The following is a 55,769-nucleotide window of genomic DNA, read 5'->3' as shown; positions in this document are numbered from 1 at the left end:
GCCCGCTGGCCGGCCGGTTCCGGTTGCTGCTGATGGACCGCCGCGGCTACGGCGGCAGCCCGGACGCCGGGGACAGGTTCCCCGGCGACTACCTGGCCGACGCCGACGACATCGCCGAACTCCTCGGCACGGGCGCGCACCTGGTCGGCCACTCCTACGGCGCCGTCGGAGCCATGATCGCGGCGGCGCGGCGGCCCGAGGCGGTGCGCTCGCTCACCTTGGTCGAGCCGGGCAGCTACCAGGCGGCCGCCGACCACCCCGCCGTGGCCGAGGCGCTGCGCGCCAACCGCGCCGCCTACGCCGACCTTCCCGACCTGACGCCCGAGGAGTGGCTGCGCGCCGCCGCCGGCTCGACCGGCATGCCCGAGCCCGGCACGGGCGAGCGGCGGTTGCGCGCGGCCGCCACGGCACTGCGCGAACGCGTCTGCTGGGAGGCGGGCCTCCCGCTGCCGGCGCTACGGGCGGCGTCCTTTCCCAAGCTGGTCGTCTCGGGCACCTGGGAGGGCGCGCCCGGGCCGTACCGGGAGCGCGGCGGCGTCCCCCTCATGGCCTGCGCACGGGTCACGGCCGAGCGGATCGGCGCCCGGCACGAGCAGGTGCCGGGCAGCGCCCACTACCCGCACGTCGAGGTGCCGGAGCGGCTGAACGCGCTGCTCACCGCCCTCTGGTCCGGCGCCTGACTGCCCCGGAAGGCGTCACGGGAGAGGCCCGTCAAGCCAGGAAGAACGTGGCCAGCGTGCGGGCGACCAGTGCGGGGTCGTTCTCCATGGGGATGTGGCCGGCCTCGGGGACCCGCACCAGCGTGGTGTTCGGCACCTCGTCGGCGAACCGCTGCGCGTAGCCGACCTGCTGGAAGGTATCGTCCTCGCCCCACACCAGCAGCTTCGGCGCGTCGCAGGCGAGCAGGGCAGGCATCAGGTCAAGGGTGTAGCGGCTGTCGGCGGCGCCGGCCAGCGCCATCCAGGACCGCCCCACGCGTGGTTCGCGCCACGGGTCGAGGTAGTCGTCCAGCTCTCCTTCGGTGACAGGCCGGGCCAAGGCGGTGGTGACGGCCACGCGCCGGGCGGCGAGCAGGTCCTCCACGGTGGTGGCGGCGACCACGGCGGGGTCGCGGTAGCGCGCCACGCCGGGCACCGGCCAGGAGTCGTAGCTCACCGAGTTGACCAGCGCCAGCCGGGGAACCGCCGGCTCGCCGCCGGTCAGCAGCTGCTGGGCGACCGCGCCGCCGATGTCGTGCCCGGCCACGCCCGCGGGCGCGTCCATGCCGAGCGCCGCCGCGAACCGCGTCACCCAGGCGGCCAGCGCGGGCACGGTGGCCGTCTCCAGCGTCAGCTCCCCTTCCGAGCGGCCCAGGCCGGGGAGGTCGACGGCGACCGGCCGCAACCCGGCCGCGGCCAGGTCGTCGAGCACCGGTAGCCAGACGCGGCTCCAATACGTGCCGTGGAGCAACAGGACCTGCGGGCCGTGCTCGCCCGCCGTCAGATAGCTGGCCGTACGGCCGTCGACGTCGATCGTCATGCGTGTGGACATGGCCATAACCATCAGGGAATGGATCGCCGCCGGTCAAATACCACTTAGGGTATGGCCCCATGACGTTGACGCAGCTCCGAGCGCTGATCGCGGTGGCCGAGCAAGGCGGGTTCACCGCGGCGGCGGACCTGCTCGGCATGTCCCAGCCCGCGGTCAGCCGCGCTGTCGCCGCTCTCGAACGCGAGCTCGGCGCACCCCTGTTCGTCCGTCACACCGACGGCATCGCCCTCACCGAGGCCGGGCGGCGCGCCCATCTTCGCGCCCGTGAGGCTCTTCGCCACTTCGACCTGATCCGCGCGGAGGTGGCGGCCGCCGCAGGTGAGGTCACCGGGCCGCTCCGGCTGGCCAGCCTGCCCAGCGCCACCGGCACCCTCATCGCCCACCGGTTGCGGACCTTCACCGATCGCCACCCCCAGGTCCAGGTACGCCTGTTCGAGGGGGCCGACGACGACGTCCGCGGCTGGCTGCAGGCGGGCGCGGCCGAGGTCGGCGTGGTCACGCTCCCCGCTCCCGGCCTGCACACGATCCCGCTCAGCACGCACGAGATGGTCGCCGTGGTGCCGGCCGGCCATCGCCTGGCGGGGCAGGAGACCGTCCACATCACCGACCTGGCCGGGCAGCCGTTCATCCTCACCACGGCGGGCTGCCGTCCGCTCATCACCGACGCGGCACGCCGGGCCGGCGTCCAGCTCGACGTCGCCTATGAGGCCGGCGGCCAATCGGCCATCCTCGAAATGGTGGCCGCGGGCCTGGGGGTCAGCATCGTGCCCACGCTCGGCCTGCCGGCCCAGTTCGGACCGGTCACGACCAGGCCGCTCGAACCGCGCCTCACCCGGACGCTCGCCCTGGCCGTCCTGTCGCCGAGCGACTGCGGACCCGCCGTACGGGCCTTCCTCGACCTGGCCGAACAATGATCTTTGGCAGGGTCGGGGCCTGACGGGCCATGGCCGGGGTCCTCGTCATCGTGATGCGACGATGGGGGTCAGGAAGTCGCCGACCAGCCGGACGCACAGCTCGGGCCTCTCGTGCAGCAGCAGGTGCGAAGTCTGCGGGACGACGGCCAGCTGCGCCGCGGGCAGCGTCCGGTACATCTGCAGGGTGTGCTCCAGGGTGACGATGTCGTCGTCGGCGGTCATGACCAGCACGGGGCAGGTAACGGTGGCCAGGTCGTCCGGGGTCAGCGGCCGGTCCTCGGTGACCGACCGGGCCGCCTTGGCGATCACGACGGGGAAGTGGCCGGCCCCGTCCGGCGACACCTCGGCGTAGGCGGAGACCAGTGGCGGCGGAGGCGGCGCGTCGGTGCTCGGCCGCAGGATCATCCCGTCCGGGTGGAAGCAGCCGCTGATCAGGACGACCCGTTCGACGAGGTGCGGGTGGCGCACGGCGGTCCACAGCGCCACCATCGCCCCGGCGCTCAGGGAGCAGCGGAAGGACAGACGCCATCGGCGGGAACGCCGGTCCAGGTCGTCGAGCGGTTGGGCGCCCGGGCCGCACCGGGTTCAGCGGCAGACCGTGCCGGGCGCGGGAAGCGTCCCGGAGATCAGGTACCGGTCGATGCTCCCGGTCGCGCAGGCGTTACGCAGGTATGAGGTGTGCCCGTCGCCGTCATAGGTCAGCACCTGCGCCCCCTTGATGCCCCTGGCCAGGCTCTTGGCCCAGGCGAGCGGCGTCGCGGGATCATGCGTGTTCCCGACCAGCAGAACGGGCGGCGCCTGGGTGATGTGCACCGGCCGCTGCGGATCGGACGGCGGGACGGGCCATCCCAGGCATCCGGTCGTCATGTCCCAGAACTCCGACGTCCCGCGCATGTGCGGGGCTCTCCGCGTGACGTCCCGGGCCCGTGTCCTGAGCTGCGGGAATCCGTTGATGTCAGGGTCGATGTCCTGGCAGAGGACCGCCCGGTAGGCCGAGGTCGTCGCAGGGTTGTCCAGCGCCTCGGCCCGCATCTGCCCGAAGAGCACCGCATCGCCCTGCTCCGCCTGGACGATGCCCCGGGCCAGGCCGCCGTTGAAGTCGGGGGCCATCGTGAGCATCGCGTACGCGACGTAGCGCAGTTCGTCCGCCGTCAGCGGACGGCCGCCGGTGACCGGGATCGGCCGCTCCTCCGCCTTTCGCACCAGCGCGTCCCACACCTGCGGTACGGACCGGCCGTGCAGCTCACATTCCTGGGTCCGCTCGCACCACCCGGCGAACCTGTCGAACCCGTCCTCCACCGCCGCCGCGGCATCGCGCACCATCCGGCGCGAGCTCATCCCGTGATCGACGATCCCGTCCAGCGCCATCGCCCGTACCCGGCCGGGGAACCGCCGCGCGTACTCGGTGCCGAGCAGGCTCCCGTAGGAGCGTCCCAGGTAGCTGATCTGCTCCTCGCCCAGCGCGGCCCGCACCGCGTCGAAGTCCCGTGCCACGCTCCCGGTGTCCATGTGCCGGATCAACGGCCCGCAACTCTCGCCCACGGCCCGGTTGTGCGCGACGAGCCGGTCATACTCCCGCCGCGTCTCGGGGAACTGCGTGACAGCCGGATCGTGCACGGCCTTCCCGCATGGGATCTGCTCGCTGCCGCCGACCCCGCGCGGATCGATCCCGACGATGTCGAACCGCTCGCGCAGCTCGTCGGAGAAGAAGTACGGCGCCCAGTCCCGCACCAGGTCGGCCGCACCCGTCCCTGGTCCGCCCGGGTTGTAGAACAGCGTCCCGATCCGTTGCCCGGTGGCCTTGCGTCGCGTCATGTTCAGCGAGACCCGCGGCCCGTCCGGCGTCGCCCAGTCCACCGGCACGGCGAGGGCGCCGCACTCGGCTCCGGGTTCCTTCCCGCAGGCTCGCCAGTCGATCGCGTCTGTACTGGTCACGTTCGCTGATGGGGTCGCAGCGGCCGGGGCCGCCGGGACCGCTGTCGCGATCAGCGCCAAGCCCGTGACGAGGGGGGTCCATTTCATGATCTGGATCGTCTCCCGCTCGCCAGCCTCCGTCATCGGCCTTTCGGCCTGCCGCATCGGCCGAACGGACGACAGTTCGTCCGAGGAGGCCGGGACCCGGCTCCCAGGCCTGATTTGCCAGTCGCTCAACTTATCTTTATATATAGATCACATGAGTCGAAGACCCATGCAGGAGCCGACGTTCCTGATCCTCACGGCGCTCGCAGCCGGGCCCCAGCACGGCTACGGCATCATCACGGACGTCGTGCAGATCTCAGGTGAACGGGTACGGCTGCAAGCCGGCACGCTGTACGCCGCGCTCGACCGTCTCCAGGGGGAAGGGCTGGTCGAGACCGACCGCGAGGAGGTCGTCGACGGCCGCGCGCGGCGTTACTACCGTCTCACCTCCGCGGGCGAGGCCCGGCTGGCAGCCGAAGCGGAGCACCTGCGTCGCAACGCCGACACCGCCTCCTCTCGCCTGCGCGCCAGACTCCGCTCGGCGTACAACATCAAGGTCGCGACGCCTGGCCGCGAGTTCCTCGGGAGTGCATCGTGAATCTGGAGGACCGTTACCGGCGGTTACTGGCGTGGTACCCGAAGGAGCACCGCGCGCTGCACGAGGAGGAAATGGTCGCGGTCCTCCTCACGACAGCCGCACCCGGCCGAGACCGACCGACCGTCCGCGAGACCTTCGACCTGCTGCGAGGAGCCTTCGCCATCCGGTTGTGGCGTGCCGTGGGGCCCGTCTCCCGCGGGCACTGGCGTGCCGCCTTCAACGTTGCGGCGCTTCTGGCGCCGATCTGGCTGCTCGTCCTCGAAGTCTGTCAAGCCGGCGCTCTCATGGAGATGTCGCTTCGGTCCGGAGTGGCGGGTCCGATGCTGACCTTGAGGCCACTGATGATCGCCCTGCCGTACGGGTTGATCGTTTTCCTGGCATGGCGGAACTCGCGAAGGGTCGCGGCCGCCGTGGCATGGGGCTGGGCCGTACTGTACGCCGGGCTCGTCGCCAGTCCGCCCGATCTCGGCCTTTCTCCCGTCTACGTGGCGTGGGACGGCGTGCTCCTGGTGGGGTTGGGATTCGGCAGCGTGGTGCGGTTCGTCCTGCCCGCCTGCCTGGTCGCTGTGATGCTGACGTTCGCTCCCTCATCCGGTCCTGCTCCGTTGGGAGCCCGGCGGCTGGCCGGATGGGCCGCCGTCTCGCTCGTCGGCGCGGCGGCGAGCAGTCGGCTTCCCCCCTCGCCGGAGGGGGACTACCTCCTCCTTCTCGTGCTCGCGGTGGCGGCGGTCATGGCGGTTCGCTCGCCTGTCGGGCGGCGGGCGGTGTTCATCGTGTTGCCGCTCATGACCGTCACCCTCAACTGGCTGCGTTGGGTGGGGGATCCGGCGAACCTTCCAGCGGTGGCTGCGACCACGGTGGCCCTGCTGGCCGCCACGGCGTGGCTGGCCAGAACCGGCGCTCCCGCCTCCGGACCAGCGAAGCGCCTGACAAGCGGTACGTGAGGTCGCCGGACGGGCCTGCACGCCGAGCCTCATACGGTGGCGGCCACGCTGCGGCGTCGATGCCGCCGACGATCAGGTCTGTCAGCGCCCGGCTACGCGGCCGAGCGGATGGCGGAGGTCGGCGCCACCGTCATCGGCGCGCACGGCGACCGCCCCGCCTGCGATCTCGCCCTCCATCGCCCACGTCATCCGCTGAAGGCCCGTCTCAGCCCGTCGTCCAGTGACGGAGTTTCTCGGGGTTGCGCACGACCCAGATGCGCTTGATCCTGTCGCCTGCGACCTCGAACGCGAACACCGTCACGATGACGCCGTCCTGCTCGGCCACCACCCCGGGCCGCCCGTTGACGGTGCGTTCCAGGTACGTCATGTTGCCGGGCCGGCGGTGGGCGATCTCGATCCAGGCGTGCGCGATCTGTTCGCCGCCTTCGATGGGGTCCAGGAAGGTGATGGCGAGGCCGCCGCCGTCGCCGATCGCCACGGCGTCGGGGTCGAGCAGGCCGATCAGGGCGTTGATGTCCTTGGCCTCCCACGCCCGCTTGAAGTCCCGGACGATGCCGGCCTGCCGGGTCGCCGGGGCCGTGGCGGGCTGGGCGGCGCGGATGCGGCGGCGGGCGGAGGAGGCCAGCTGGCGGCATGCCGCGGGGGTGCGGCCGACGATCTCGGCGACTTCGGCGAAGGAGTAGCGGAAGACGTCGTGCAGGACGAACGAGACGCGTTCGGCCGGGGTCATCGATTCGAGGACGACCAGGAAGGCCAGGTTGACCGATTCGTCCAGGGTGACCCGGTCGGCCGGATCGGAGACCGTACCGCCGTCCGCGGGTTCGGGCAGCGGCTCGGGGAGCCATTCGCCCACATAGGTCTCCCGCCGGACCCGTGCCGAGCCGAGCAGGTTCAGGCAGATGCGGCTGGCGACCGTCGTCAGCCAGGCGCCGGGCGACTCGATGGCCTCCTGCTGCCGCCGGGACATGGCGTACCAGCGGGTGTAGGTCTCCTGCACGGCGTCCTCGGCCTCGGCCAGCGAGCCCAGCAGCCGGTAGGCGAGGTTGATCAGGTGACGCCGCTCACTGATGACCACGTCCAGGCCCGGATCGAGCCACCCTCCTCCTGAACCAACGGCATCCGGCCTGTTCTGGCTGGTCATCGTGACGGCTCCCTCGGTCGTGTCTGCCTTCTTCCTGCTCGACAAGACAGCGTGCCGGAATGTGAGGCCGATGCCGTCACCTGACGTTTCCGGGGGCTGTGTTGTCGAACTGCACGCGGACGTCCTGGCCGCCACGGGAGGGCGCACCAAGCCCCGCCGCCGCCTACAGGTCAGCACGTCCGGCCCTCGTTCGACCACGCCGCGTCGTCGCGGCCCCACCTCAGGGGAGCCACTTTGAGTCTGTTCCGGCTTGACGCCAGCATCCGTCCCGGCACCTCGGCCAGCGCCGAACTCGCCGACATCGTGGAAGCCGAATGGACCGCCGCCCACCCGGACGAGCCGGTGGTGCGCCGGCACCTGGGCACCGATCCACTGCCGGCCGACGCCTGGGCCCAGGCCCACCTCGGCGCGTTGACGCCCGAGCCCGACCGCTCGCCCGCGCAGCGCGAGGCGCTGGCGTTCGCCGTCTCGCTCGTCGCGGAACTGGCGGCGGCCGAGACGGTCCTCCTCGCCGTGCCGCTGTACAACTTCGGCGTCTCCCAGCACTTCAAAGCCTGGGTCGATCTGGTCATCGCCGGGGCGCCCCTGGGCAGCCCGGTGCTCAAGGGCAAGCCGACCGTCCTGGCCACCGTGCGCGGCGGCGGTTACGCCCCCGGCACGCCGCGCGAGGGCTGGGACCACTCCACCCCGTACCTCAGGCGCGTCCTCGCCGACCTGTGGCAGGCCGATCTGACCATCGTCGAGCGCGAGCTCACCCTCGCCGCCACCAGCCCAGGCATGGAACACCTGCGCGACCTCGCCGCCGGCCTCCACGCCCAGGCCCTGACCGCGGCCCGCGACGCCGGCCGGGCGACCGCGGCCAGGCGACTCCCGCGAACCGTTTCCCGCTGACCCGAACAGGAGCGACATGTCAATGGATCAGATGGCACGCAACAAGGCGGCGTTCGCCCGTCTGCACGACGCCCAGAGCAGCGGCGACGTCGAGGCCTTCGGCAAGGCGGTCGACGAGGTCGTGCACCCGGACGTGCTGATCCGCACTCCGTTGCCGATCGCCGCAACGGGGGCGGAAGCCCTCAAGCAGGTGGGCGCGATGCTCCTGCACGCGTTCCCCGACCTGCACATCGAGGTCGAGGACGTGATCGCTGAGGGCGACAAGGTCGTCCTCCGCAACACGGTCACCGGGACTCACCGGGGCGAGTACATGGGCGTCCCGCCCACCGGCAGATCCATCACCTACAGAGAGATCATGATCGTCCGTTTCGCGGACGGCCGCATCGTCGAGACGTGGGGGATCGTCGACGTCCTGGCACAACTGAAACAGCTCGGCCTGATCCCGTCGTGACCCGGCCATCATGTTGAACGTACGTACAAGTTGTACTAACGTTCAACATGATGGAGGGCGAGGGGGACCTTATGACGCAGCGACAGTTCACGCGGGCGGGGGCGCGCCAGTGGGCGGGCCTGGGCCTGCTGGCCATGCCGACGGTGCTGCTGGGGCTGGACGTGACCGTCCTGTACCTGGTGGCGCCGAGCATGGCGGCCGACCTGTCACCGTCAGCCACCCAACTGCTGTGGATCATGGACGCCTACGGGTTCCTCGTCGCCGGGTTCCTCGTCACCATGGGCACGCTGGGCGACCGGATCGGACGGCGCCGGTTGCTGCGGGCCGGGATGATCGCCTTCGCGGCGGTCTCGGTGCTCGCCGCGTTCGCCCCCACGGCCGAGCTGCTGATCCTCGCGCGAGCCCTGCTGGGGGTGGCCGGGGCGACGCTCATGCCCTCCACGCTGTCGCTGATCTCGAACATGTTCCCCGACGCGCGTCAGCGCGCGGTCGCGATCGGGGTCTGGGCCACGATGTTCGCGCTCGGCATGGCCGCCGGGCCGATCGTGGGCGGCGCCCTGGTGGACTCCTTCTGGTGGGGAGCGCCGTTCCTGGCGGCGGTGCCCGTCGCGTTCGTCGTCCTGGCCGGGGCGCGCGCCCTGCTTCCCGAGTACGCGGCCCCGTCCGGCGGCCGGCTCGACCTGGTCAGCGTGGGCCTGTCCCTGGCCGCGATCCTGCCGGTCATCTACGCCGTCAAGCACATCGCCTCCGAGGGGCCCGGCGGCCCGGCCCTCGCCTGCGCCGGAGCGGGCGTTCTGGCCGCGATCGTGTTCGTACGCCGCCAACGCCGCCTGCCCGACCCGCTGCTGGACGTGACGCTGTTCGGCAACCGGGCCTTCGTCGTGGCCCTGGGCGTGCTGCTCATCGGCCTGGCCGGGGTCGGGGGGGCGATGTACCTGGTCACGCAGTACCTCCAGCTCGTCGAAGGGCTCACCCCCTTCGACGCGGGGCTCTGGATGGGACCGCCGGCGCTGGCCATGTTCGCCGCCGCCATCGGTGCTCCGCTGGTCGCCCGGCGCTTCCGTCCCGGCTCGGTCATGGGCGCCGCCCTGGGGGCGTCCCTCGCCGGCTACGCGCTGCTCGCCACCGCGGGGCTCGACGACGCGGTCCCCGTGGCGGCCGGCTTCACGTTCGTCTACCTTGGGCTGGGCGCCCTCGCCGCCCTGGGCACCGACATGGTGGTGGGCGCGGTGCCGACCGCGCGGTCCGGGTCGGCGGCGTCGATCTCCGAGACGGTCCAGGAACTCGGCATCGCCATCGGCGTCGCCGTGCTCGGCAGCCTCACCACCGCCGTCTACCGCACCCAGGTGACGGTGCCCGAAGGTCTGACGCCGGAGACCTCCGCCCCCCTCACCGACAGCCTGAACGCGACCGTGGCGATCACCGGCAGCCTTCCGCCCGGGACCGTCGAGGCGGCCCGGCACGCCTTCACCACCGGGCTCAACGTCGCCTCCCTGGTCGCGGGGGTCGCCATCGCCGCCGCCACGGCGCTGTGCCTGGCGATGCTGCGCCACGCGCCCCCGCTCGGGGCGGAGCGGCCTCGCGACACCGACGTTTGAACGATGGTCCGACTATCCTGAGGCTCGTGCCGAGGAGCAGCAAGGACGACACCGCCGACGACGGCGAGCACGTCGACGGACGCCGCGCACGTGGCGAGAAACGACGCGCGGAGATCATCGAGGCCACCCTCGCCGTGGTGACCCGCGACGGCGCGGCCGGCGTCACCCATCGCACGGTCGCCAAGCAGGCCGGCACCACGACGTCCCTGAGCACCTACTACTTCGCCACCCTCGACGACCTGCTCGTCGCCGCCCTCACGAGTGTCGCCGACGCCTACACCGCCCGCATCCGCGACATCATCGACACCCCCGGCGACAAGCTCAGCGGCCTGGCCCACCTCATCGCCGAGTCCGCCGGCTCCGGACGTGAACGCGCCCTGGCCGAACGCGAGCTGGCGACCCTGGCCGCCCGCCGCCCCGCCCTGCGCCCCGTGGCCCGACGCTGGCGGCAGAACATCGCCGAACTCGCCACCACGCTGACCGACGACCCCGCGGCCATCGCCGCCCTCGTCGCGGCGTCCGACGGCCTGTGCACCGCGATCCTCCTCGACAACGTGCCCGCCGACCCTGAGCACATCCAGGCCGTCCTGCAACGAGCCGTCCGCAACTGAGCGTCCAGGAATGCCCAGAAGGGACGCCGCCGCGGAGGGGCTTCACGTCATGCGGAGGATGACCTTGCCGGTGGTGCGGCGGGTGGTCAGGGCGGTGAGGGCGGCGGCTGCCTGGTCGAGCGGGTATTCGGCGCCCACCGTGGGGTGGACGCGTCCCGAGGCGGCCAGGGCGAGCAGGTCGTGCAGTGGCTCGGCGGCACGGCTGCCGGGGAGGCGCAGGTGGGCGCCCAGCCAGTAGCCGCCGACGGTGATGTTGCGCTCGCTCAGGATGCCGGGGTCGATGGGGGCGGCGTCGATCCCGCCGGAGGTGCCGTAGGCGATCAGGCGGCCGAAGGGGGCCAGCGCACAGGGGGCTGCCTCGAAGACGGGGCCGCCGACGGCGTCGAGGATCACGTCGGCCAGGGCGCCGTCGTTGGCCTCGCGGACGCGCTCGGCGTAGCCGTCGGCGTCGCCGGGGATCGCGGCGTCGGCGCCGAGCCGGCGGACCAGGGCGCGCTTGCCGGGGGTGGAGGCGGTGCCGACGACCCGTCCGGCGCCGAACTCCTTGGCCAGCTGGATCGCCAGGTGGCCGACGCCTCCGGCTGCGGCGTTGACGACGACGGTTTCGCCGGGGCGGACCCGCGCGGCCGTACGCAGCAGGTGCCAGGCGGTCAATCCCTGGACCAGGAGGGCGAGCGCGGCGCCCGCGGAAAAGTCCTCGGGGATCTCGACCGGATCCTGCACCAGCGCCTTGGTGGCGAACGCGCTACTGGCGAAGGCAAGCATGCGGCGACCGTCCGCGGCCCGGCCGACGACCTCGCCGCCCGGGATGAACGGCAGTTGCGGCGGCAGGTAGGTGCCGCGCAGGCGTTCGGCGTCGGCGAAGTTGAGACCGGCGGCCTCGACGTCAAGGAGGATCTGGCCGGGGCCCGGCGTCGGGTCGGGAAGGTCGGCGGGGGTCAGGACATCGGGTTCGCCGAGGCGTTCCGCAACCATTGCTCTCATGCCGTCAACGCTAGGAGCCGGGCGGTTGCGCAGGTAGCGGGCGGGATTTGTGGATGATGCGGAATGCATGAAGAGTCTTCATGCATTCCGGCGGCGGCGTCACCCGGGCAGGGGCTCGGTCGCCGGCAGTGCTCGTGCGGGTGGGTTGTCGGGGGCCGGCCCGGGGTTCACGCATGGCTCCTTCGCTCGCCGGTTCCGCAGCGCGACGGACCGGATCAGGCGAGCAACCGGTCGACCAGCCCGTCGAGGTAGTCAGGGGTGAGCGGCCCCGCGTTGAACAGGACGCGCATGTAGATCGGCGCCAGGAGATGGTCCAGCACCTCCAGCACGTCGGGCGGGTTCTCGCCGCGGGCGCGGGCGCGATCGAGCACGGCCTGCAGCTGGCTGGTGCGGTCGGCCAGAAGCTCGTCGCGCGCCTGCAGGCCCTGCTGGCCCTCGCCGGACAGCGCGAGGGTCAGCCGCACCAGCGCCAGGCCGTCGGGACCGGTGACCTCGCGGGCCACGTTGGCGGCGTGGGTGCGCAGGTCGCCGGCCAGGCTGCCGGTGTCGGGCATCGGCGACTGCGCGTTGAGCCGGGTCAGCAGCACATCGCTGAGCAGGGCCTGGAGGTTGCCCCACCGGCGGTAGAGGCTGGTGTCGGCCACGCCCGCGCGGGCCGCGATGTCGCCGATCGTGAAATGTCCGTAGCCGCGCTCCCTGACCAGCTCGGTCACGGCTTGATGCACTGCCGCGCGGACCCGGGCGCTGCGCCCGCCGGGCCGCTTGGCCCGCCCCTGCTCATCCATGCGTCCCACCTTAACGCAGTTGGGACTTGCGTTAGAGCTTGAGAGGGTTTACGTTAACGCAGTCACTAACTGCTTTTAGGAGAGATGTACATGAGAGCGTTGCTCACCCTGACCTGCGCAGGTCAGTTCATGGTGCTGCTCGACAACACGATCGTCGGCGCCGCCCTCCCTGACATGCAGCAGCGGCTGCACATCGGGCTGACCGGTCTGCAGTGGATCGTCGATGCCTACGTGCTGCTGGTGGCCATGCTGCTGCTGTCGGGCGGCGTCTTCGCCGACCGGTTCGGCCGCCGGCGGGTGTTCCTGGCCGGGGTGGTGGTGTTCACGGCCGCCTCGGTGGTGTGCGCGCTCGCGCCCTCGATCGGCTGGCTGATCGCCGGACGGGTACTGCAGGGCGTCGGGGCCGCGGCGCTGAGCCCCGCCTCACTGGCGCTGCTCACCGCCGCGTATCCCGCCCCGAAGGAGCGCGTCAGGGCGATCGGGTTGTGGGCCGGGTTCAGCGGCCTCGGCCTGGCCGCCGGACCGCTGGCGGGTGGGATCCTGGTGGAGTCCTTCGGCTGGCCCGCCATCTTCCTGGTCAACGTGCCCATCGGGGCGGTCCTGCTGCTGGCCGGGCTGCGCGCGCTGGGGGAGTCCCGCAACCCGAGCGCGCCGCCGATCGACGTCCCCGGCACGGTCCTGTCCGCCGCGGGCGTGGGCGCTGTGACCTACGGCCTGATCGAGGGCGGCTCCCGAGGCTGGACCTCGCCGATGATCCTGGGCAGCTTCGCCGCCGGGCTGGCGCTCCTGGCCGCGTTCGTCGTGGTCGAGGGTCGGGTGGCGACGCCGATGCTGCCGCTGCGGCTGTTCCGTCAGCGGCTGTTCACGGTGTCGAACACGGCGATGGTCGTGGTCGGATTCGCGCTGATGGGGTCGTCGTTCTTCTTCTCCCAGTTCTTCGTGTACGTCCAGGGCACTTCGATCCTGGTCGCCGGGCTGCAGACCCTGCCCGTCTCGCTGGCCATGGTGATCGTCAGCCCGTACGCGGGCCGGCTCGCGGCCAGGTACGGCTTCCGCGTCGTCGCCGGCATCGGCCTGGCGCTGGCCGGGCTGGGGCTGCTGGCGCTGGGGTTCGTCCACGCCGATACCGGCTACGGGAACGTGTGGTGGCGGCTGGCGGTCGTCGGCATCGGGTTCGCTCTCACCATGTCACCGCTGACCGGGGCCGCCATCCAGGCGGTCAGCCCGCAGGAGGGCGGCCTCGCCTCGGGCGTCGCCAGCACCACCCGGCAGATCGGCGCGGTGCTCGGCGTGGCGGTGCTCGGGGCGATCGTGCACACGCGGGAGGTTGGCGGAGCCTCGTTCGAGTCCGGCCTCAACAGCGCCTTCCTCGTGGCGGGTGCCGTGACGCTGGCCTGCGCCGTCTTCACCGGCCTGTGGCTGGCCGCGGCCCGGACGCCGAGCGGCGTCCGGGCGAACAGTCAGGAGGCCAAGCAGTCAGCGAGCGTCCGCTGACGGCTCGTCCCGGCCGTCGACCTTCTCCGGCGGCAGGGGGGCCGCTCCACCCCGGTAAGGATTGTCAGTGGCGTCTGCGACCGTGTGCCGCGTGGGTGAGCTGGTCGAGCGGGTGGATGAACAGGACCGCGTGCTGGAGGTCGTGGAGCGCGCAGAGGCGGTGCGCCGGCGGTGGATGCATCGGATCGCGACGACGATCTGCCGCGATCCGACGGGGCGGATCCTCGTGCTGCGCCGGGCCAAGGAGCATGTTCGCTTTCCCGGCCACTATGACGTGCTGGTCGGCGGCGCCGTGGGCGTGGGCGAATCGTATGAGGACGCGGCGGCCCGGGAACTGGTCGAGGAACTGAGCGTCGGCGTTCCGGTCCGTTTTCTGTTCCGGTTCCTGTGCCGGGCCGGGATCAGCCCTGTCTGGTTCGGGGTGCACGAGGCCCTGGTCGCCGAGCCGTTGGCTCCGGACCCGTCCGAGATCGCTTGGCATGCCTGGGTCACGGAGCCCGAACTGCGGAAGGTGGTCGATCGAGGGCCTTTCGTCCCAGCCGGACGACAAGCCCTGCACCGATATCTCGGCTGCCTTCTCGACGGCATCGCCATCCGCCTCGGCACCTGAGCTGCTGCGGTTCGCGACGCCGCTCAGCGGCAGGCGCTTGGGCCACGTCCAGCCGCACCTCGCCGTGAGGCTGGACGTGCTGCCAGAACAGCGGGGTCAGCCCGCGCCGGTCGGCGGATGTCCGGGGGCTTGAAAGCGCGTTGCAGGCGGTCGGCCGCTCAATGGTGCTCAAGTCCCCATACAACAGGAGGTTCCGATGAACCGCAGCTTGCGCGCCCTGTTCGGCCTCACCGCCACCGCCGCGACCATCGCCCTGACCGTCCCGGCCATGAGCAGCGCCGCGAACGCGTCGCCGGCCTCGCCTTCCGACCTCGACAACACCAGCCACGCCCGGGATCTCGCGCAGGCGCGTTCCTTCCTGTTCACCTACACCTTCAACAACCACCTCAAGGTCGCCGGCGGCAATTTCACCGTCGACCACCGCGTCTTCGTGACCGTCAAGTTCAACAACGGCGTCACGAAGTTCTCCAGGTGGGTGATCGCCCGCACCCACCCCGTCACCCCCGGCGGGGCCGTCTACGTGGAGACGACCATCGCCGCCCCCTGCTCCGGCAGCAAGAACGGCTACGCGCAGGCCTACGACGAGGCCACCCGCACCTGGTCGGCGCGGCTGCCGGTGACGATCTGCCAGCGCATCGACTGACGGCCGGCCGCCAGCCATCGTGTTCGAGCGGCTCGGCACGGAGGCCGCCGGGCAAGGACCGACGTCGTCGGCCGGTAATGTGATCATGATGACGGACGCGCGGCTGACCGCCCACTGTGACGTTTCCACGGCCATCGCCCGCTACGACGACCAGCAGCTGGCCGAGCTGCTGGAGCGCGAGGCCGTGCCCCTCGGCACCGGCATCGGCGGGGCCTCCGCGCGGCTGGAGGTCGGCGGCAGCTCGGTCTTCGTCAAACGCGTGCCCCTCACCGAGCCCGAACTGCGCCACCCGCACTCGACGGCCGACCTGTTCGGGTTGCCGCCCTTCTGCCAGTACGGCATCGGCTCGCCCGGCTTCGGCGCCTGGCGTGAACTGGCCGCGCACACGATGACCACCGAGTGGGTGCTGACCGGCCGGTTCCCCGGCTTCCCGCTGCTGTATCACTGGCGGGTGCTGCCCAACACCCGGCCCGCCCCGCTGTACGCGGAACTGGCCGACATCGATCGGGCGGTCACGTTCTGGGAGGACGCGCCAGGCATGCGCCGCCGCCTGGAGGCACTCGCAGAGGCTCCAGCGACCCTGACGCTCTTCCTGGAGCACTTCCCGTACAACCTGCACGAGTGGCTGGACGAGCGAGTACGCGCGGGCGACGCCGACCGCGCCTGCGCCCTGGCGGACCAGCGGCTGCATGAGGCCGTGTCCTTCATGAACGCGCGCGGTCTCCTGCATTTCGACGCGCATTTCGCGAACATCCTCACCGACGGGCGCCGCCTCTACCTGACCGACTTCGGGCAGGCCGTGTCGACCCGGTTCGACCTGTCGGAGGAGGAACGGGCCTTCTGCCGCCGGCACCGCACGTTCGACCGCACCTACACACTGACGTACCTGGTGAACTGGCTGGCCGGCGCCTTCCACGACGCCGACTGGCCGCAGCGTCGCGAACTGGTGCGGACATGGGCGGCGGGGGAGCAGCCGGCCGGCGTGCCCGGTGGGGTCGCGGCTCTGCTGTCGCGACACAGCCCGCTGGCCACCGTACTGAACGACTTCTACCACGAGCTGCAGAGCCAGAGCAGGAGGACGCCATACCCGCTGGAGGAGATCCGCCAGGTCGCTGAACGGCACGCCCTGCCGATCGATTGACGTCCGACGCCTGCCGTCTCGGTACTGTGGCTTCGCATGACCGACACCGAGATCGAGATCACCGCTGACCTGGTCCGTGACTTGCTGCGGGAGCAACATCCAGACCTCGCCGGGCTGGCCGTCCGGGAGGTGGCGGGGGGTTGGGGCAACCAGATGTGGCGCCTCGGGGACGAGTTGGCCGTGCGCATGCAGCGCATGGACCCCACCCCGGAGCTCCAGCTCAAGGAGCGGCGGTGGCTACCCGTGCTGGCCCCGCGCCTGCCGCTGCCGGTGCCGACCCCTGTGCGGTTCGGCGAACCGTCCGGGCGCTTCCCCAAGCACTGGACCGTGATGACGTGGGTCGCCGGTGAGCCGCTGGACCACGGCTCGATCAGCAGGGCCGCCCACGCGGCCGACACGCTGGCGGGCTTCCTGCGGGCGCTTCATGTGGAGGCGCCCGCCGAGGCCCCCGCCAGTGCGGACCTCGGCGCTCACCCCAAGAGGTGCACGAGCGGCTTCGAACACTTCTTGCAGGCCGTCGACCCCGGCGCCGTCGGCGATGTCGGCGCCGTCCGTGACGTGTGGGCCGATGCGGTCGCCGCCCCCGAGTGGGCGGGCCCGCCGGTGTGGGTGCACGGCGACCTGCATCCCGCGAACGTCGTCGTCTCGGACGGAACGCTCGCGGGCATTGTCGACTTCGGTTCCTTGTTCGCCGGCGATCCGGCGTGGGACCTGGCCGCCGCATGGGTGCTGCTCCCCGCGGGCGCGGCCGCACCCTTCTTCGACGCGTACGGACACGCGGACGAGGCGGCGATCCGGCGCGCCCGCGGGCTGGCCGCCATGAAGAGTCTCTTCCTGCTGCTCATGGGGCAGAACGGAGATCGCGGCCTGCCCGGCGGCAAGCCGCACTGGGGACCTGCGGGCCGGGCGGCGCTCGATCGGGTGCTGAAGGGCGTGTGAGGCATGCCACGGCATGCGCCGGGGCGGTTCCGTCACCGGAAGACGTGGACGTTCTCGCGAACCCAGTCGTGGAGGGTCAGCGGAGCCCGGCCGGTGAGCCTTTCGACGGTGTCGAAGACCTTCCGGTCCCAGGCCGCCGATTGGCGCTTGAGCTCCAGCAGCGCCTCCAGACGGGGCCCCGACCAGCCGAGGCGGTCGAACTCCGCCCGGGTCTCGGCTGCACTGCGTTCGACGAGCTTGATCGGCCGGTCCAGGATCTGCCCGATGACGTCGGCCTGGTCACGGGGTGGGAGGGCCTGGCCGCCGGTGAGGGTGTGGGCCCGGCCGTCGTGGCCGGGCGTGGTCAGGACGTGCGCGGCGACGGCGGCGATGTCCCGTGGATGGATCATCGCGGAGACGGGGTCGCCTTCGGTGACGTACATGGTGTGCTCGGCGGCGATGGTGGGGGCGTAGCCGTGCAGGTAGGCCATGAAGGTGCCGGGGCGCAGCATCGTCCACGGCAGGCCGGAGTCCATGACGACCTGTTCGCCGAGCCGATGGCCGGTGCTGATGGGATCGGTGGCGTCGAAGGTGACGCCGCTGGTGGACAGCTTGACCAGATGGGAGACCCCGGCCCGGGCCGCCGCGGCGACCAGGTCGCGTTCCTGGACGGGGCCGTCCGGGCCGTACCCGGGCGGCAGGACGAATGCCGGGGCGGTGCAACTCGACCGGTGACGCCTACGCCACGTCCGGTCCGCGCAGCCGGGCCGGGTCGGCTGCGCGCGCGGCCGTCTTGCCGTCCAGGCGCCGGCCTTGCCCGTACGCCGCGGCGAAGGCGGCCTCGCCCAGCGCGGCCCGCCCTCGGCGGCTGAGTTCGCCGAACTGCCGATCGGTGCGGTCATGAGCGCCGCGCAGCCGGGACGCGGCGCCGAGCAGGACGGCCGAGTCGTGATGCCGTCCGTGCGCCTCGGCGAGCGCGGCGGCGTTCACCGCCACCAGCGACAGGATCGGCAGGTCCCCGGTCCGCGACGCCGCCGCGTACGCCTTCTCCAGCGCCTTCTCCGCGCCGGCCGGGTCGCCGGTCTCCAGGCAGAGCCAGGCCCGCGCGCTGCCGACCAGCGTGCGCACGTGGTCACCGGCGAACGTGGCGTCGCCGTCGAGGTCCCGTTCGGCGTCGTCCAGCAGTGCGCGCGCCCGGTCCAGGTCGCCGAGCCGCACCCGGAAGCCGGCCTCCCACGCGTCGAACAGGGCCCGCAGCTCCGTCGAGGCCGCCCGCCGCACCCGCTCGCGGGCCGACTCGATCATCGCGATCGCCAGGACGGTGTCGCCGCGCCGCAGGTGCAGGTCGATCCAGCGCAGGTCGCTGAAGACCTGGTCGCCGAGGCTGAGCGAGCCGAGCTCGGCGGCCAGCGACCGGGCCTCGCGCAGGTCGGCCAGCGCGCCGTCGAGGTCGCCGTCGTACTGCCGCAGCTGGGCGCGCATCGGCAGCGCGGCGGCCTGGCCCCAGCGGTCGCCGACCTGCCGGAAGCGGGCCAGGGCCGAGGTCACGTCGGCGCGCGTCGTGTCGAGGTCGCCCGCGTTCTCGGCGAGCCGGGCACGGAACATCCGGGCCAGCCCGGACAGCCATATGTCGTCGCCGTCGGCCAGCTGCTCGACGATCGCCAGCGCGGTCCTCTCCTCCTGCAGGAACGCGAGCGTGAGCGCGTACGCGCCGTACGGGCCGGGCAGCTCCGGGTACGCGAGCATCCGGTTGGTCAGCTCGCGTATTCGGGCCCGGTCGTCGGCGGCCTCCCCGGCGGTCGTCCCCGGCCGGGTGTCGACCCGGTTGGCCAGGTGGATCGCCTGGGCGCAGTCGCGTTCGGGCGTCGGCTCACCGCCGGGCACCGCCAGTGCCTCGCCCAGCCAGTAGGCCGCGTCGCGGTGCCGGCCGAACATCTGCCAGTACCAGGTCAGGCTCAGGGCCAGCGCGACCGCGCCGGGGGCGTCGCCGGTGTCGCACCGCCGGCGCAGGGCGGCCAGCGCGTTGTCGTACTCGGCGCTGACGACCCGCATGGCCGCCAGCTGGCCGGGGCCGCGCAGCTGCGGATCGTACCGGGCCATGAGCTCGGTGAAGTGGCCGGCGGCCAGGTCGCGGACGGTGCCGAGGTCGCCCGTCCCGGCCAGGCGGTCCGTGCCGTACTCGCGCAGCGTCTCCAGCATGCGGTAGCGGCCCGGATCGGGCGCGAGCTGCAGCAACGACCGGTCGACCAGGGCCGCGAGCAGGTCGGGAATCTCGCCGGCCCGCACCGCGGTGCCCGCGCAGACCGCGGCGGCCGAGGCCGGCGTGACGCCGCCGGGCAGGATCGAGACGCGTTCGGCGACCGTGCGCTCGTCATCGCTCAGCAGCTGCCAGCTCCAGTCGATGACCGCGGCCAGCGTGCGGTGCCGGGGCAGTGCGGTGCGGCTGCCGGTGGTGAGCAGCCGGAACCGGTCGGACAGCCCGTCGGCCAGCTCGGGCAGCGACAACGTCCGCAGCCGGGCCGCGGCCAGCTCCAGCGCCAGCGGCATGCCGTCCAGGCCGCGGACCACCCGACGGACCTGCGGCAACGTCGTCTCGTCCACCTCGAAACCCGGGCGCACGGCGGCGGCCCGCTCGGTGAACAGGCGTACCGACGCCGCCCGGCGGGCCTGCTCGACGTCGTCGTCCGGGCCGGGCAGCGCGAGCGGGCCGAGCGGCACCAGCGCCTCGCCGTCGACCGCTAGGGGCTCGCGGCTGGTGGCCAGCACGCGCAGCGCGGAGCATCGGGCGAGCAGGGCCGTGACGAGGTGGGCCACGGCGTCGATCAGGTGCTCGCAGTTGTCGATCAGCAGCAGGCTCTCCCGTCCGGCCAGTTGGTCGACGAGCACGTCCAGGTCGGAGCCCTCGACCCGCATCCGGGCCTCGAACATCGCGCCGCCGCGCAGCCCGATCCCGGCGAGCACGGCCGTGCCGACCTTGGCCGGCTCGGTGACCGAGGCGAGATCGACCATCCGGACGTCGTCGCCGTACTCGTCGAGGTGCCGGCGGGCGGCCTCGACGGCGAGCCGCGTCTTGCCTGCGCCACCGGGACCGAGCACGGTCACCAGGCGCCCGGCGGCGAGCAGCGCGTCGATCCGGGCGAGGTCGTCGTCGCGCCCGATGAAGCCGGTCAGCGGCGCGGGCAGGTTGCTCGGCCGGCCCCGTGCGGCCCCGGCCACCGAGGCGGGCCGCTCGGCGCGCAGCAGCCGCAGGTGGCGCTCGCGCAGCGCGGCGCCCGGGTCGGCGCCGAGCACGTCGGCCAGGGTTTCGCGGACCCGCTCGTACCGGACGAGGGCCTCGGCCTGGCGACCCTGGGCGGTGAGCGCGTCCATGAGCAGCGCGGCGGCCCGTTCGTGGACGGGGTGCTCGGCGAGCAGGGCGGTCAGGCGGTCGGCGGCCGCGTCGGCGCGGCTCAGCGTCAGCTCGGCGTCGGCGAGGTCGGCGACGGCTTCGATCGAGGCGTGGGCCAGCCGGGCCGCGGCGGCGGGCGCCACCGCGGCGACCGCCGGGGGCTCGGCGCCGGGACGGTCGCCCCACAGCGCCACGGCCTCGGCGAGCAGGGCCGCCGCGGCGTTCGTGGCGCCGGCGCGCACGCGGTCGCGGCCGGCGGCGGCGAGCTGCTCGAACCGCAGCGCGTCCACGTCGGCCGCGTCGATGTCGAGCCGGTAGCCGCCGGCGACCTGCGTGACGGCGCCGGCCGAGCCGAGGGCCCGGCGCAGCCGCGAGACCAGGGCGTGCAGGGCGTGGGCGGGGCCGGCGGGCAGGCCCTCGGCCCAGATCGCGTCGAGCAGGACGCCTTGCTCGACCACGCGCCCGCCGGCGAGCGCCAGCCGGGCGAGCAGGCCCTGCAGCCGGGCGCCCGGAACGGGCAGGGCGGCCTCACCGCGGCACGCCTGAAAGGCGCCGAGCAGCGTGACGCGAAGCGGCGCATCCCCGTCCATCCGCCAATCTTCGCGTGCACCGCCTCAAGTGCCCAAATCACGGCAGGACGGGGGGCGCCCCCGCCGTGTGAGCGCCGTGTGCGCCTCGTGTGAGCGGCCCGCGTCAGTCTTCAGGCTCGGAAAGGAGTTCTGATGCATGACGTAGTGATCGTGGGCGCGGGCCCGGTCGGTCTTTTCCTCGCCTGCGAGGTCGGCCTCGCGGGCTGCTCCGTCCTGGTGCTTGAGCGGGAGGCGGAGGCCGGTTCCCCGTGGAAGGCGGATCCGCTCGGGATGCGGGGTCTGTCCGCCGCGTCGGTCGAGGCGTTCCACCGGCGGGGGATGGTGCAGCCGCTGCTGAAGGCGTCGGGCGTCGATGATCGTCCCGGCGCGGAAGGGCCGGCGCGTCTCCGTGGTGCGGGGCACTTCGCCGGGATGACGCTGGATCCGGCCAAGGTGGATGTCGCCGCCCTGCCGTTCCGGGTTTCCGGCCCGGCGGCGGAGGGCGTGATGACCAGCCTCGAAGCGGTCGAGACGGTGTTGTCCGAGCGGGCCTCCACGCTCGGCGTGGAGGTCAGGCGCGGCGTCGCGGTCTCCGCCATCGCGCAGGACGAGGACGGCGTGGTCGTGCGCGCCGGCGGGCACGAGTACGCGGCGCGCTGGGTCGTCGGCTGCGACGGCGGACGCAGCACGGTGCGCGGGCTCGCGGGCTTCGCGTTCACCGGCACCGAGCCGCAGTTCACCGGCTACGTCGTGCTCGCCACCGTCGCCGATCCCGGGAAGCTGCGCCCCGGGTTCAACCTGACGCCGACAGGCATGTACCTCCGGACACCCGCCGAGGGGTACGTCGGCATGCTGGAGTTCGACGGCGGCGCGTTCGACCGCTCACAGCGGCCGACGCGCGACCATCTCCAGGCGGTCCTACGCCGGGTCTCCGGCACCGACGTGACGCTGACCGACGTACATCTCGCCTCAAGCTTCACCGATCGGGCGAAGCAGGCGACGAACTACCGGCGGGGGCGCGTCCTGCTCGCGGGCGACGCCGCGCACATCCACTCTCCCCTCGGGGCGCAGGGGCTCAACCTCGGCATCGGCGACGCCATGAACCTGGGCTGGAAGCTCGCGGCGACCGTGCACGGGCACGCGCCGGCCGGGCTCCTCGACACCTACACCGCCGAGCGCCGTCCGATCGGCGCCCGGGCGCTCGACTGGACGCGCGCCCAGACGGCGGTCATGCGACCGGACGCGCACGGCCAGGCGATCCAAGGTGTCGTTCGCGACCTGATCGGGACCCGTGACGGAACGACGTACGTGTTCGAGCGGACATCGGGCTCGTCGATCCGCTACGACCTCGGCGGCGACCACCCGCTGACCGGGCGCAACGCCCCTGACGTCCGTCTTGAGGACGGCACCCGCCTCGGCGACCTGATGCGGGACGGACGAGGCGTGGCACTCGACTTCGGCGTCGACCGGCGTCTGCGCGATCCGGCGACGGGCTGGGAGAGCCGGATCCGGTACGCGGCCGGGGCGGCGAGAGACGACCTCGGAGCGGCCGCGGTGCTCGTCCGGCCGGACGGCGTGGTCGCCTGGGCGGGCGACCACGATCGTGCAGCGTTCGAGCGGGCCGCGAGCCGCTGGTTCGGCCGTCCGATGAGCGGTGACTGCGGGCGGCTGGACAGCGAAGAGGGCCTCGGGTCCGGCTACCCGCTGCGCATCGCGGGGGAGTGATCCAGGCCGTGCGCCGGCTCGCCCGCGAGCACGGCGCGCAGCTGCTCGCCGCGGACGGCATGTTCGCCGAGCCGGCCGCGACGACCGGGCCTGAATGCTGGGCCGTGGACCGCGTGCACCCGACTCCGGCCGGTCACGCCGCGCTCGCGGCGGCCTGGTTGCGCCTGGTCGCGTGACCGGGCCTGTGGGCGTCAGGCGGTCGGGGTCACGGGGATGCACACGGCGTAGACCGTGCAGGTGTGCGTCCCATTGCGTCCTCCGTGGACCGTTCGCCTCCTGGCGCTCGACGCACGTCACGTGCCAGGAAGAATGCTTGGGCATGGCGAATCCGCCCAGAAAGGCCGCATCGTGGATGCGCTCAGGCCGTTGGCGCGGTCGCGCGCACGAAGTCCGTCACCGGAGTCGGCGTGATCTGCGGGTACCGGTCGTTGTCGAGGGCGGCGAACTTCCCCTTCCCCGTCACCATGCACCACTGGTACTGGAGAGCGACGTAGTCGAACGGGTTCCTGGTTCGGGCGGCTTGGCGTTCGATCTCCACGCGCAGCTCGTCGGCGGTGCCGAGGTGCCGCAGCTCCAGAGTGCGGCCCGAGCCGCGCTGGACGGCCTCGTGGAACTGCCGCATGGACAGCACGTCACCGGCGAAACGCAGCGTGCCGGTGGCCTGCCGGTCCAGGGCGACGGCGGCGGTGTAGGCGGCGGTGTCGGACACCGAGGTCAGGTCGAGCGGCTGATCGGGGTCGCCCCAGTGCGACAAAGTGCCCCGCTGCCAGTCGACCAGGCCCATGAAACCGACCATCACCTCGTAGAACGCCCCGTTGAGCACGGAGATCACCTCAAGGCCGGCGTCGGCGTACGCGGCGGCCGCACGGCGACGCCAGTCGGTCATGACGTTGTCGCCGTCGTCGAGCTTGGTCAGGTCGATGGCGAAGTCGGAGGGGACGAACCGGCGGGCGCCGGCCTTCGCGGCGGCGCGCGCCAGGTTGGCCTGGCCGTCCACGATCACGTCGGGGCCGCCTTGCACGACCGAGACGACGGTGACGGCGTCGCCGACGGCTTCGGCCAGCACCTCGGCCGGGTCGGTGACGTCGCCTTCCGCCACCTCCACGCCGCGCGACCGCAGCGCTGCGAGCGCGGCCCGCTTGCTCGCGTCGGCGCCGGGCCGGACCAGGGCGCGGACGGCGGCGCCCTGGTCGAGAAGGGAGCTGACGATCTGACGGCCGAGCAGTCCGGTGGCGCCGGCCACGAAGACCTTCGAGGCAGTGGGCACGATCACTGGCTCCTTTCGAGAGCGAATCGGTGTTTCGCCCAGGCCGGTAACGGCTCTTGGGGCGTCATGGCGTCCGTGCTGGACTCAGGAAGGAGAAGGAGCTTGCCGGCTGACGGCGCGAATTTCCGCAGCGCGGCAGCGAGCCTGGTGCTGTGTTTTCGTTCTATCCGCGCCGCAGGGTCATGCGCCCTTTTTGATCGCCTCGGCGAAGGCGGCGAGACCGTCGGCCAGATGCTCGATGTCGGACGGTTCCCAGCCCTCCATGAGCGCGGCGACGGCGGTCGTCCGGGCCTTCCAGAGTTCGCGGATGGCGAGCTTGCCCCCGCGCGTGACGCTCACCAGCCTCGCCCGGGCGTCGTCCGGGTCGGGCTGCCGCTCGATGAACCCGCGCGACTCCAGACGTTTGGCGGGGGGCGAGAGCGTGGACTTGTCCACCTCCATCAGTTCGGCCAGCACCGACAACCGCACGGGGGCGTGCAGGGAGATCTGCGCGAGCAGGGTGTAGTCGCCCAGCGACAACTCCAGCCCGGAGGCGGCCATGATCCGTCGCCGCGTCGTCGGGGCGAACATCCAGTTGCCCACGGTGGCCAGCGCCGCCGCCACCCGATCGGTGGCCTCGCGCAGCCGGACGTCGCCGTTCTCCGCCGTTCCCGACACCCCGGCCTCCTCCCATCCTTAGTTGGTTGGCTCAAACCAACCATAGGGAAGAGTGGCGGTTCATGCAAGTGCATTCACCGTGCCGGTCGAGGCGAGAATCGTGGTGACGGCCACCGGTGCGGCGACCGTGCACGACCTGGTCAACGGCAGGAGTTTCCCGTGATGGACGACGTCAACCAGGGTCCTGTGTGTTCTCGGGATCGCCGAGGACTGTTTCGAGGCGCCCAGGCCCTGCGCGTCCCCGGGATGGCGAGGACGTTACGGCTGGCGGTCGCGCAGAGCACGGTGCCCGAGGACCCCACCGATCCCGGCGCGCTGCGGGCGAGTGGCGCGCAGGTGCGCGGCCTGATGCGGTGCTGCACGAGGAGGCCGAGTCGATCGCCGACCTGGCAGGACGACTCGGGCTCTGGGTGGCCTTCGGCTCGATCCACCCGCTGACCCCGCCGAACCGGCCGCACAACAGCCTGTACGTGCTCTCCGACCAGGGCCGGCTGGTCACGCGCTACGACAAGCGGTTCTTGTCGAACACCGAGGTGTCGTTCCTGTACGCGCCCGGTTCGTCCCCGGTCGTCTTCGAGATCGACGGCATCCGGTTCGGGTGCGCACTGTGCATCGAGGCCGAGTTCCCCGAGGCGTTCGCCGAGTACGAGCGCCTGGACGTGGACTGCGTGCTGCTGTCGGTGATGGTCGACGACGCGACGCGAGCGGTCGTCGCGCAGGCGTACGGGAGGCTGTACGGCTACTGGCTCGGGTACTCCGTCCCGGCGCAGTTCAGCGCGACCGTCCCGTCAGGGGTCGTCGCGCCGGGCGGCCGCTGGCTCGCGCGCTGTCCGGCAGACGGCCGACCGGCCCTGGCCGTGGCAGATCTCGACCTGGACGCGACGGACGCCGACATCGACGTGTCGGTCCGCCTGGCCCGGCCCTGGCGACGCCTGGCACGCGCCGGACTCTATGACGATCACCTGGTGCCGGAAGATCCCCGCAGCGGGACCCGCACGGCATTCTGACCGTCGTCACGCGCCACCCGGCGACCCGAATGTGCGGCTGTCACCGCGACCCGGGGGACGATCTGTCGACGGCGTGGAGAAACCGGGTACCCCAGTCTCTGAGGTGATCGACGAACTCCGGCGATTCCAGCACCTCGAACTCCGCGCCGATGTTGCCCAGGGCCTGCGTGGGCCAGTCCAGGCTGGTGGAGGTCATCGTGAGCCGGCATCGATCGGGGGCGACCGGTTCGATCTCGCCCCATTGGCCGGCCCTCCGGCGTACCTGTTCCGCCGGTGCGTGAACCAGCGCGACGACGGTCTTGGCGGCGGGAACCTGGGCCGCGGTGCGGACGAACGCGGCGGCGTCCCCGCCGGGCAGCGGCCGTGGCAGGAAGGAGGCGCCGGCGTTGCGTGGCTGGGCCAGCCGGTCGAGGCGGAAGCTGCGCCAGTCGTGCCTGGTCAGGTCGTAGGCCACCAGATACCAGCGGCCCCCGAGCGCGACGAGGCGATGGGGCTCCACTTCGCGTTCGGTGCGCGCGCCGGCGCGTGCGACGTAGTCGAAGCGCAGCCTTTCCTGGTCCCGGCACGACTGGGCGATCATCGTCAGCACCTCCGCCGGGATCACCGGCCCGGCCGAGGCCGCCGAGACGGTCATCGCGCGCAGCGCGTTCACCCGAGCCCGCAGGCGGGACGGCAGAACCTGAACCACCTTGGTCAGCGCGCGCACCGCCGCCTCCTCCAGCCCCGCGATGCCGCTCTGCGCCGCGTCTCCCATGCCGACCGCCAGCGCGACCCCTTCTTCGTCGTCGAGCAGCAAAGGCGGCAGGACGGCCCCAGGCGCCAGCTGGTAGCCGCCGTCGGTGCCTCGGGAGGCGTGCACGGGATAGCCCAGCTCGCGCAGGCGATCGACATCGCGGCGAAGTGTGCGTTCCGACACGCCGAGCCGCTCGGCCAGATCCGCGCCCGGCCAGTGGCGGTGCGTCTGCAGCAACGACAGCAGGGTGAGGGTGCGGGAACTGGTGTTGGCCATATCGCCATTATCCGGATACTTCCGGTCAGAAACTGGCCGGAAGCCTTCCTAGAGTGGTCTCCATGATCACTCAAGAAGTTCAGTTGACCGCCCAGATCGCCGCCGTACCGGGCCCCGAGCACTTCACCGTCGCTCCCGCCGAGATCGAGGGGGAGGTCGTGGTCCGTACCGACTATCTGGGGCTGGCCGCCACCTTTCTCGAACTCATGCGCGCCGACTGCCACCTTCCGATCCCGGCCTGGCAGCCCGGCCGGCGGGTGGGCGTCATGGCGATCGGCACCGTGCTGCGCTCGGCGAGCCCTGACCTCCGGGAGGGCGACCTGGTCCAGTCGATGAGCGGCTGGAGCACGCACTCGGCGGGACCCGCGGCCTCCTACGTCAAGCTCGACCCGGACGCCTATCCCGACCCGACCTACCACCTGGCCCAGGGCCCGACCGCCTACCACGGCGTCGCGGACGTGGCCAAGGTCGGCGAGGGCGACGTCGTCTTCGTCTCCGGCGCGGCCGGCGGTGTCGGCTCGCTGGCCGGGCAGATCGCCCGCAACCTGGGCGCCAGGAAGGTGATCGGCAGCGCGGGCAGCCAGGCCAAGGCCGACTACCTCGTGGACGAACTCGGCTTCGACGCCGCCTTCGACTACCACCACGACCCGGTCGCCGCGCTCAAGGAACTGGCCCCGGAGGGCATCACCGTCTTCTTCGACACCGTCGGCGGCGCGTTGTACGACGCCGCGCTCGAAGTCGCCGCGCCGGGCGCCAGGTTCGCCCTGTGCGGATCGTTGTCCACCCAGCTCGGCGCCGCCGCCGACCGTTTCCCCGCGCCCGATCGCGACGCCGCCCTGGCCAGGGACGTCGAGCTGCTGCCGTTCTCCTGCCCCCACACCCCCGACCAGATCGCCGCCTGGCACCGCCACTTCCGCACAGCGCTCGACCAGGGCCGGTTCGTCTACCCGCGGACCGTCGTCGAGACCGGCATCGACGGCGTCCCCGGCGCGTTCCTGGCCCTGCTGCGCGGCGAGTACCGCGGCAACGTCTCGGTGCGGCTGGTATGACCGTCCTGTCCCGCCGGGCGCTCAACCGGGCCCTGCTCCAGCGGCAGTTCCTGCTGGAGCGGACCGACCTGACGGCCCTGGAGGTGATCGGCCGCCTGGTCGCCATGCAGGCGCAGGAGCCGAACTGGCCCTACGTCGGCCTGTGGGCCCGCATCCGCGACTTCACCCACGCCGACCTCACCGCCCTGCTCGCCCAGGGACGGGTCGTCCGGTCCGGTTTCCTGCGCAGCACGATGCACCTCGCCGCAGCCGACGACTTCCGTCGGCTGCGGCCGGTGCTGCAGCCCGTCCTGAACCGCACCGCCGACTCGGCGCACTTCCGGCGCAACAACGCCGGGCTCGACCCCGACACGCTGGTGGCCGAGGGACGCGCCCTGCTGCGGACCGGGCCGCTGCCCAGAAAGGAGCTCGCCGGGCGCCTCGCGTCCCTCCATCCGGGCCGCGACAGCCGGGTCCTGGCAGGTGAGGTCGAGCTGCGCACCCCGCTCGTCCACGATCCGGCCACCGCGTCCTGGGGCGGGTGGGGGACCCGCTCGTCGATCACCGTCAGCGCCGCGCCGGTCGAGGCCCCGCAGCCCGCCGCGCTCCGCGACCTGGTCCGCCGCTACCTGGCCGCCTTCGGGCCCGCCACCGTGGCGGACGTCCAGGCGTGGTGCGGGCTGACCCGGCTGGACCAGATCGTCTCGGACATGGGCTCGGACCTGCGCCACTACACCGGCCCCGACGGCCGGCGCCTGTTCGACCTGCCCGACGTCCCGCTCCCTGACCCCGACACCCCCGCGCCGGTGCGGCTGCTGCCCGCCTATGACAACGCCCTCCTGGGCCACGCCGACCGCAGCCGCATCATCGCCGACGCCGACCGCAGGCACGTCACCCCCGGACAGGCCAGGGTCCTGCCGACCGTGCTCGTCGACGGTTACGTCCGCGGCACCTGGTCCTTCACCGCAGGCGACGTACGACTGGCGCCGTTCGGCAGCCTCTCCCGGGACGAACAGCAGGCAGTGGACGACGAGATCAGCCGACTGCTGCCGTTCCTGTCGCGCCGCTGAACGCGACGACCAAGAACGGGTGTCACAGGACGGTCAGGTGGCCGTACCCGGACAGGGTCGCGGCGAGGTCGCCGGAGGTGCCGCGGAGTGTGGCGTCCAGGAAGGCGACGGTGGCGGCCGCGGTGATGCGCGGCCCGGCGGTCCGGCCGAGAGAGCCGATGAGCGCGGGCAGGGGCGGCATGAAGAGCGGCGCGTCGGTGAAGGTGAGGTGCGCCGTGCCGGGGACGGTGAGCCGGTAGCCGGTCGCCGTGCTGAGCTGGAGCACCCGCGTGAGGCGCGGGATGTAGTCCGGCGTCTCGCCCGGTTCGACGTCGTGGGTGAGCGCGAGCACGGGCTGGTGGAACGGTTGCGCGGCGGGGTCGCGGGGGAAGCCGTCCAGGTCGATGACGGCCGCGAAGCGGGGGTCCTGGCCGGCGGCCTGCAGGGCGGCGGCGCCCCCGAGGGAGTGACCGGTCGCCGCGGCGCGGCGGACGTCGAGGCGTCCGCTCAGGAGGCCCGGGATCTCTCCACGGTCCAGGCGGCCGAGCTGGGTGAGGACGAAGCTGAGGTCGGCGGCTCTGACCGCCGTCCATCCGGCCGCGCGTCTGTTGTCCTCCGCCTGGTCGCCGGTGGCCGCGACGTGCGTGCGGACCGCTCGGCCGTCGGCGAGGGTGACGACGGCCGAGTCGTACGGGTGGTCGAGTGCGGCCACGACGTACCCGCGGCCGGCCAGTTCCTCGGCCCAGGCGGTGTTCTGGGTGCGCACACCTCCGAGGCCGGGCGAGAACAGCACCAAGGGGAACCGGCCCCCGCCGGCCACCGGCGCGTCGGGCACCGAACGCGTGCGGGCGCGTGCCGGCTCGTCCAGCACGAAGGCGGGAAGGCCCAGGTACTCGGCCTGGCCACGGGCGACGACCTGGGCTTCGCGTGCCGTGCGGCCGAGGTACCGCGCGCGCTCGGCGTCCGGGGAGACGTCCTGCGCGGGATACCAGAGCTGGACGACCACCACCCGCTTGTCATCGGTCCTGGACGTGGCGGCTTCCGCCCGATCAGCGTCGCTCCACTGGACGACGGTGGTGCCGACGGCGTAGGCGCCCGACGGCTCGGGGAACACCGGCAGGGGCAGCGCCCACGCCGCCGTCGCGCCCGCGACGACCAGCGCCAGGCATGCCGCCGACCCCGGCAGCGCCAGCCACCATCGAGCCCGCCGCCCGGCACGCCACCCCAGCAGTGACGGCGCGGCGAAGGCCAGCGCGATGCCCCCGCCTGCGAAAACGGGGAGGAGTTGCCAGCGGATCCCGAGCACGGCCAGCACGCTCGCGGACACCACGAGGGCCGCCGCACCGGCCAGGATCGACGGCCGGCGCGCTCCGGACGGCAGCCATCGGGCCAGCACCAGCACGACGGCGGCTGCCAGGGCCAGGAGCTCCACGGGGGACAGGCCGAACACGGTCACGTTCATGTGATCACGGTGTCGCAATGACCTCGGCCGGACATCGGGCCCGAGGCCGAGAGCCGCATGCGACCCCGGTATGACCGCCGCGACCTGTCTGCGACCGGAGTCGCAAGCGGCCGCGCCGCGGCGATCAGGCCTGCCGGCCGATGAACGCCGCCCGGTTCTCCTCGGCCCAGGAGGCGAACGTCCGCGCGGGCGTGCCGGTCAGCTCCTCCACCACCGGCGTGAGCTCGATCGGACGGCCGTCGCAGCTCTGCCAGTAGTCCAGCAGGGCGTCCGCGAAGGCCGCGTTCATGTACTGCGCCATTTCGGCCGTCCACTCCTGCCTGGTGACGGGCCTGATCGCGATGTCCCGCCCGGTGACGTGGGAGAGGATCTCGATCTGGTCGGTGAACGTGAGCGACTGGGGCCCGGTCAGTGTGTACGCTCTGCCGCCGAGCGCGGGGTCGGCCAGAACGGCGGCCGCGACCGCCGCGATGTCCGCCTCGTGGATGGCGTCGACGTGCGCGTGCGGGTAGGGCAGGTTGATCGGCGTCCCCGACTTGACGGCCCATGACCACGCCATCGCGTTGCCGCAGAAGGTGCCGGGCCGCAGGACGGTGCTCGGCACGGGCGAGGCGGCCAGGGCGCGTTCCGGGACGAGATGCGTGGCGGCCAAGGGGTTGCTGTCGGGATCGGGCATGAGCACGGCGGCGGAGGACAGCAGCACGACATGCTCGACCCCGGCCGCCTCGGCCGCCGCGGCGAACTCCTGCGCGTGTGACGGCTCGGCGTACAGGAACACCGAGGTCACGCCTGCGAGCGCACGGTCAAAGGTGGACGGATCGCCCAGGTCGCACCTGACGACGGACGGGTCGGCGGGGGCCTTGGACGCCGGTCGTACAGACAAGCCCTGCTCGCGCAGGAGGCCGATGAGAGCGGTCGCGACGGCGCCGCGAGCGCCGGTGACAAGAGTGGTCATGTCGGTGCAGATCCCTTCGCAGACTCTTCGCGACGTGAGCGCGACGCCTGTCGATAGAATGAAAGCGCGACACAGAATTTGTGTCATGCAATGATTGCGTGACGAACATTATGAGGAGTACGGAGCCGCACGTGTCAAATCGAGCCGAGATGCTCAAGCGCATCAGCGACGAGAGTCAGCGCCACTACGCGGCCTACACGCTGTTCAACCAGGCCATGGCCGACCGGCTCGGCCTCCACCCCACCGACCTGCAATGCGTGGCCCTGCTCGATCTGGAGCAGGGGCCGATCAGCACCGGCGAGATCGCCCGCCTGGCCGGACTCACCCCCGGCTCGGCCACCCGCCTGGTCGACCGCCTGGACAAGGCGGGTCTCGTCGTGCGGCACGCCGACCCGGCCGACCGCAGGCGCGCCCTGGTCGCCCTGACCCCGGAGGCCCGTGCCCGGATCGGTGCAGCTTGGGACGTTCCCGGCAGGGCGTTCGTCGAGATGCTCGACCATTACGACGACGACGCGCTCGCCCTGATCGCCGACTACCTGGAGCGGGCCGCCTCGGTGGGCCGCGCACAGGCGCAGCGCCTCACGACGTCCGCCTAGAGCCTGGTGCGGAGGCGGCCGGGCCGGCCGGTTCGGAGCATGTCCGATCCGTACAAGCCCGATGCCGAGCTCGCTGAATATCGTCACGGCTGTGCGCCTCGGCGGGCGCATGAGGACGGCCGGAAATGGGCCGTCCGGATCGTTGTGCCCCAGTGAGATCTGGTTGAGACGGAGTGCTCGTGAATATTGGAATCGGTCTGCCGATCGCCGTTCCCGGACGTCCTGCGCGGGAGGTCAAGCAGTGGGCGGAGGACAGTGAGCGCCTCGGCTTCCACTCCCTGGGATCCATCGACCGCCTGGTCTACGACATCCTGGACCCGCTGGTCTCCCTCGGCGTCGCCGCGGCGGTGACCGAGCGCGTCCAGCTGTTCACCAGCGTGCTGAACGTCGGATGGCGGGGCAACCCGATCCTGTTCGCCAAGCAGCTCGCCACCGTCGACCTGATCTCGCAGGGCCGGCTCACGGCGGGCCTGGGCATCGGGGGCTGGCCGGACGACTTCACCCTCAGCGGCGCTCCCGGCAAGGGCCACGGCAAGATCTTCGACGACACCCTGACCGAGATGCGCCGCGTCTGGGACGGTGAGGTCACCAGCATCTCCGGCCCGACCCCGCTGCCCGGCGAGGGCCGTCCCAAGCTGCTCATCGGTGGCCTGATCCCCGCGGGCCATGCCCGCGCCGCCCGCTTCGGCGACGGCTGGGTGGCGCCGACGCTGAGCCTGGACCTGCTGGTGAACGGCGTCCAAGGCGTCACCGAGGCATGGGCCACGGCTGGGCGGCCCGGCAGGCCGCACATCCTCACCGGCCGCTACTTCTGCTGCGGTCCCGAGGCCGTCCGGCTCACCGACGAGTACGTGGCCCACTACTACGGCTCCAAGGAGTCGCCCTACTACGAGTCGGTCCGCGCCGACTCGCTCGACTCCGACGAGCGCCTGCTCAAGGAGCTGATCGCTCTGTCGGACGCGGGCGTCGACGACCTGGTGCTCTACCCGGTCAGCAGTTCCCTGGACCAGGTCCACCTGCTGGCCGAGGCGCTGGAGCGGGTGGGGGTCCGGCGGAATCCGACCTTCGAGTTCACCACGGGCTGACCTGGACCGCGCCACCTGAATGACGACACGTGAGGACATGCCAGTGATCGAGCAAATCCCGCCGACGGGCGGCCCCGCTCTGACCGCCGGCGCGGTGATGGGACTCGCCGGCAGCGTCAAGGGCCCGGTCTTCCTCCCCGGCGACCCGGGGTACACCGAGGAGGCGGAGGGCTTCGACCGCTCCGTCGTACACCACCCGGCCGTCATCGTCGGCGCGGCCGGCGCCGACGACGTGGTGGCCGCGGTGCGCTTCGCCCGCGATCATGGGCTGGGCGTCGCCGTACAGGCCACCGGCCACGGTGTGGGGCCACCCGCCGACGGGGCCCTGCTCATCTCCACGCGGCGCATGGACGGCCACCGGGTCGACCCCGAGCGCCGCACCGTGCGGCTGGAGGCGGGCGTGCTGTGGCGGGAGGTCATCCAGTCCGCCGCCCGCCACGGCCTGGCCCCGCTGAACGGCTCGGCGCCGTTCGTCGGCGCCGTCTCCTACACGCTGGGCGGCGGCATCGGCGTGCTGTCCCGCCGCTACGGTTACGCCGCCGACCACGTACGCTCCATCGAGGTCGTCACCGCCGACGGCGAACCGCGCACCGCCTCGCAGGAGGAGAACACCGACCTGTTCTGGGCGCTGCGCGGCGGCAAGGGCAACTTCGGGGTGGTCACCTCACTTGAGGTGGAACTGGTGGAGGTGTCGCGGATCTACGGCGGCGGCCTGTTCTTCGCGGCCGAGTCGATCCGTGACGTGCTGCACTTCTACCGCACATGGGTCACCCAGGTGCCCGACGAGCTCAGCTCCTCCTTCCTGATGATGCCCTGGCCCGATGTGCCCGAGGTCCCCGGGGAGTTGCGCGGGCGTTTCGTCCTGCACCTGCGCCTGAGCTACCTCGGCTCGCCGCAGGACGGCGCCCGGCTGGTCAAGCCGCTGCGCGAGATCGCCACGCCGCTGCTCGACACGGTCACCGACCTCCCGTACACCGAGGTCGGCAGCATCCACAACGATCCGCCGACGCCCGGCTCGTACCACATCGACAACTTCCAGCTCACCCACCTCGACCATGACGCCGTCGAGGCGATTTTGGCGCTGGTGGGCCCCGGGTCGAACAGCGCGGTCGGCATCGAGATCCGTCATCTCGGCGGCGCCCTCGCCCGGCCGCCGCGCCTGCCGAACGCGGTCGCGCGCACCGCCGCCCAGTTCCAGCTGTACTCCGCGGGTGTCCTCGGCATCGGCGAGGACGAGGCCGTACATGCCGGGCACGACCGGGTCGTCCAGACCCTCGCCCCATGGAACAGCGGGATGCGCACGCTCAACTTCATGGCGGGCGTCGCCCACACCGATCCGGAGGACGTGCGGCAGGCGTTCACACCGGAGGCGTACGAGCGGCTGGTCGCCGTCAAGACGGCCCACGACCCCGGCAACGTGTTCCGCTTCAACCACAACATCCCGCCGGCGCCGACGCCTGGGTGAGGCAGTCTGTTGAGGTCCTTCCGGAGGCTGCGGCCGAGCCCGCGGTCGGCGAACGGGGGTGCGCCGGAGTCTGCGGCGGCGACGGTGATCGTCCCCCTGCCGGAACAGCAGCGATATCCACTTGGCTATCGCCCGGCGTCCCATACCAGTATTGGACGCCACAAGATCTGTTCTGATCTGCTGGACCGGCATCGACGTCACTCCGGGCCGATCTGATCAGGATCTGTGCCCGTGAAAGAGCAGGTGTTCGACCATGTCCCTCGGGCAGTCCGTCCCATCCCGCCGTGCGTTGCTGGCCGCCGCGGCCCTCCTGCCGCTGGCCGGCCGCCCGGTCGAAGCCGCGGCCGCCACCGCCCCCAGGCGTGCTCGCCGCTACTACGACCGCGCGGCCGCGCTGGCGGGGGACGACCCGGTGCTGCGGGCCCTGGTCAAAGCGCTCGCGCCCGACCTCACGATGCCGGAGCCGAAGCCCCTCGGCCCGTTGCGCGTCTTCGACGACGTGGCGGTGGTGGGCACCACCTTCGTGCAGGCCACGGCGCTGTTCACGTCCGGGGGCATCGTCCTCGTCGACGCGATGGGATCCCCGGACGACGCCGAGAAGATCATCGTGCCGGGGCTGCGCGCCGTGGGCGCGGACCCCGCACAGATCAAGTACGTGGTGGTCGCCCACGGCCACGCCGATCACTTCGGCGGCGCCCAGTTCCTCGCCGACCGCTACGGCGCCCGCGTCATGATGAGCCGGAACGACTGGGACCTCATCGCCGCCGAGCGTCCCGCGAACGCGCCCGAACGCGACCTGGAGATCGCCGACGGCCAGAAGCTCACCGTCGGCGGCACCACCATCGCCTTCCACCACACGCCCGGGCACACGCCCGGCACCGTCTCGTCGATCTTCCCCGTGCACTGGAAGGGACGGCGGCACACCGCGATGTTCTGGGGCGGCACCAACCCGCCCGCCGCGACCGCCGGCAAGCGCACCACCCTGGCCTCTGTGCTCGCCTTCGCCGCCACGATGCGGCGGGCGGGGGTGGAGGTCGAGCTGACCAACCACGGCGGCGTGGACGACGGCCTGACCCGCATCGAGCAGCTGCGCGCCGGAACGACGGGCGCGGCCAACCCGTTCGTCATCGGCCGGGCCAGGACACAGCGCTTCATGAAGGTCATGGAGGTCATGATGCGCGGCCGCATCGCCCAGGACGAGGAGACGTCCGCCGCACGCGGCCGACGGACCCTCGCCTGCTGCTGACCAGGCGGGCGCTGCTCACCGAAGCCGGCATCCGGACCCTTCCGGTCATTTACGCCCTCGGCGACTGGGGCCTCGACTGGCGTCCGGGCAGCGACGACCTCCGCAGCCGGCAGCAGGCCATGCGGGACGAGGGCCCGGCGTTCATCGAGGAGCTGATGGACGAGCTGCGCGTCCGCCACCTCGGCGCCCCGCCGAAGCCGCACGACGGCCCCGGCCCGTTCGAACGCCTCGACGCCGCCCGCGCCGCGGCCGCCCCCCAAGAACACGTCGATCAACGGTGACGGCTGCGAGCTGGTGGCGGCGGCCGAACGGCGACAACGGGCGACGCCTTCCCCGGCCTGCCCTCGGCGTCACGTCGTAACGGCTCCGCGGTGGATATCGAGTGGCCGGTCTCGCGGTGAACCGGGACAATCGCCTGTCGTGATGGGCATCTCCGGCTTCGAGCCGACCTTTCTCGTCGGACTCGAAGCCGTCCGCGAGCACCACGGGCCGCGCCTGGCCGCGCTTGCCGGTCGGCGGCTGAGTGGCTTCGCGCTCGTACGTTTCGTCGAGGACGGGGACTGGTATGCCGACTGCCCCGTCGTCCTGGACTTCGACGGCGTCCAGGTGGAGCTCTGCCACTGGAAGTTCGATGAGCTGTCGATCGGCTGGAACGCCATCGACACGACGGCCCCTGTCACCGGCTGGGAGGAGGACGAGCTCACTCCGGCGTGGTCCAGCGCCGACGAACGGCTGGAGTCGTTCGTCGGCCGGGAACTGCGCGAGGTTGCCCTGCTCGAGTGGCGGCCTTCACGTCCCGACGTGGCGGCCGGCACCCTCGCGGTGGAGTTCGCCTTCGGCACGGGACGCTTCCACGTCGCCAACGCCCTCGACGAGAACAGCATCGAGGTCGGCGACGCCCATCCGGAATGGGTGCGGCACCCGCTGGGCCCCGCAAGCCGTATCTCCCGAAGCCGACCGGCCCGCACCGGGTCGGCACGACGTCCCTGCACCTGACCGACGCCTCCCGTCCCGACCCGTGGGTCCCCGCGGCCAGGGCGAGGGAGCTCATGGTCTCCCTGTGGTACCCGACGGCGGCGCAGGCCGGACGGCGGGCGCCGTACGTCACCCCCAAGGAGTCGGAGCTGCTCCTGAAGGGATCGGGGATCAAGGAACTGGAGAACATTCCGCCGGACGGGCTGAGCCGCACCCGTACGAACGCCCTCGAAGACGCCGAGCCCTCGGGACGCCGGCGCGGCCTGCCGCTCGTGGTGCTGTCGCCCGGCTTCACCTGGCCGCGCAGTTCCCTCACGGGTCTGGCCGAGGACCTGGCGAGCAGGGGGTACGCGGTGGCCGGCATCGACCACACCTACGAGAACTTCGCCACCACCTTCCCTGACGGGCGGATCGCCACCTGCGCCGCCTGCGCGAACGTCGACGACGACGACTTCGGCCAGAGGGTGATCAGAAGCCGGGCGATCGACACGCGCTTCGTGCTCGACCGGCTGACCGGGTCGCGGCCCGCGTGGAAGGGCGGCGCCCTGATCGATCCGGCCCGGATCGCGATGGCGGGCCAGTCCATCGGCGGCGCCGCCGTCCCGGAGACCATGCTGCAGGACGCCCGGGTACGCGCGGGGATCAACATGGACGGCAGCCTGTTCCTCCCGATCCCCGACGGCGGACTGGCGCGGCCGTTCATGCTGATGGGCGCCCCCTCGAACGACGGCACCTGGAGACGCGACTGGGAACGCCTGACCGGGTGGAAACGCTGGCTGGTGGTGAAGGGGGCGCTGCACCCGTCGTTCACCGCCCGGCCATCCCGGCGCGGTCATACTGCGATTCGTGACTCTTGAACAGGTACGTGTCCACCACCGCACCGGGCAATGGTGCTCCGGCGTCCGAACCGGCGACAACATCGTGGCCTACGACGTCGAGATCCTTGCCCCTTGGCGGGTTCCCGGCCGTCCCACGACCGATCGCTGCTTCGTGATCGCCGACGAAGGGGTGCAGATCCGGAGGCCGGTCACCTTCGTGGACGCACTCGAAGGCGGGTGGTACATCGACCTGGTCGAGGTGGAGGAGGCGAGTCCGAAACGGCTGACGGTCCGCGACCTCTACGTGGACATCGTCGTGCCCCCGGCCGGCCACCGCTACGAGGTCCTGGACCTCGACGAGCTGGCCGACGCGCTGCGGGGCGGCGTCATCGACGCCGCCACCACGGTCGGGGTGCTGCGCAACACCCAGCGCTTCATCGACAGGCATCTGCGCAACCTCAACCAGGACCCGCCGAACTCGTGGCCGGACTTCCCGCCCGCAGCCGTGCTGGACCTGGCCGACCTGCCGCCCTTCGACGTCACACGGGGCTGAACCAAGGCGTCCTCGGCCCCGAAGCGACCGCGGGCCGCCACGGAGGAACCCCGCCGGCCGGCCGGTACGGCCATGGTCTACCGTGATCGCCATGAAGGCGGCTGCTCGGTATTTGTGCTGGTTGGCGTGGGCGCAGAAGGGCCGGGTCGCTTTAGGCGCGACCCTTGGCACCCTGTGGACGGTGGGCCTCACGCTCCCGCCGTACCTGCTGTCGAGGGCGATCGACGACGACCTGGCGCCCGGCTGGGTGCTGGCGCTGCTCGGCGCCGGCCTGGTCAACGCCTGGCTGGCGATGATGCGGCACCGTACGATGACCAAGATCCGGATGGACGCCAACTTCCGCACGGTGCGCGCCCTGGTGGAGCAGATCAACACGCTCGGCGCGGACCTGAACAGGCGCACCTCGGCAGGCGAGGTCGTGACGATCGGCATCGGCGACGTCATCACGATCGCCGCCGCGCTGACGGTGACCGGCCCCGGGGTGGGCGCGGTGATCAGCTACGGGGTGGTGGCGGCGCTGCTGCTGCAGGTCTCCGTGGTGCTGGCCGTGGTGGTGCTGCTCGGCGTGCCGGTGCTGGGGATCGTGCTCGGGCCGCTGCTCGGGCGGTTGATGAAGGTGCAGAACGGCTACCGCGAGAGCCAGGGCAGGCTGACCGCCCGGCTGGTGGACCTGATCGAGGGGCTGCGGGTGCTCAACGCGTTCGGCGGCAAGGGCGCCTACGCCGAGCGTCACCTCGCCGACTCGGCGCGCCTGCGCGAGCAGGGGTACCGGGTGGCGTCGCTGACGAGCTGGATCGGCGCGCTGGGCGTCGGGCTGCCGGCGCTGTTCCTGGCCGCGGTGACCTGGCTGGGCGCCAGGCTGGCCGCGGAAGGCGCGATCACGGTGGGCGAGCTGGTCGGCGTGTACGGATACATCGCCATGCTGGTGGTCCCGGTGTCCTTCTTCATCGAGGGCAGCTTCCAGATCAGCCACGGCCTGGTCTCCGCCCGGCGGGTCACCCGCTTCCTCGCGCTGCGGCCCGGCGACCGGCCCCGCTCCACCGAACCGCAGATCACGCCGGGCAGCTTCGTGGGGCTGGTCAGCGCCCGTCCAGAGGAGAGCGTGGCGCTGCTGGAGAGCCTCGGCGGGTTCGACGGCACGTCGTTGATCGCCGACCACGACGCCGCGCTGTTCACCGGTACGCTGCGCGAGGTCCTGCAGGGCCGGGGCGAGGCCGACGACGAGACCATCCGTCGCGCGGTCGGCGTCGCCGCCGCCCAGGACGTGGTCGCCGGGCTGCGCCACGGCCTGGACTCCGTGATCGAGCCGGGCGGCCGCAACCTGTCGGGCGGCCAGCGCCAGCGGGTGCGCCTGGCCAGGGCGCTGGTGGCCGATCCCGAGCTGCTGCTCGCGGTGGACCCGACCTCCGCGCTGGACGCGCACACCGAATCCCTGCTCGCCCAGCGCCTTCGTGCGGCGCGCGCCGGCCGCACGACGGTCGTCGCCACCACGTCGCCGCTGCTGCTCGCCCAGGCCGACGAAGTCCTCCTGATCGAGGACGGCCGGGTGGCCGCCACCGGCACCCACCGTGACCTGCTGGACTCCAGCGACGCGTACCGGACGGTGGTGTCGTGACCCGCGACCTCCCCGTCGCCGACCGCAGGCGCGTACGGCAGGCGGCCCTGCGCCTGATCCGCCGTGACGTCCCGGGGTTCACCGCCACCCTGCTCCTCAACGGCCTGGCGGCGGCCGCGGCCCTGGTCAGCCCGTGGCTGCTGGGCCGCATCATCGACACCATCTCCGCCGGCGGGGCGATCGACCTGCTCGCCGCGGTCGCCGTGGGTGGGGCGCTGCTGCAGCTCGTCCTGTCCCGATACGCCGAGCGGACCGGCGCCCGCTTCAGCGAACGGGTCCAGGAGCACATCCGCCAGGAGTTCCTCGACCGCGTGCTCGCCCTGCCCGCCGCCACCGTCGAGCACGTCCGCACCGGAGACCTGACCGCCCGCGGCACCACGGATGTCAGCGTGGTCGGGTACACCCTGCGCAACGCCGCCCCGGCCGTGCTGATCTCCTCCCTGCAGGCGCTCTTCCTCGTCGCGGCCGTCTTCCTGGTCGACCCGCTGCTGGGAGCCTGCGGCCTGGTCGCGCTCGCCGGCGTCGCGGCCGCCTCCCGCTGGTACCTGCGCCGCGCCCGCGACGCCTACCTGGAGGAGGGGGCCGCCCGCTCGGAACTGGCCGAACACCTGGCCGCGGGCGCCGCCGGCGCCCGCACGATCGAAGCCCTCGGCCTGCAGGACCGGCGCACCCGCGCCGCCGAGCGGGTGATCGAGCGCGGCCGGGTGGCCCAGCTGCGCACCCTCTTCCTGCGCGGCGTCCTCTGGCCGTCGGTGGAGGTCTCCGCCCTCCTCCCGCCGGTGCTGGTCCTGCTGCTCGGCGGCATGCTGCTGGACGGCGGCCAGGTCACCCTCGGCGCCGTCGTCTCGTGCGTGCTCTACCTGCGCCAGCTCCAGCAGCCCATCGAGACCGTCCTCATGTGGATGGAACAGCTGCAGAGCAGCGGCGCCGCCTTCGCCCGGATCGAAGGGCTCCGGCTCCCGGCGGCGCAGACCGGCGTGGCCGCCCCCGAACCCCGGGACGACCACATCGTGGCGGCCGGCGTGCACTTCGCCTACGAATCGACCGGCGACGTCGTCACCGGCGTGGACCTGACCGTGCGGCCCGGCGAGCGCCTGGCCGTCGTCGGCCCCTCGGGAGCCGGCAAGTCCACGCTCGGCAAGCTGCTGGCCGGCATCGACCGGCCCCGCCTCGGCACGGTCACCGTCGGCTCGGTCCCGGTCGCCGACCTGTCTCCCGCCCAGCTGCGCAAGCACGTCGTGCTGGTCACTCAGGAGCAGCACCTGTTCCTCGGCACCGTCCGCGACAACCTCCGGCTGGCCGACCCCACGGCCGACGACAACCGGATGGAGAAGGCCCTCGCGGCGGTCGGCGCCGACTGGGTGGCCTCGCTGGACGACGAGCTCGGCCCGCATTCCTCCGGCGGCGAACTCGGCCCCGACCGGGTGCAGCAGCTCGCCCTGGCCCGGGTCATCCTGGCCGACCCGCACACCGTCATCCTCGACGAGGCCACCGCCATGCTCGACCCGCGTACGGCCCGGCGCGCCGAACGGTCGCTGGCGGCGGTGCTGGACGGGCGCACGGTGATCGCGATCGCGCACCGGCTGCACACGGCGCGGGACGCGGATCGGGTGGTGGTGATGGAGGGCGGCCGCGTCGTGGAGGTCGGCGCGCACGACGAGCTGGTCGCGGCCGGCGGGGTCTATCGGGGGTTGTGGAACTCCTGGCACGGCTCGCGCCCTTAGCGGGCGGCCTGCCGGGCGTGCCGGTCCTCCGGGTGGAGGACCGGTCCGGCCGGCCGGCCGTGGCCGCGGCGCCCGCGCAGGACTGACGCCCCCCGGCGGCCGTCACGCGTGGCTGGCCACCCGGCCTTCGCCGGCGCTCATCTCGGGCCAGAACTCCCGGTACCGGCCGGAGTGGAAGACCAGCGGCTCGCCCCCGGCCCGCTGGAAGCGTTCCACCGCTCCGACGAGGATGTGGTGGTCGCCGCCGTCGTGGACGCGCTCGGTGCGGCAGACGAAGCTGGCCAGCGTCCCGGCGAGGATCGGCAGCGGCGTGCCGAGCAGCTCCACCCCGGCGAACTTGTCGGCCGAGGGGGTGGCGAAGCGGCTGGACAGGTGGCCCTGGTCGGCGGCCAGGACGTTGACGGCGAACCGCCCGGCCCGCAGGAAGAGCGGCGCGCTGGGCGCCCGGTTCGACAGGCACCACAGCAGCAGCGCCGGATCGAGTGAGACCGAGGTGAGGGAGTTGACGGTCACGCCGGCCCGCTCCCCGTCGGCGGTCACCGTCGTGATCACCGCCACCCCGGTCGCGAACTGCCCGAAGGCGTCACGGAGCGATCTCATGCCGTCACCCTGCCCAGATAGGTCTCGGCACGGCCGGCGTCCATGAACCACTCGGCGTAGTCGGCCGGGTCGTCGAAGCCGTTGACGAAGCGGGAGGCGATCTCCGGGCGCTGACCGGCCGCGCCCAGCAGCGCCAGGTGGTGCGGCTCGGCCGGCGCGAGCAGGGCGTTGGTCCAGTTCGTGACGTGCTGGGCCTGCGTCCAGAACCGGTCGAAGGTCTGCCGCATCCACTCGGCGTCGAACGGCCGGTCGCCGCGTTCCACGATGGCCCGCAGGTAGGTGGCGGCGCACTTGGCGGCGTTGTTGCTGCCCTGCCCGGTGATCGGGTCGTTGAGCACCACGACGTCGGCGACGCCGAGCACCGGCGCGCCGGAGGGCAGCTCGGCCACCGGACGCCGGACGGTGGGGGCGAAGCGGCCGGTCAGCACCGCGTTGGCGTCGGTGAGCTCGATGCCGGCGCAGCGCTCGGCCTCCCACGGGAAGAAGGTCTCCAGGATCCGGCGGCTGCGGGCCAGGTGCTCGGCGGGGCCGCGGACGTCGCCCCAGCAGTCCATGGGGCCGTCCGGGACGCCCTCGAACACCATGATCTCGCAGGGGCCGGTGTGCGTGAGCGCGGGGAAGGCGAAGTACTCGCCCACGCCGGGCAGCAGGTTGAAGCAGACCGCCGAGTGACCGGGACGCGGGGCGAGGCCGTTGACGTAGGTGACGGCCAGCGCGCGCTGCGGGGTGGCGTAGGGGGAGCGGACGGGGTCGCGTTCGAAGAGCGAGGCGATCTGGCCCTTGCCCGCGGCGACCAGGACCAGGTCGTACCGGGCCGCGTAGCTCTCCAGGTCGTCGGGGGTGGCGTCGTGCAGGACGAGCTTGCCGCCGAGCCGCTCGAACTCGCCCAGCCACGCCGGCATCTTCAGCCGCTGGTCGACCGAGCGGGCGGGGACGGCCAGCCGCGCCGCCCAGTCGAGGGCCTTGCCGCCCTCCGGGCTCGGGACCGTGAGCGCGATGCCCTCGATGGGCGGGCAGACGTCGGCCCACCAGTCGAGGCCGAGCTCGCGCTCGTGGGCCTGCGCGGTGCCGAACATGGCCTGACCGGACATCACCCGGCCGTCGCGGATGGACTCGGGGGTGCGGTTGGAGACCACGGTCACGTCGTAGCCGTGCTGGAGCAGGCCGATGGCCAGGTGGAGACCGGCCTGGCCGGCGCCGACGATGAGGATGTCGCGCATGGTGGTGTCCTTCTGGTGTGGTGTGGAGGATCAGATCGGCGCCTGCCAAGAACGGTACGGGCGGCGCGTGCGCCCGTGCCATCCGCTGAGCGCGGATCTCATCCGCCTGACGCGGGACCTCTGCGCAACGTCTCCGACGGCTGCTGCCCGTACCTCTCGCGGTACTGGGCGGCGAATCGTCCCTGGTGCAGGAATCCCCATCGGGCGGCCACCGTGGTCACCGTGGCCCTGGCCGGGTCGGCCGTCCTGAGCTCGTCGTGCACGCGCGTCAGCCGCACCTGCCTGAGGTGTGCCATCGGGGACAGCCCGAGATGCGCGCGGAAACCCTCCTGCAGGGAGCGGCTGCTCACCGCGACGGCGCCGGCGATGTCCGTGGTGCTCAGCGGCAGGTGGGCGTGCCCTTCGATGAACTCCATCGCCCGGCGCACCACCTTCGGCAGCGCGGGCGGCCTGGGGGCGGTCAGCCGGTCCAGGTAGTTGGAGGGCTGCATGGTCAGCAGCAGGGTGATCAGGGCGTTCTCCAGATGGGCGACGGCCAGCGGGTGGCCGGCCAGCCCGTCGTCCCGCTCGGCCTCCCTGACCAGCAGGTCGGCCATGTCGCGCCAGGAGCGGGTCCAGCCGGTCGTCAGGTCCATGCCGAGGTCGAAGACGACCGGGCCGTCGAGCGGCTCGCCGAGCATCTGCTCCAGCGCGTGTTCGATCGCCGTGCGCTCGAACTTGACCAGCAACTGCGGGCAGCCGGCGGCCCAGCGCATGTCGAGGTGGCGGGTCGGCGAGGGCAGCGAGGCCAGGGACGGGGAGGAGACGACCTCCTCGTCGCCGGCGCGGATCAGGCTGCGTCCGGCGAGCGGGATCATGACCAGGAAGAACGTGTCGAGGTCGCCCGGCTCGATGTGCACGTCGGCCCCGTAGTCGAGGTAGCTGACGCGGACCGAGCCGAGCTGCACGGAGTTGAACCGGGCCGACAGCAGGTCCGCGTCCCCGGCCAGGTCCAGCCGGTGCGGGCAGAACACCTTGGCGACCTCGCCGCGGACCTCGTCGAGGTCGGAGCTGGCGAAGACGGCACGGTTGCTGAGGAGCACACCAGATGATCGGGCGTCCGCCCCTCGGCGTTCCAGGTAAAAGTACGTACAAGAGATCCGGCGGCGGCGTCGTTCGCAGCAGGGGTGAGGCCGCCCGCAAGGGGCGGCGCCACAGGCGACCTGAATGCCGCCCGCCGCCTTGACCTCATAGGAGACGATCTGCACATGCGATACCTGATCTCAGTGATCGACGACAGGACCAATTCGGCCACCCCGGAGGAGCACGCGGCGATCGACGTGTTCAACGAGCGCCTCCGGACCCAGGGCCACTGGGTCTTCGCCGGCGGCCTCGCCGCGCCCGCCACGGCCACCGTCATCGACAACCGGGGCGCGGAGGCGATGGTCACCGACGGGCCCTTTCTGGAGTCCAAGGAGTACCTCGCCGGCTTCTGGATCATCGAGGCCCCCGACCTCGACGTGGCGCTCCGGCTCGCCGCGGACGGGTCGAAGCACTGCAACCGCAAGGTCGAGGTGCGAGCGTTCCTGTGACCGACGTCCGCGAGGCGGTCGCCGGGGCCCACCACGAGGAGTGGGCCCGGGTGGTCGCCGCCCTGACCAGGCGCTTCGGTGACCTCGACATCGCCGAGGAGGCGGCCGCCGAGGCGTTCGCGACCGCCGTCGAGCGGTGGCCGGCCGACGGCGTGCCGCCCAACCCGGGCGCCTGGCTGACCACCACCGCCAACCGCAAGGCCATCGACCGGATCCGGCGCGAGAGCAAGCGCGACGACAAGCACAGGAAGGCTCAGATGTCCCACGACGCCCCACCCGAGCCTGCCGGCGCCATCGACGACGACCGGCTCCGGCTGATCTTCACCTGCTGTCATCCGGCGCTGGCGATGGAGACCCGCGTGGCGCTGACGCTGCGCCTGGTCGCCGGCCTGACCATGCCCGAGATCGCCCGCGCCTTCCTGGCCCAGGAGAGCGCCGTGGGGCAGCGGATCACCCGCGCGAAGGCCAAGATCAAGGCGGCGCGCATCCCCTACCGGGTGCCGTCCGCCGAGGATCTCCCGGCGCGCGTCTCCGGCGTGCTCGCCGTGCTGTTCCTGGTCTTCAACGAGGGCTACCTGGCCACCGGCTCCGGCACCGATCCCGTACGGCACGAGCTGACCGCCGAGGCGATCCGGCTCACCCGCCTGATCCGCGCCCTCCTGCCGGACGACGGCGAGGTGACCGGGCTGCTGGCGCTGATGCTGCTCATCGAGGCCCGCCGCCCCGCCCGGGTCTCGGCCGGCGGCGAGCTGGTCGCGCTCGACGAGCAGGACCGCGGGGCCTGGGACGCGGCGCTGATCGCCGAGGGCCACCGGCTGGTGCGCGAGCGCCTGGCCGCGGCCGCCGCCGGGGTGGCGCCGGGCCGCTACCAGATCCTCGCGGCGATCAACGCCGTGCACACCTCCGCCCGCGACATGCGCGACACCGACTGGTCGCAGGTCCTCGCCCTGTACGACCAGCTCGTCCGCCTGGACCCCTCGCCGATCGTCGCGCTCAACCGGGCCGTCGCGGTCGCCGAGCTCGACGGGCCCGAGGTGGCGCTGGCGGCCGTCGACCGTCTCGGGGACAGGCTGGCCGGGTACCACGCCTACCACGCCACCCGCGCCGACCTGCTGCGCCGGCTGGGCCGCGGTCAGGAGGCGCGCGCCGCCTACGACAGGGCCATCGACCTGGCCGGCAACACCGCCGAGACCGCCTCGCTGACCCGCCGCCGCGACCGGCTGCTGCCGGGGTGATCAGGCGGCCTCGCCGCGGGCGATGTAGAGCTTCATGTCGGTGAAGTCGAGGGTGAGGTTGTAGGGCTTGAAGAAGCAGTGGGCGAAGTGGCCGATCCCGTCGAAGCCCGACCCGTAGGGCCAGGGCACGTTGACCGGCATGTTCGGGTCCGCCTCGCAGTAGACCCGCTGGGCGACGGCGTCGCCGAGCCGGAGCTCCTCCGGATAGCAGGGGTGGGTGACGGTCGGGTGGCTGTGGGCGAACGTCTCGATCGGGCGGTCGAGGTCGACCCGGACCCCCAGACGTCTGGCCACCTCTCCCGGCATGCCCGCGGCGATCTCGCCGACCCCGCCGAGGTTCACGCCCACCACCCGCGGGCCGGACCCCGCGATGCTGCCCACGCTGTGCACGTCGTGGTCACGGGACAGCCACATCGGCAGCGGCTCGGCGCCCGCCCGCGCGGCGGCGGCGCGTGCCTCCCTGGCCGTCTCGGGGGTGCGGCGGCGCAGGATGAGGTGCCGGCCCGCGTAGTCGAACGTGGTCAGCAGGTGGTAGAAGACCCACGTGCCGATCAGGCCGTCGCCGTCGCTGCCGACGTCGGCGCCCGACTCCGTCGACGACCAGCCGACGGGGACGTTGCGCAGTTCGATGCCGCCCAGCCTGAAGGAGTCCAGCACCCCGTAGTGCACCCAGATGGGCGTGCCCTCGAAGTCGGTCTTCTGGCTGACGACGGCCTTCAGCCCCGCCTCCTTGGCCGCCGACGCGGTCAGGCTCAGGTTCGGGGCGCCGGTGTAGAACGTGAAGCGCTTCGCCGGTCCGCCGTTGACCGAGGCCTCCACCAGCGGCCGCGGGTCCATCTGCAGGAACCGCACCCGGCCGACGTCACCCTTGATCTGGTACGCCTCCCCGCTGATCGCCGCGAACCATTTGGCGTAGTCCTCCGCGCCTGCCGCCTTCCAGCACGGAACGGAGAGGGCGAACTTGTCCTGCCGGATGTAGCAGTCGCCCAGGAGCTCGTTGGCCTCCTTGTCGCCGGGCGCCAGGCGGACGGCCGTCTTGAGGTATTTCTCGGCTTCGGGGAACCGGTTGGACAGCAGCCCGACATGGCCGCGCCGGCGGGCCGCGTGCAGGTTCCCGGGGTCCTTCTTCAGGATCTCCTCGTACGCGCGGCCGGCCTGCTCGAACTTCCCGGCCTTGAACAGCGCGTCGGCGTCGCCGCCGTCGGCCAGCGCCGTGGCCGCCCCGTCCAGCAGCGGCGCCGTCGCGGCGGCGCCGGCCAGCACGGCGGCCCCCCGGAACAACGAACGCCGGTCCCATCTCCCGTCATCGGCCGAAGCCTTCTCCCTTTCCATGACCCCCAGTCAAGGGGGACGGCTGTTGCCGTGAGGTATGCGTTTTTCGATACGCCCGCGATACACCCGGTCGCGGCGGCCGGTCCTGCCACAATCGTCGGATGCGTTTGTGGACGGTGCAGCACCGGGCGGTCCTGGCCACGCTGGAGGCCGGCGGCGAACTGGCCGGCGACTGGGCCCGCCTGTCGATCCCGTCGTACCGGCCGGTGTACGAGGCGATGGTGGGGGAGATGGCCAGGCGGGGCCTCGACTGCCGGGGCCGTCCGCCGGTGTGGGCGTGGCCCGGCCCGGACACCCGTGACGCCACGGTGGCCGTGACGGCCGAGTCCCTGCTCTGCCCGCAGACCGAGGAGGAGTACGCCCGTTACGTCGTCCTGGACCTGGACGTGCCGGACGACCTGGTCCTGCTCAGCTCGTACGGACGCTGGAACGACTTCATGGAGGCGGTCCTGCTGGGCGCGGGCCCGGCCGCCATGGACTGGTCGATCGGCGAGGAGGAGGTCGCCGGTGTGCAGGCGTGCCTGCCGTACGTGCCGGCCGGGTGCGTGCTCGGCGCCCGCCCTCTGGAACCGTTCGACGAGTCCCTGGAACCCACTGCTTGACGCGACGCCCCGGCAGGACGGCTCGCCGCCGCCGGTCAGATCACCAGACCGCCGGAGACGCGCAGGTTCTGGCCGGTGATCCATTGGGCGTCGGGCCCGGCCAGGAAGGCGACGACGTTGGCGATGTCCTCCGGACGTCCCAGCCGTTGCAGCGGCGTCAGGGCCACGGTGTGCTCGATGGCCTGCTCCAGGTGCTCACCGGCGGCGGCACGCATCATGTCCGTGTCGGTGGCGCCGGGGGAGACGCTGTTGACCGTGATGCCCCTGGGGCCGAACTCACGGGCCGCGACCGCGGTGATCGACTCCAGTGCCGCCTTGCTGGCGAAGTACAGGGCCAGGCCCGCCGCCGCGCCGCTGGAGGTGATGTTGACGATCCGTCCGCCGTCACCGAGCCTTTCCGCGGCGGCCTGCATGACGAAGAACGGGCCCTTGGTGTTGACCGCCATCACCTCGTCGAAGTCGCTCTCGACGGCGTCGCGGATGTCTCCCATCGGGTTGATCGCCGCGTTGTTGACGACCACGTCCAGACCGCCCAGGCACCGGTCGACCTCGCCGAAGAGGTGCTTGAGGTCTTCCAGGCGCCCCTGGTCCGCCCGTACGGCGATCGCCCGCCCGCCGAAGGCCGTCACCTCGGCCACCACCGCCTCGGCCGCCGCCTGGTCGCGGTGGTAGGTGAACAGCACCGCCGCGCCCTCGCGGGCCAGCCGCACCACGATCGCCCGCCCGATTCCCCGCGACCCGCCGGTCACCAGGGCGTTCTTGTTCTCCAGCGTCCCCATGTCGACTCCTTGCCGTCGGCGGCTCCCCTGCTGGGAGCCGGTCACAGCGGAGTCGGAGCGGCGGCGCCGGTCTCGACATCCGTGGCGAAGAGAATTTCCGGCCTGCTCGGCCGTACGGCCCCCAGTCGTGCTGGGGGCCGTACGCCGCGTGCGAGAAGCGGGGGATCAGACGCCGAACGCCGCCGCGTAGCGGATGACGCCGTTCGGGACCGGCCGCTCGGGGTCGAGGGCGAGCGCCATCATGTACTTGTCCTCGACCTCGAACGGCGGCCGGATGCCGAACCCGGAGGCCGGGGTGAAGCCGAACCGCGGATAGTACTCGGCGTGACCGAGCACGACCACCAGGTTCTCGCCCTGCTCACGGGCCGCGCGCAGGGCGGCGCGGATGGCGGCGGAACCCGCCCCCTGTCGCTGGCGTCCGGGCCGGACGGCGCACGGGCCCAAGGCGACGGCGGGGGAGTCGCCGACGTGGCAGCGAGTGAGCAGCGCGTATCCGGCGAGCTCGCCGCCGGGAGCCTCGGCCAGCCAGGCCAGGCCGGGCAGCCACGCCTGCGGGTCGGCCCGCAGCGCCTCGACGAGGTCGGCCTCGTGCGGGCCGGGGAAGGCCGAGAGGTTGATCTCGCGGACGGCGGCGGCGTCGGCGGCGTTCTCGGGACGGGTGATCCAGGAAGAGGTCATGATCGGGTTCGTCTCCTTGTCCTTCTGCGGATGCGGGACCTGGCCGGTGTTCGTGGCGGACGGAACGGACGGGCGGCGGATGCGGCCGGTCATGACTGCCGGTCCCGGAACCTGTAGGTGGCGCGCAGGTGACCGGTGATGGCCTTCTTGTGGTTGACGCGCTCGTCGCGCAGCCGGGCGTCGGTCCGCGAGGCCGCCCAGGCGTTCTCCCGTTGCAGCTTCCGGTAGCTGCGCAGGCGGCGTCCGGACAGCTCACCCGACTGGATGGCGGCCTGGACCGCGCATCCCGGCTCGGTGTCGTGGGCGCAGTCGGCGAAACGGCAGAACTCGGCGAGCTCTTCGATCTCGGCGAAGACCTGCTCCAGGCCGTCGGCGGCGTCGTGCAGGCTGATCCCGCGCAGGCCGGGCGTGTCGATGAGGACCCCGCCGCCCGGCAGGGGCAGCAGTTCGCGGCGGACGGTGGTGTGGCGGCCCTTGCCGTCCTGCGCCCGCACCGTGCCGGTGGCCAGCAGGTCCGCGCCGAGCAGCGCGTTGCCGAGGCTGGACTTGCCCGCGCCCGAGGGGCCGAGCAGCACGGTGGTGCCGCGCACCAGCGTGGCCAGCACGTCGATGTCGCGACCGGTGGCGATGCTGGTGACGAGGACGTCCACGCCGGGCGCCAGCGCCTCGACCTCGTCGTGGACGGCCCCGGCGTCGTGGGCCAGGTCCGCCTTGGTCAGGACGATCACCGGCTGCGCCCCGCTCTCCCAGGCCAGGGCGAGCAGCCGTTCCAGCTTGGCCGCGTCCAGGGGCGTGGCCAGGGACAGGGCGATGAGCACCGTGTCGACGTTGGCGGCGAGCACCTGTCCATGGGAGGACCTGGACGCCGACGAACGCACGATCGCGCTGTGCCGCGGCAGCAGCGCCACCAGATGCGGCTCGGCGCCGGGGCGCAGCGCGGCCCAGTCGCCGGTGCACGGCGTCAGGAGCGGGTCGGGCGGGTGCGGCGCGGCGAACGTGGCCCGCGTCGGGCCCTCGGCGGTGACCGCCGTGCACAGGCCGCGGTCGACCCGGGAGATCCGGGCCGGGACGAGGCCCGCTTCGTAGTGTTCGGTGAAGGTTCGGTCGAGTGTGCCGGTCCACCCGTACCGGGACAGGCCGGATGGATCGGTGTACGTGTGTGACAACGTGAGACCCTTGCGGAGAAGGGGCCCCGACGAGACGTGGACGTCACCCCGCCTGATTCATGGCAGGGAGAGGAAGTGGGTCAGACCGGGGCCCGGGACGTGAGGTCGGTCCGGGCGCTGCACGGGGCAGCGGTCTTCACCGCGGTCATCGAACCTCACCTCCCTTCCACACAGATCCAGTACCGAACGAACGGCAGCCTAGCAGCTGTCCGGACAGCGGGCTCACTCTTCCTGGCGGAAGATGATCGCGGTGCCCGACGCGGCCTCGGCGGGCACGAAGATCTCCTGGCGACCGGTCACGCGTACCGGCACGTCGTTGTCGCGCAGGTGCTGTCGCGTGGCGGTGATGTCCCGCACCGACACCGTGCAGGCGACGAACGCGGGCAGGGCCGCGGGCTGCTCACCAGGCAGCAGGTCGCCGAGCGTCGAGGCGGTGACGACGGTGACGTCCGCCCCGTCGAAGACGTGCGGCCGACCGTCGCACGCCTGCCCGAAGTAGGTGGCATAACGCCGCATCAGCTCGGGGAGCGCCTCGTCGGCGACGCACAGCACACATTCGACCAGCCCGGTGGCGCCGTTGGGGTGGACGGCGTGCGGCTGGATGCCGCGCGGTCGGGCCGGCGCGTTCTCGGCGAATCCGATCCTGCCTTCCGGCACGCGCCCGGCGGGCAGGCCGGGTGCGGAGATCTCCAGGTATCGGACCGGTTCCATCGTGGTGCCGGTACGGGTCTCGACGGGGCGCTGCACGGCGTGCACGCCGGCATGGTCGACGCCGGCCGCGGTCAGTCCCGCGGCGATGACGTCGATGTCCGGCGTGTCGGCGATCATGATGTGCAGGCCCTGGAACCGCTGCAGGAACGATGCGATGTTGGCGGTGGTGGCGCCGACGGCGGCCAGAAGTCCGGGCAGCCTGTCGTCGGGCACCCGCAGCGGGATCGGCCGGGCCTCGCCGGGCAGGTGGCCGGCGTCGTCGATCACGGCCACCAGTTCGATGAAGTTGCGCGGGAACTGCACGTGCGCGTTGGCCACGCCGAACGGCTCGGCGGCTCCTCCGGCGACCCGCGGCAGCATGGGGTAGGTGGGTGCGGCAACGGTGAAACCGAGTCGGCGGTAGGTGTTCATGGCCTGGGTCATGTCGTGCACGATGTGGCCCACGTGGTGCAGGCCGGTGATGTCGTCGCCCATGGTGAAGAGCCTCCATGCGTGCGGTCCTGGGGCGTGTTCCCCCGATCGAACTTTTTGAGAGTACACTATCGCTTGATAGTGATCTCTCATTATTGCTTCGATAGAGTGTCCCGCATGGGAGAGAGCGGGCTGCGCGAACGCAAGAAGGCCAGGACACGGGAGACGATCCTGCGCGAGGCGTTCAGGCTCTTTCGTGAGCGGGGCTACCACGCCACCACCACCGAAATGATCGCCGAGGCCGCCGAAGTCTCTCCGGCCACCTTCTTCCGCTACTTCCCGACCAAGGAGCATCTGGTCGTCCTCGACCGCTTCCCGCCTCTCACCGAGGCGTTGGCCGCTCAGCCGCCGAACGCCCCCGTCCCCCTGCTACGGGGTGCCTTCCGCGCCGCCTTCGCGTCCCTGTCGCCGGAGGAGATCGCCGCCGGGCGCGCCCGGGAGGTGTTCGCGGTCACCGTGCCCGAACTGCTGGCCGCCAACGTGCGCAGGAGTCCCGGCCTGATCGCGGAGGTCCGCCGGCTCGTGGCGGACAAGTCCGGCTGCGCTCCTGACGACCCGCGCGTACGCGACGCGGTCGGCGCGGTCTTCGGGATCGTGGCCATGGTCTGGATGCAGTGGGCCCACGATCCCGGCCTGGACGGCCCGGCTGAGATCGACACAGCGCTGGCACACCTGGAAGCCGGCCTGAACCGCGCCTAGATCGGCTGCCTGCTTCGTGCGGTGGAGTCGGCGCCGGGCATGCTGGGCCGATGAGACTACGCGGGACGCCGGCGCGGCGGCCCGGAGCGCAGCTGGGTGACGATCTCGGCGGCCAGGTGGCGGGCGTTGTGGCCGGCGCCGATGAGGGTGTCGGAGGCGGGGCCGGTCCAGTCGCCGTAGCCGTGCAGGTGCAGGCGGGGCTCGGCCAGGACGCGGGTGCCCTCGGCGGCGATCACGCCGCCGGGGCCGCGCAGCCGCAGCGGGGCCAGGTGGCGGAGAGCGGGACGGAAACCGGTGCCCCACACGATGGCGTCGAAGGCCGCCGCGCTGCCGTCGGACCACGTCACCCCGTCGGGGGTGATCCGGCTGAACATGGGCTCGGCCTTGAGCACACCCCGGTCACGGGCCTCGCGCACGGGCGGGACGGCGATGATGTCGCCCAGGTCGGGGATGTCACCGGGGTCCCGCCCGGCCAGGACGGCCCGGTAGCGGCGGGCGGTCAGGGCGAACACGGCGCGGCCGTCCAGCTCGTCGGGCATCAGCCGGGGCGGGCGCGACGTCGCCCAGGCGACCTCGGTGACCCGCGACAGGTCGGCGAGGATCTGCGCGGCGGAGTTGCCGCCGCCGACGACCAGCACCCGGCGGCCGCGGAAGGGCTCGGGGCCGCGGTAGCCGGCGGTGTGCAACTGCCCGCCGCGGAAGTCGCGGATGCCGGGATAGTACGGCACGTACGGCCGCCACCAGGTACCCGTGGCGCTGACGACGATGCGGGCGTGCCAGAGCCCGGCGGCGCTCTCCACGGCGAGGCGGTCGTCGGCCCGCCGCACGGCTCGCACCGCGGCGGGCCGGACGATCGGCAGCCGGTAACGCCGCTCGTAGTCGGTGAAGTAGGAGACGACGTGGGGGGCGTCCGGGTAGCCGTCGCCGGGAGGAGTCGGCATCATGCGGCCGGGCAGCGAGCTGTGCCGGGCGAGGGTGAACAGGCGCAGCGACGGCCAGACGTGCCGCCACGCGCCGCCGGGGGCCTCCTGGGCGTCCAGGATGACGAAGTCGGCGCCGGCTCGGCGCAGGTGGTATCCGACTCCCAGTCCGGCCTGGCCGGCACCGATGACCACGACGTCGGCCAGCTGCGGGGTCCCGGTCATACGACACTGTCGGGGGCGGCCATGACACGGCTCCTTAATTCGATATCAGTCGAAATTATAGATCGTCGCAGAAGGTGTAAATCTCGGTCATCGGCGCGGTGACTATCGTTGCGGGAACCGGCACCCTCGCCGTTAGCGTCGGCGCAGCGGTCGGCGGCCTCATCGCCGATCCCTGTCGAACGGAGCATCCGTGATGAACGTCGATGTGATCGTCGTCGGAGCCGGGCCGACCGGGCTCATGCTCGCCGCCGAGCTGGGCCTCGCAGGGGTGGCGGCCGTGGTCGTCGAACGGCTTCCCCGGCGCAGCGGGCAGTCCAAGGCGCTCGGCATCCAGCCCCGCTCCGCGGAGGCGCTGGAGTCACGCGGTCTCCTCGAACCCCTCATGGACCGGGCGATCCAGCGGGTGCCCGGCGGGCATTTCGCCGGGCTCCGACTGGACTACACCGCCTGGGACACCCGGCATCCGTACTCGATCGGCATCCCCCAAGGGCGCGTCGAGGCGTTGCTGGAGGAGCGGCTCGGCGAGCTGGGCGTCCAGGTCCTGCGCGGGCACGAGGTGACCGCGCTGTCGCAGGACGCCGACGGGGTCGAGGCGACCCTGCTCGGGCCCGCGGGCGGCGGGTCGCGGGTCGCCGCGCGTTACCTGGTGGGCTGCGACGGCGGCCGCAGCACCGTCCGCGAGCTGCTGGGCGTCGGCTTTCCCGGCCTGGACGGCAGGCTGCTCTCGGTGGTCGCCGACATCACGATCGCCGACCCGGACGGCGCCGTGCCGGAGACCTGGACGCTGCCCGTCATGACGCCCGACAAGACCGGCAAGGGCTACATCGCGCCCATCGGCGATGGCGTGCACCGGTTCCTGTTCTACGGGGCCGAGCAGCAGGCGCTGTCCCGCGACACCCCGATCACCGAGGAGGAGGTGCAGCGGGCGCTGCACAACGAGTTCGGGCCGGGGGTCCGGCTGACGGGCGTCCGGTGGGCGTCCCGGTTCACCGACGCCTCGCGGCAGGTCGAACGGTACCGGCACGGCCGGGTCCTGCTCGCCGGTGACGCCGCGCACATCCACTCGCCCATGGGCGGGCAGGGGCTCAACCTCGGGCTGCAGGACGCGTTCAACCTGGGCTGGAAACTGGCGGCCGAGATCGGCGGATGGGCACACGAGGGGCTGCTCGACAGCTACCACTCCGAACGGCATCCGGTCGCCGCGCGCGTGCTGGCCAACACCCGGGCGCAGGCGGTGCTGATCGTGCCCGAGGAGGAGAACCTGGCCCTGCGCGACATCGTCGAGCAACTCGTACGGGTGCCCGAGGCCAACCGGATCGTCGCCGGCATGATCTCAGGGCTGGACGTCCGCTACGACCTGCCCGGCCGCCGCCATCACCTGCTGGGACGCCGCGTCCCCGACCTCGACCTGGTGACGTCGTCCGGGCCCGACCGGGTGGCGCGGCTGCTGCGCGACGGCCGCGGCCTGCTGGTGACGACCGCCGACGAGGCGGCGTTCGCGCGGGCCGCCGGGCCGTGGTCGGCCAGGATCGGCCGGGTGCACGCGCAGGCGGAGCTCGGGGCGGACGCCGTCCTGGTAAGGCCCGACGGCTACGTCTGCTGGGCCGGTTCCGCCACCGACGTCTCCGGCCTCACCGACGCCCTGACGCGATGGGCGGGCGCTCCCACCGGTGAACGTCCCTGAACGATCATCGGTCGCGCGCGGCCTTGACGGCCACCGGCACGATGGCCAGCGCCAGAACGCCGCCGCCGACGGCGAGGAGCGGGTAACCGGCGACGGCGACGACGAGGCCCGAGGCCATGCCGCCGGCGGCGCCGGCGATCGCGATGGAGACGTCGACCCAGCCCTGCGTCCTGGCCCGGGTGGCCGGCGGGACGGCGTCGGTGATGATCGCGGTGCCGGAGACGAGGCCGAGGTTCCAGCCCAGCCCCAGCAGCGCGAGGGCCACGGCGTACCCGGCGACGGAGTCGTCGGGGGCGACGGCGGCGAGCGTTCCGGCGGCCAGCAGCACCAGCCCGGAGGCGGCGGCGACCGCGAGCGGGCCGTGGCGGTCCACGAGCCGGCCGGTCAGCGGCGAGGGCAGGTACATCGCGCCGATGTGGATCGCGATGACCAGGCCGGACGCGGCGGCGCCGGAGCCGCTGTCGTGCATGT

General features: G+C 72.5%; 56 protein-coding genes (2 of these 56 cut by a window edge). 33 read left to right on the top strand and 23 right to left on the bottom strand.

Annotation, left to right across the window (positions count from 1 at the left end):
- A protein-coding gene (locus tag AB0C33_RS14590) for an alpha/beta hydrolase (protein WP_358287273.1) crosses the window boundary here: on the top strand, window positions 1–680 show its 3' portion. The gene continues 148 nt to the left of window position 1, outside the view; the window shows 680 of its 828 coding nt (coding positions 149–828); the start codon falls outside the window, past its left edge; the stop codon is at window positions 678–680.
- 31 nt (window positions 681–711) lie between these two features.
- On the opposite strand, the gene AB0C33_RS14585 is transcribed toward AB0C33_RS14590, so the two are convergent.
- Complete coding sequence (locus tag AB0C33_RS14585) at window positions 712–1,530, bottom strand: alpha/beta hydrolase (RefSeq protein ID WP_358287271.1); 819 nt, start codon at window positions 1,528–1,530, stop codon at window positions 712–714.
- A gap of 59 nt (window positions 1,531–1,589) precedes the next feature.
- Here AB0C33_RS14585 and AB0C33_RS14580 point away from each other — a divergent pair, with 59 nt between their 5' ends.
- Window positions 1,590–2,444: a LysR family transcriptional regulator gene (locus AB0C33_RS14580; protein ID WP_358287269.1), complete on the top strand. Its 855-nt coding sequence runs from the start codon at window positions 1,590–1,592 to the stop codon at window positions 2,442–2,444.
- A gap of 45 nt (window positions 2,445–2,489) precedes the next feature.
- Here the strand turns inward: AB0C33_RS14580 and AB0C33_RS14575 are convergent, their stop codons facing one another.
- Entirely contained in the window at window positions 2,490–2,948 is a 459-nt protein-coding gene (locus AB0C33_RS14575; RefSeq protein ID WP_358287583.1) for an alpha/beta hydrolase, read from the bottom strand.
- A gap of 81 nt (window positions 2,949–3,029) precedes the next feature.
- Complete coding sequence (locus AB0C33_RS14570; protein WP_358287268.1) at window positions 3,030–4,379, bottom strand: alpha/beta hydrolase; 1,350 nt, start codon at window positions 4,377–4,379, stop codon at window positions 3,030–3,032.
- A gap of 85 nt (window positions 4,380–4,464) precedes the next feature.
- On the opposite strand from AB0C33_RS14570, the gene AB0C33_RS14565 reads away from it, so the two are divergent.
- Both AB0C33_RS14565 and AB0C33_RS14560 read left to right on the top strand, forming a co-directional pair.
- A complete protein-coding gene (locus tag AB0C33_RS14565; RefSeq protein ID WP_358287266.1) occupies window positions 4,465–5,001 on the top strand; it encodes a helix-turn-helix transcriptional regulator in 537 nt (178 codons plus the stop codon).
- Window positions 4,998–5,945: a hypothetical protein gene (locus tag AB0C33_RS14560; protein ID WP_358287265.1), complete on the top strand. Its 948-nt coding sequence runs from the start codon at window positions 4,998–5,000 to the stop codon at window positions 5,943–5,945. Before AB0C33_RS14565 ends, AB0C33_RS14560 begins: the two co-directional genes overlap by 4 nt.
- A 205-nt stretch (window positions 5,946–6,150) precedes the next feature.
- Here the strand turns inward: AB0C33_RS14560 and sigJ are convergent, their stop codons facing one another.
- Window positions 6,151–7,086 carry an RNA polymerase sigma factor SigJ gene (sigJ, locus tag AB0C33_RS14555; RefSeq protein WP_358287263.1) on the bottom strand — a complete coding sequence of 312 codons (936 nt, stop codon included), beginning with the start codon at window positions 7,084–7,086 and terminating at the stop codon, window positions 6,151–6,153.
- 234 nt (window positions 7,087–7,320) lie between these two features.
- Here sigJ and AB0C33_RS14550 point away from each other — a divergent pair, with 234 nt between their 5' ends.
- The 4 genes from AB0C33_RS14550 to AB0C33_RS14535 all read left to right on the top strand — a co-directional run bounded on the left by AB0C33_RS14550 (window position 7,321) and on the right by AB0C33_RS14535 (window position 10,637).
- Window positions 7,321–7,977 carry an NAD(P)H-dependent oxidoreductase gene (locus AB0C33_RS14550; protein ID WP_358287261.1) on the top strand — a complete coding sequence of 219 codons (657 nt, stop codon included), beginning with the start codon at window positions 7,321–7,323 and terminating at the stop codon, window positions 7,975–7,977.
- A 22-nt stretch (window positions 7,978–7,999) separates the two neighbouring features.
- Entirely contained in the window at window positions 8,000–8,428 is a 429-nt protein-coding gene (locus AB0C33_RS14545; protein WP_358287259.1) for an ester cyclase, read from the top strand.
- Window positions 8,429–8,499: 71 nt separating this feature from the next.
- Window positions 8,500–10,026 (top strand): MFS transporter, encoded by a 1,527-nt coding sequence (locus AB0C33_RS14540; protein ID WP_358287257.1) that lies wholly within the window; start codon window positions 8,500–8,502, stop codon window positions 10,024–10,026.
- A gap of 26 nt (window positions 10,027–10,052) precedes the next feature.
- Window positions 10,053–10,637 carry a TetR family transcriptional regulator gene (locus AB0C33_RS14535; protein WP_358287255.1) on the top strand — a complete coding sequence of 195 codons (585 nt, stop codon included), beginning with the start codon at window positions 10,053–10,055 and terminating at the stop codon, window positions 10,635–10,637.
- 42 nt (window positions 10,638–10,679) lie between these two features.
- On the opposite strand, the gene AB0C33_RS14530 is transcribed toward AB0C33_RS14535, so the two are convergent.
- On the bottom strand, window positions 10,680–11,621 hold the full coding sequence (locus tag AB0C33_RS14530; protein ID WP_358287254.1) for a zinc-binding dehydrogenase: 942 nt from the start codon (window positions 11,619–11,621) through the stop codon (window positions 10,680–10,682).
- Between the two features lie 215 nt (window positions 11,622–11,836).
- Window positions 11,837–12,406, bottom strand: coding sequence for a TetR/AcrR family transcriptional regulator (locus AB0C33_RS14525; RefSeq protein WP_358287252.1), 570 nt, complete (start codon window positions 12,404–12,406; stop codon window positions 11,837–11,839).
- A 90-nt stretch (window positions 12,407–12,496) separates the two neighbouring features.
- Here AB0C33_RS14525 and AB0C33_RS14520 point away from each other — a divergent pair, with 90 nt between their 5' ends.
- From AB0C33_RS14520 to AB0C33_RS14500, 5 genes are all read left to right on the top strand, one after another.
- Window positions 12,497–13,900 carry an MFS transporter gene (locus AB0C33_RS14520; protein WP_358287250.1) on the top strand — a complete coding sequence of 468 codons (1,404 nt, stop codon included), beginning with the start codon at window positions 12,497–12,499 and terminating at the stop codon, window positions 13,898–13,900.
- Window positions 13,901–13,991: 91 nt separating this feature from the next.
- Window positions 13,992–14,510, top strand: coding sequence for an NUDIX domain-containing protein (locus tag AB0C33_RS14515; protein ID WP_358287248.1), 519 nt, complete (start codon window positions 13,992–13,994; stop codon window positions 14,508–14,510).
- Between the two features lie 196 nt (window positions 14,511–14,706).
- Complete coding sequence (locus AB0C33_RS14510) at window positions 14,707–15,153, top strand: hypothetical protein (protein WP_358287247.1); 447 nt, start codon at window positions 14,707–14,709, stop codon at window positions 15,151–15,153.
- 85 nt (window positions 15,154–15,238) lie between these two features.
- On the top strand, window positions 15,239–16,294 hold the full coding sequence (locus AB0C33_RS14505) for a protein kinase family protein (protein ID WP_358287245.1): 1,056 nt from the start codon (window positions 15,239–15,241) through the stop codon (window positions 16,292–16,294).
- 36 nt (window positions 16,295–16,330) lie between these two features.
- A complete protein-coding gene (locus tag AB0C33_RS14500) occupies window positions 16,331–17,233 on the top strand; it encodes an aminoglycoside phosphotransferase family protein (protein WP_358287243.1) in 903 nt (300 codons plus the stop codon).
- Between the two features lie 32 nt (window positions 17,234–17,265).
- On the opposite strand, the gene AB0C33_RS14495 is transcribed toward AB0C33_RS14500, so the two are convergent.
- On the bottom strand, window positions 17,266–17,868 hold the full coding sequence (locus tag AB0C33_RS14495) for an NAD(P)H-binding protein (RefSeq protein ID WP_358287580.1): 603 nt from the start codon (window positions 17,866–17,868) through the stop codon (window positions 17,266–17,268).
- 82 nt (window positions 17,869–17,950) lie between these two features.
- Entirely contained in the window at window positions 17,951–21,190 is a 3,240-nt protein-coding gene (locus AB0C33_RS14490; RefSeq protein ID WP_358287241.1) for a BTAD domain-containing putative transcriptional regulator, read from the bottom strand.
- Window positions 21,191–21,322: 132 nt separating this feature from the next.
- Between AB0C33_RS14490 and AB0C33_RS14485 the strand changes: the two genes are divergently transcribed.
- Together AB0C33_RS14485 and AB0C33_RS14480 are read left to right on the top strand one after the other, a co-directional pair.
- Complete coding sequence (locus AB0C33_RS14485) at window positions 21,323–22,894, top strand: FAD-dependent monooxygenase (protein WP_358287239.1); 1,572 nt, start codon at window positions 21,323–21,325, stop codon at window positions 22,892–22,894.
- Window positions 22,891–23,070 carry a hypothetical protein gene (locus AB0C33_RS14480; protein ID WP_358287238.1) on the top strand — a complete coding sequence of 60 codons (180 nt, stop codon included), beginning with the start codon at window positions 22,891–22,893 and terminating at the stop codon, window positions 23,068–23,070. The genes AB0C33_RS14485 and AB0C33_RS14480 overlap by 4 nt, the downstream gene beginning before the upstream one ends.
- A 182-nt stretch (window positions 23,071–23,252) precedes the next feature.
- Here AB0C33_RS14480 and AB0C33_RS14475 read toward each other — a convergent pair whose 3' ends face one another.
- Both AB0C33_RS14475 and AB0C33_RS14470 read right to left on the bottom strand, forming a co-directional pair.
- Window positions 23,253–24,161: an NmrA family NAD(P)-binding protein gene (locus tag AB0C33_RS14475; RefSeq protein ID WP_358287237.1), complete on the bottom strand. Its 909-nt coding sequence runs from the start codon at window positions 24,159–24,161 to the stop codon at window positions 23,253–23,255.
- Window positions 24,162–24,341: 180 nt separating this feature from the next.
- The gene (locus AB0C33_RS14470; RefSeq protein WP_358287235.1) at window positions 24,342–24,818 is read right to left on the bottom strand and encodes a MarR family transcriptional regulator; all 477 of its coding nucleotides are present in this window, start codon (window positions 24,816–24,818) and stop codon (window positions 24,342–24,344) included.
- A gap of 116 nt (window positions 24,819–24,934) precedes the next feature.
- Between AB0C33_RS14470 and AB0C33_RS14465 the strand changes: the two genes are divergently transcribed.
- The gene (locus AB0C33_RS14465) at window positions 24,935–25,825 is read left to right on the top strand and encodes a carbon-nitrogen hydrolase family protein (RefSeq protein ID WP_358287233.1); all 891 of its coding nucleotides are present in this window, start codon (window positions 24,935–24,937) and stop codon (window positions 25,823–25,825) included.
- 40 nt (window positions 25,826–25,865) lie between these two features.
- Here the strand turns inward: AB0C33_RS14465 and AB0C33_RS14460 are convergent, their stop codons facing one another.
- Window positions 25,866–26,834 carry a YafY family protein gene (locus AB0C33_RS14460; protein WP_358287231.1) on the bottom strand — a complete coding sequence of 323 codons (969 nt, stop codon included), beginning with the start codon at window positions 26,832–26,834 and terminating at the stop codon, window positions 25,866–25,868.
- Window positions 26,835–26,896: 62 nt separating this feature from the next.
- Between AB0C33_RS14460 and AB0C33_RS14455 the strand changes: the two genes are divergently transcribed.
- On the top strand, window positions 26,897–27,883 hold the full coding sequence (locus AB0C33_RS14455; RefSeq protein WP_358287229.1) for an NADP-dependent oxidoreductase: 987 nt from the start codon (window positions 26,897–26,899) through the stop codon (window positions 27,881–27,883).
- Window positions 27,880–28,932: a winged helix DNA-binding domain-containing protein gene (locus AB0C33_RS14450; protein ID WP_358287227.1), complete on the top strand. Its 1,053-nt coding sequence runs from the start codon at window positions 27,880–27,882 to the stop codon at window positions 28,930–28,932. The genes AB0C33_RS14455 and AB0C33_RS14450 overlap by 4 nt, the downstream gene beginning before the upstream one ends.
- 22 nt (window positions 28,933–28,954) lie before the next feature.
- Here AB0C33_RS14450 and AB0C33_RS14445 read toward each other — a convergent pair whose 3' ends face one another.
- Entirely contained in the window at window positions 28,955–30,373 is a 1,419-nt protein-coding gene (locus tag AB0C33_RS14445; protein ID WP_358287226.1) for a hypothetical protein, read from the bottom strand.
- Between the two features lie 124 nt (window positions 30,374–30,497).
- A complete protein-coding gene (locus AB0C33_RS14440; protein WP_358287224.1) occupies window positions 30,498–31,328 on the bottom strand; it encodes an NAD(P)H-binding protein in 831 nt (276 codons plus the stop codon).
- Window positions 31,329–31,459: 131 nt separating this feature from the next.
- Between AB0C33_RS14440 and AB0C33_RS14435 the strand changes: the two genes are divergently transcribed.
- From AB0C33_RS14435 to AB0C33_RS14390, 10 genes are all read left to right on the top strand, one after another.
- Complete coding sequence (locus AB0C33_RS14435) at window positions 31,460–31,924, top strand: MarR family transcriptional regulator (RefSeq protein WP_358287222.1); 465 nt, start codon at window positions 31,460–31,462, stop codon at window positions 31,922–31,924.
- Window positions 31,925–32,103: 179 nt separating this feature from the next.
- Window positions 32,104–33,009 (top strand): LLM class flavin-dependent oxidoreductase, encoded by a 906-nt coding sequence (locus tag AB0C33_RS14430; protein WP_358287220.1) that lies wholly within the window; start codon window positions 32,104–32,106, stop codon window positions 33,007–33,009.
- A 43-nt stretch (window positions 33,010–33,052) separates the two neighbouring features.
- Window positions 33,053–34,474: an FAD-binding oxidoreductase gene (locus AB0C33_RS14425; protein WP_358287218.1), complete on the top strand. Its 1,422-nt coding sequence runs from the start codon at window positions 33,053–33,055 to the stop codon at window positions 34,472–34,474.
- Window positions 34,475–34,727: 253 nt separating this feature from the next.
- Window positions 34,728–35,720, top strand: a complete 993-nt coding sequence (locus AB0C33_RS14420) for an MBL fold metallo-hydrolase (RefSeq protein ID WP_358287216.1) — start codon at window positions 34,728–34,730, stop codon at window positions 35,718–35,720.
- 119 nt (window positions 35,721–35,839) lie between these two features.
- On the top strand, window positions 35,840–36,001 hold the full coding sequence (locus AB0C33_RS14415) for a hypothetical protein (RefSeq protein WP_358287214.1): 162 nt from the start codon (window positions 35,840–35,842) through the stop codon (window positions 35,999–36,001).
- A gap of 139 nt (window positions 36,002–36,140) precedes the next feature.
- Complete coding sequence (locus AB0C33_RS14410) at window positions 36,141–36,716, top strand: hypothetical protein (RefSeq protein WP_358287213.1); 576 nt, start codon at window positions 36,141–36,143, stop codon at window positions 36,714–36,716.
- Window positions 36,629–37,552, top strand: a complete 924-nt coding sequence (locus AB0C33_RS14405) for an alpha/beta hydrolase (RefSeq protein ID WP_358287211.1) — start codon at window positions 36,629–36,631, stop codon at window positions 37,550–37,552. The genes AB0C33_RS14410 and AB0C33_RS14405 overlap by 88 nt, the downstream gene beginning before the upstream one ends.
- Window positions 37,542–38,066 carry a DUF402 domain-containing protein gene (locus tag AB0C33_RS14400; protein WP_358287209.1) on the top strand — a complete coding sequence of 175 codons (525 nt, stop codon included), beginning with the start codon at window positions 37,542–37,544 and terminating at the stop codon, window positions 38,064–38,066. Before AB0C33_RS14405 ends, AB0C33_RS14400 begins: the two co-directional genes overlap by 11 nt.
- A 181-nt stretch (window positions 38,067–38,247) precedes the next feature.
- Window positions 38,248–39,681, top strand: a complete 1,434-nt coding sequence (locus AB0C33_RS14395) for an ABC transporter ATP-binding protein (RefSeq protein WP_358287207.1) — start codon at window positions 38,248–38,250, stop codon at window positions 39,679–39,681.
- Complete coding sequence (locus AB0C33_RS14390; protein WP_358287206.1) at window positions 39,678–41,405, top strand: ABC transporter ATP-binding protein; 1,728 nt, start codon at window positions 39,678–39,680, stop codon at window positions 41,403–41,405. Before AB0C33_RS14395 ends, AB0C33_RS14390 begins: the two co-directional genes overlap by 4 nt.
- Window positions 41,406–41,507: 102 nt before the next feature.
- Here AB0C33_RS14390 and AB0C33_RS14385 read toward each other — a convergent pair whose 3' ends face one another.
- The 3 genes from AB0C33_RS14385 to AB0C33_RS14375 form a co-directional block, all read right to left on the bottom strand.
- Window positions 41,508–42,005 (bottom strand): flavin reductase family protein, encoded by a 498-nt coding sequence (locus tag AB0C33_RS14385; protein WP_358287204.1) that lies wholly within the window; start codon window positions 42,003–42,005, stop codon window positions 41,508–41,510.
- The gene (locus AB0C33_RS14380; protein ID WP_358287202.1) at window positions 42,002–43,225 is read right to left on the bottom strand and encodes a styrene monooxygenase/indole monooxygenase family protein; all 1,224 of its coding nucleotides are present in this window, start codon (window positions 43,223–43,225) and stop codon (window positions 42,002–42,004) included. Before AB0C33_RS14380 ends, AB0C33_RS14385 begins: the two co-directional genes overlap by 4 nt.
- 98 nt (window positions 43,226–43,323) lie before the next feature.
- Window positions 43,324–44,307, bottom strand: coding sequence for an AraC family transcriptional regulator (locus AB0C33_RS14375; RefSeq protein WP_358287200.1), 984 nt, complete (start codon window positions 44,305–44,307; stop codon window positions 43,324–43,326).
- A 165-nt stretch (window positions 44,308–44,472) separates the two neighbouring features.
- Here AB0C33_RS14375 and AB0C33_RS14370 point away from each other — a divergent pair, with 165 nt between their 5' ends.
- Together AB0C33_RS14370 and AB0C33_RS14365 are read left to right on the top strand one after the other, a co-directional pair.
- A complete protein-coding gene (locus AB0C33_RS14370; RefSeq protein WP_358287198.1) occupies window positions 44,473–44,796 on the top strand; it encodes a YciI family protein in 324 nt (107 codons plus the stop codon).
- Entirely contained in the window at window positions 44,793–46,031 is a 1,239-nt protein-coding gene (locus AB0C33_RS14365; RefSeq protein ID WP_358287196.1) for a DUF6596 domain-containing protein, read from the top strand. Before AB0C33_RS14370 ends, AB0C33_RS14365 begins: the two co-directional genes overlap by 4 nt.
- On the opposite strand, the gene AB0C33_RS14360 is transcribed toward AB0C33_RS14365, so the two are convergent.
- On the bottom strand, window positions 46,032–47,363 hold the full coding sequence (locus tag AB0C33_RS14360) for a tetratricopeptide repeat protein (protein ID WP_358287195.1): 1,332 nt from the start codon (window positions 47,361–47,363) through the stop codon (window positions 46,032–46,034).
- Between the two features lie 101 nt (window positions 47,364–47,464).
- Here AB0C33_RS14360 and AB0C33_RS14355 point away from each other — a divergent pair, with 101 nt between their 5' ends.
- Window positions 47,465–47,965 carry a hypothetical protein gene (locus AB0C33_RS14355; protein ID WP_358287193.1) on the top strand — a complete coding sequence of 167 codons (501 nt, stop codon included), beginning with the start codon at window positions 47,465–47,467 and terminating at the stop codon, window positions 47,963–47,965.
- A 35-nt stretch (window positions 47,966–48,000) separates the two neighbouring features.
- Here AB0C33_RS14355 and AB0C33_RS14350 read toward each other — a convergent pair whose 3' ends face one another.
- From AB0C33_RS14350 to AB0C33_RS14335, 4 genes are all read right to left on the bottom strand, one after another.
- On the bottom strand, window positions 48,001–48,744 hold the full coding sequence (locus AB0C33_RS14350; RefSeq protein WP_358287191.1) for an SDR family oxidoreductase: 744 nt from the start codon (window positions 48,742–48,744) through the stop codon (window positions 48,001–48,003).
- 165 nt (window positions 48,745–48,909) lie between these two features.
- Complete coding sequence (locus AB0C33_RS14345) at window positions 48,910–49,422, bottom strand: N-acetyltransferase (protein WP_358287577.1); 513 nt, start codon at window positions 49,420–49,422, stop codon at window positions 48,910–48,912.
- A gap of 89 nt (window positions 49,423–49,511) precedes the next feature.
- Window positions 49,512–50,588 carry a ribosome small subunit-dependent GTPase A gene (gene rsgA / locus AB0C33_RS14340; RefSeq protein WP_358287189.1) on the bottom strand — a complete coding sequence of 359 codons (1,077 nt, stop codon included), beginning with the start codon at window positions 50,586–50,588 and terminating at the stop codon, window positions 49,512–49,514.
- Between the two features lie 222 nt (window positions 50,589–50,810).
- A complete protein-coding gene (locus tag AB0C33_RS14335) occupies window positions 50,811–51,773 on the bottom strand; it encodes a VOC family protein (RefSeq protein ID WP_358287187.1) in 963 nt (320 codons plus the stop codon).
- A 114-nt stretch (window positions 51,774–51,887) separates the two neighbouring features.
- Here AB0C33_RS14335 and AB0C33_RS14330 point away from each other — a divergent pair, with 114 nt between their 5' ends.
- The gene (locus tag AB0C33_RS14330; RefSeq protein WP_358287185.1) at window positions 51,888–52,469 is read left to right on the top strand and encodes a TetR family transcriptional regulator; all 582 of its coding nucleotides are present in this window, start codon (window positions 51,888–51,890) and stop codon (window positions 52,467–52,469) included.
- Between the two features lie 56 nt (window positions 52,470–52,525).
- On the opposite strand, the gene AB0C33_RS14325 is transcribed toward AB0C33_RS14330, so the two are convergent.
- Entirely contained in the window at window positions 52,526–53,614 is a 1,089-nt protein-coding gene (locus AB0C33_RS14325) for an ArsO family NAD(P)H-dependent flavin-containing monooxygenase (protein WP_358287183.1), read from the bottom strand.
- A gap of 193 nt (window positions 53,615–53,807) precedes the next feature.
- Between AB0C33_RS14325 and AB0C33_RS14320 the strand changes: the two genes are divergently transcribed.
- Window positions 53,808–55,298 (top strand): FAD-dependent monooxygenase, encoded by a 1,491-nt coding sequence (locus AB0C33_RS14320; protein WP_358287182.1) that lies wholly within the window; start codon window positions 53,808–53,810, stop codon window positions 55,296–55,298.
- Between the two features lie 4 nt (window positions 55,299–55,302).
- On the opposite strand, the gene AB0C33_RS14315 is transcribed toward AB0C33_RS14320, so the two are convergent.
- Window positions 55,303–55,769 carry the end of an MFS transporter gene (locus AB0C33_RS14315; RefSeq protein ID WP_358287180.1) on the bottom strand. The gene runs 790 nt beyond the window's last position, so only the last 467 of its 1,257 coding nucleotides appear in the window; its start codon lies beyond the right edge, outside the window; its stop codon occupies window positions 55,303–55,305.

The organism is Nonomuraea sp. NPDC048881 (assembly GCF_040649795.1).
GTDB lineage: Bacteria > Actinomycetota > Actinomycetes > Streptosporangiales > Streptosporangiaceae > Nonomuraea.
This window is presented reverse-complemented; position numbering and strand designations above follow the sequence as displayed.

Excerpts from the sequence above, each read along its gene's own strand:
- AB0C33_RS14450 (WP_358287227.1), top strand. The coding sequence starts at position 27,880 with ATGACCGTCCTGTCCCGCCGGGCGCTCAACCGGGCCCTGCTCCAGCGG.
- AB0C33_RS14345 (WP_358287577.1), bottom strand. The coding sequence starts at position 49,422 with ATGACCTCTTCCTGGATCACCCGTCCCGAGAACGCCGCCGACGCCGCC.
- AB0C33_RS14520 (WP_358287250.1), top strand. The coding sequence starts at position 12,497 with ATGAGAGCGTTGCTCACCCTGACCTGCGCAGGTCAGTTCATGGTGCTG.
- AB0C33_RS14505 (WP_358287245.1), top strand. The coding sequence starts at position 15,239 with ATGATGACGGACGCGCGGCTGACCGCCCACTGTGACGTTTCCACGGCC.
- AB0C33_RS14330 (WP_358287185.1), top strand. The coding sequence starts at position 51,888 with ATGGGAGAGAGCGGGCTGCGCGAACGCAAGAAGGCCAGGACACGGGAG.
- AB0C33_RS14525 (WP_358287252.1), bottom strand. The coding sequence starts at position 12,406 with ATGGATGAGCAGGGGCGGGCCAAGCGGCCCGGCGGGCGCAGCGCCCGG.
- AB0C33_RS14580 (WP_358287269.1), top strand. The coding sequence starts at position 1,590 with ATGACGTTGACGCAGCTCCGAGCGCTGATCGCGGTGGCCGAGCAAGGC.
- AB0C33_RS14380 (WP_358287202.1), bottom strand. The coding sequence starts at position 43,225 with ATGCGCGACATCCTCATCGTCGGCGCCGGCCAGGCCGGTCTCCACCTG.
- AB0C33_RS14370 (WP_358287198.1), top strand. The coding sequence starts at position 44,473 with ATGCGATACCTGATCTCAGTGATCGACGACAGGACCAATTCGGCCACC.
- AB0C33_RS14320 (WP_358287182.1), top strand. The coding sequence starts at position 53,808 with ATGAACGTCGATGTGATCGTCGTCGGAGCCGGGCCGACCGGGCTCATG.
- AB0C33_RS14325 (WP_358287183.1), bottom strand. The coding sequence starts at position 53,614 with ATGACCGGGACCCCGCAGCTGGCCGACGTCGTGGTCATCGGTGCCGGC.
- AB0C33_RS14455 (WP_358287229.1), top strand. The coding sequence starts at position 26,897 with ATGATCACTCAAGAAGTTCAGTTGACCGCCCAGATCGCCGCCGTACCG.
- AB0C33_RS14385 (WP_358287204.1), bottom strand. The coding sequence starts at position 42,005 with ATGAGATCGCTCCGTGACGCCTTCGGGCAGTTCGCGACCGGGGTGGCG.
- AB0C33_RS14510 (WP_358287247.1), top strand. The coding sequence starts at position 14,707 with ATGAACCGCAGCTTGCGCGCCCTGTTCGGCCTCACCGCCACCGCCGCG.
- AB0C33_RS14485 (WP_358287239.1), top strand. The coding sequence starts at position 21,323 with ATGCATGACGTAGTGATCGTGGGCGCGGGCCCGGTCGGTCTTTTCCTC.
- AB0C33_RS14405 (WP_358287211.1), top strand. The coding sequence starts at position 36,629 with ATGGGTGCGGCACCCGCTGGGCCCCGCAAGCCGTATCTCCCGAAGCCG.
- AB0C33_RS14500 (WP_358287243.1), top strand. The coding sequence starts at position 16,331 with ATGACCGACACCGAGATCGAGATCACCGCTGACCTGGTCCGTGACTTG.
- AB0C33_RS14335 (WP_358287187.1), bottom strand. The coding sequence starts at position 51,773 with ATGGGCGACGACATCACCGGCCTGCACCACGTGGGCCACATCGTGCAC.
- AB0C33_RS14445 (WP_358287226.1), bottom strand. The coding sequence starts at position 30,373 with ATGAACGTGACCGTGTTCGGCCTGTCCCCCGTGGAGCTCCTGGCCCTG.
- AB0C33_RS14415 (WP_358287214.1), top strand. The coding sequence starts at position 35,840 with ATGCGGGACGAGGGCCCGGCGTTCATCGAGGAGCTGATGGACGAGCTG.
- AB0C33_RS14350 (WP_358287191.1), bottom strand. The coding sequence starts at position 48,744 with ATGGGGACGCTGGAGAACAAGAACGCCCTGGTGACCGGCGGGTCGCGG.
- AB0C33_RS14460 (WP_358287231.1), bottom strand. The coding sequence starts at position 26,834 with ATGGCCAACACCAGTTCCCGCACCCTCACCCTGCTGTCGTTGCTGCAG.
- AB0C33_RS14490 (WP_358287241.1), bottom strand. The coding sequence starts at position 21,190 with ATGGACGGGGATGCGCCGCTTCGCGTCACGCTGCTCGGCGCCTTTCAG.
- AB0C33_RS14360 (WP_358287195.1), bottom strand. The coding sequence starts at position 47,363 with ATGGAAAGGGAGAAGGCTTCGGCCGATGACGGGAGATGGGACCGGCGT.
- AB0C33_RS14585 (WP_358287271.1), bottom strand. The coding sequence starts at position 1,530 with ATGTCCACACGCATGACGATCGACGTCGACGGCCGTACGGCCAGCTAT.
- AB0C33_RS14545 (WP_358287259.1), top strand. The coding sequence starts at position 8,000 with ATGGATCAGATGGCACGCAACAAGGCGGCGTTCGCCCGTCTGCACGAC.
- AB0C33_RS14440 (WP_358287224.1), bottom strand. The coding sequence starts at position 31,328 with ATGACCACTCTTGTCACCGGCGCTCGCGGCGCCGTCGCGACCGCTCTC.
- AB0C33_RS14565 (WP_358287266.1), top strand. The coding sequence starts at position 4,465 with ATGATCTGGATCGTCTCCCGCTCGCCAGCCTCCGTCATCGGCCTTTCG.
- AB0C33_RS14420 (WP_358287216.1), top strand. The coding sequence starts at position 34,728 with ATGTCCCTCGGGCAGTCCGTCCCATCCCGCCGTGCGTTGCTGGCCGCC.
- AB0C33_RS14530 (WP_358287254.1), bottom strand. The coding sequence starts at position 11,621 with ATGAGAGCAATGGTTGCGGAACGCCTCGGCGAACCCGATGTCCTGACC.
- AB0C33_RS14540 (WP_358287257.1), top strand. The coding sequence starts at position 8,500 with ATGACGCAGCGACAGTTCACGCGGGCGGGGGCGCGCCAGTGGGCGGGC.
- sigJ (WP_358287263.1), bottom strand. The coding sequence starts at position 7,086 with ATGACCAGCCAGAACAGGCCGGATGCCGTTGGTTCAGGAGGAGGGTGG.
- AB0C33_RS14355 (WP_358287193.1), top strand. The coding sequence starts at position 47,465 with ATGCGTTTGTGGACGGTGCAGCACCGGGCGGTCCTGGCCACGCTGGAG.